This is a genomic window from Pseudomonas sp. S2_B07 (assembly GCF_054668435.1).
This window is the reverse complement of record NZ_CP162769.1, coordinates 5,584,142-5,641,812: the sequence shown is the minus strand read 5'-3', so window position 1 is coordinate 5,641,812 and position 57,671 is coordinate 5,584,142. Positions and strand designations below refer to the sequence as shown.

Annotated in this window: 40 protein-coding genes, 2 tRNA genes, 3 rRNA genes and 4 pseudogenes (2 of these 49 running past the window's edge); 23 read left to right on the top strand and 26 right to left on the bottom strand. The window is 59.9% G+C overall.

All coding sequences use genetic code 11. The annotated features are described in order from the left end of the window. Positions 1-660: the end of an aldehyde dehydrogenase family protein gene (locus AB4N43_RS26040; protein ID WP_460152186.1), read on the top strand. 831 nt of this gene lie to the left of the window's left edge; 660 of the gene's 1,491 nt are visible here — the last part of the coding sequence; its start codon lies beyond the left edge, outside the window; its stop codon occupies positions 658-660. Positions 661-776: 116 nt separating this feature from the next. Here the strand turns inward: AB4N43_RS26040 and qhpG are convergent, their stop codons facing one another. The 10 genes from qhpG to AB4N43_RS25990 form a co-directional block, all read right to left on the bottom strand. Next, positions 777-2,075, bottom strand: a complete 1,299-nt coding sequence (qhpG, locus tag AB4N43_RS26035; RefSeq protein ID WP_460152184.1) for a flavin-dependent monooxygenase QhpG — start codon at positions 2,073-2,075, stop codon at positions 777-779. Beyond that, complete coding sequence (gene qhpE / locus AB4N43_RS26030) at positions 2,072-2,749, bottom strand: subtilisin-like serine protease QhpE (RefSeq protein ID WP_194941080.1); 678 nt, start codon at positions 2,747-2,749, stop codon at positions 2,072-2,074. The genes qhpG and qhpE overlap by 4 nt, the downstream gene beginning before the upstream one ends. Next, positions 2,739-4,457, bottom strand: coding sequence for an ABC transporter ATP-binding protein (locus AB4N43_RS26025; protein WP_460152182.1), 1,719 nt, complete (start codon positions 4,455-4,457; stop codon positions 2,739-2,741). Before AB4N43_RS26025 ends, qhpE begins: the two co-directional genes overlap by 11 nt. Next, entirely contained in the window at positions 4,457-6,361 is a 1,905-nt protein-coding gene (locus tag AB4N43_RS26020; protein WP_460152181.1) for a sigma-54-dependent Fis family transcriptional regulator, read from the bottom strand. The genes AB4N43_RS26025 and AB4N43_RS26020 overlap by 1 nt, the downstream gene beginning before the upstream one ends. Positions 6,362-6,481: 120 nt before the next feature. Further along, positions 6,482-8,374, bottom strand: coding sequence for a penicillin-binding protein 2 (gene mrdA, locus AB4N43_RS26015; RefSeq protein WP_027925520.1), 1,893 nt, complete (start codon positions 8,372-8,374; stop codon positions 6,482-6,484). A gap of 222 nt (positions 8,375-8,596) precedes the next feature. After that, positions 8,597-8,712, bottom strand: a 5S ribosomal RNA gene (gene rrf, locus AB4N43_RS26010). Between the two features lie 149 nt (positions 8,713-8,861). After that, positions 8,862-11,753 (bottom strand): 23S ribosomal RNA (locus AB4N43_RS26005). Between the two features lie 250 nt (positions 11,754-12,003). Next, positions 12,004-12,079: transfer RNA gene (locus tag AB4N43_RS26000), tRNA-Ala, on the bottom strand. 30 nt (positions 12,080-12,109) lie between these two features. Then, positions 12,110-12,186 (bottom strand) — tRNA-Ile (locus AB4N43_RS25995). Positions 12,187-12,346: 160 nt separating this feature from the next. Beyond that, a 16S ribosomal RNA gene (locus AB4N43_RS25990) occupies positions 12,347-13,883 on the bottom strand. The 16S, 23S and 5S rRNA genes sit together here with 2 tRNA genes alongside, the layout of an rRNA operon. Before the next feature lie 625 nt (positions 13,884-14,508). Here AB4N43_RS25990 and rhtA point away from each other — a divergent pair. Continuing rightward, the gene (gene rhtA / locus AB4N43_RS25985; protein ID WP_027925803.1) at positions 14,509-15,396 is read left to right on the top strand and encodes a threonine/homoserine exporter RhtA; all 888 of its coding nucleotides are present in this window, start codon (positions 14,509-14,511) and stop codon (positions 15,394-15,396) included. A 167-nt stretch (positions 15,397-15,563) separates the two neighbouring features. Continuing rightward, positions 15,564-15,845, top strand: a complete 282-nt coding sequence (locus AB4N43_RS25980) for a hypothetical protein (protein WP_027925802.1) — start codon at positions 15,564-15,566, stop codon at positions 15,843-15,845. Here the strand turns inward: AB4N43_RS25980 and AB4N43_RS25975 are convergent. Further along, positions 15,832-16,404 (bottom strand): TetR/AcrR family transcriptional regulator, encoded by a 573-nt coding sequence (locus AB4N43_RS25975; RefSeq protein ID WP_027925801.1) that lies wholly within the window; start codon positions 16,402-16,404, stop codon positions 15,832-15,834. The genes AB4N43_RS25980 and AB4N43_RS25975 overlap by 14 nt on opposite strands. Positions 16,405-16,496: 92 nt before the next feature. Here AB4N43_RS25975 and AB4N43_RS25970 point away from each other — a divergent pair, with 92 nt between their 5' ends. Both AB4N43_RS25970 and AB4N43_RS25965 read left to right on the top strand, forming a co-directional pair. Continuing rightward, positions 16,497-17,225 (top strand): SDR family oxidoreductase, encoded by a 729-nt coding sequence (locus tag AB4N43_RS25970; RefSeq protein WP_027925800.1) that lies wholly within the window; start codon positions 16,497-16,499, stop codon positions 17,223-17,225. Positions 17,226-17,262: 37 nt separating this feature from the next. After that, positions 17,263-17,853: a 2-hydroxychromene-2-carboxylate isomerase gene (locus AB4N43_RS25965; protein WP_027925799.1), complete on the top strand. Its 591-nt coding sequence runs from the start codon at positions 17,263-17,265 to the stop codon at positions 17,851-17,853. Here the strand turns inward: AB4N43_RS25965 and AB4N43_RS25960 are convergent. After that, positions 17,850-18,848, bottom strand: a complete 999-nt coding sequence (locus tag AB4N43_RS25960) for a zinc-dependent alcohol dehydrogenase family protein (protein WP_460152179.1) — start codon at positions 18,846-18,848, stop codon at positions 17,850-17,852. The two genes, AB4N43_RS25965 and AB4N43_RS25960, sit on opposite strands and share 4 nt — an antisense overlap. A 104-nt stretch (positions 18,849-18,952) precedes the next feature. Here AB4N43_RS25960 and AB4N43_RS25955 point away from each other — a divergent pair, with 104 nt between their 5' ends. Beyond that, complete coding sequence (locus AB4N43_RS25955) at positions 18,953-19,873, top strand: LysR family transcriptional regulator (protein ID WP_172825933.1); 921 nt, start codon at positions 18,953-18,955, stop codon at positions 19,871-19,873. On the opposite strand, the gene AB4N43_RS25950 is transcribed toward AB4N43_RS25955, so the two are convergent. The 4 genes from AB4N43_RS25950 to AB4N43_RS25935 form a co-directional block, all read right to left on the bottom strand. Continuing rightward, positions 19,866-21,674: an aminopeptidase P family protein gene (locus tag AB4N43_RS25950; protein WP_027925796.1), complete on the bottom strand. Its 1,809-nt coding sequence runs from the start codon at positions 21,672-21,674 to the stop codon at positions 19,866-19,868. The two genes, AB4N43_RS25955 and AB4N43_RS25950, sit on opposite strands and share 8 nt — an antisense overlap. A gap of 64 nt (positions 21,675-21,738) precedes the next feature. Continuing rightward, a complete protein-coding gene (locus AB4N43_RS25945; RefSeq protein WP_027925795.1) occupies positions 21,739-22,896 on the bottom strand; it encodes an aminotransferase class V-fold PLP-dependent enzyme in 1,158 nt (385 codons plus the stop codon). A 204-nt stretch (positions 22,897-23,100) separates the two neighbouring features. After that, positions 23,101-23,715 carry a LysE family translocator gene (locus tag AB4N43_RS25940; RefSeq protein ID WP_027925794.1) on the bottom strand — a complete coding sequence of 205 codons (615 nt, stop codon included), beginning with the start codon at positions 23,713-23,715 and terminating at the stop codon, positions 23,101-23,103. A 103-nt stretch (positions 23,716-23,818) separates the two neighbouring features. Further along, positions 23,819-24,088: a hypothetical protein gene (locus AB4N43_RS25935; RefSeq protein ID WP_027925793.1), complete on the bottom strand. Its 270-nt coding sequence runs from the start codon at positions 24,086-24,088 to the stop codon at positions 23,819-23,821. A gap of 158 nt (positions 24,089-24,246) precedes the next feature. Here AB4N43_RS25935 and AB4N43_RS25930 point away from each other — a divergent pair. Together AB4N43_RS25930 and AB4N43_RS25925 are read left to right on the top strand one after the other, a co-directional pair. Next, positions 24,247-24,378: pseudogene (locus AB4N43_RS25930) on the top strand (hypothetical protein); the annotation flags it as partial. Next, positions 24,345-24,488 (top strand): annotated as a pseudogene (locus tag AB4N43_RS25925) (sigma-54-dependent Fis family transcriptional regulator); the annotation flags it as partial. The pseudogenes AB4N43_RS25930 and AB4N43_RS25925, both read left to right, overlap by 34 nt. Here AB4N43_RS25925 and AB4N43_RS25920 read toward each other — a convergent pair. After that, on the bottom strand, positions 24,485-24,850 hold the full coding sequence (locus AB4N43_RS25920) for an antibiotic biosynthesis monooxygenase (RefSeq protein ID WP_027925792.1): 366 nt from the start codon (positions 24,848-24,850) through the stop codon (positions 24,485-24,487). The pseudogene AB4N43_RS25925 and the gene AB4N43_RS25920 overlap by 4 nt on opposite strands. Positions 24,851-24,943: 93 nt before the next feature. On the opposite strand from AB4N43_RS25920, the gene soxR reads away from it, so the two are divergent. Further along, positions 24,944-25,411 (top strand): redox-sensitive transcriptional activator SoxR, encoded by a 468-nt coding sequence (gene soxR / locus AB4N43_RS25915; RefSeq protein ID WP_460152175.1) that lies wholly within the window; start codon positions 24,944-24,946, stop codon positions 25,409-25,411. Between the two features lie 13 nt (positions 25,412-25,424). On the opposite strand, the pseudogene AB4N43_RS25910 reads toward soxR, so the two are convergent. Then, positions 25,425-25,640 (bottom strand): annotated as a pseudogene (locus AB4N43_RS25910) (MetQ/NlpA family ABC transporter substrate-binding protein); the annotation flags it as partial. A gap of 255 nt (positions 25,641-25,895) precedes the next feature. Here AB4N43_RS25910 and AB4N43_RS25905 point away from each other — a divergent pair. The 9 genes from AB4N43_RS25905 to AB4N43_RS25865 all read left to right on the top strand — a co-directional run bounded on the left by AB4N43_RS25905 (position 25,896) and on the right by AB4N43_RS25865 (position 32,766). After that, the gene (locus AB4N43_RS25905) at positions 25,896-26,354 is read left to right on the top strand and encodes a VOC family protein (RefSeq protein WP_027925790.1); all 459 of its coding nucleotides are present in this window, start codon (positions 25,896-25,898) and stop codon (positions 26,352-26,354) included. 304 nt (positions 26,355-26,658) lie between these two features. Beyond that, the gene (locus tag AB4N43_RS25900) at positions 26,659-27,837 is read left to right on the top strand and encodes a PepSY-associated TM helix domain-containing protein (protein ID WP_059182429.1); all 1,179 of its coding nucleotides are present in this window, start codon (positions 26,659-26,661) and stop codon (positions 27,835-27,837) included. After that, on the top strand, positions 27,834-28,376 hold the full coding sequence (locus AB4N43_RS25895; RefSeq protein ID WP_027925788.1) for a hypothetical protein: 543 nt from the start codon (positions 27,834-27,836) through the stop codon (positions 28,374-28,376). The genes AB4N43_RS25900 and AB4N43_RS25895 overlap by 4 nt, the downstream gene beginning before the upstream one ends. Beyond that, positions 28,373-28,702, top strand: a complete 330-nt coding sequence (locus AB4N43_RS25890) for a hypothetical protein (RefSeq protein WP_194940728.1) — start codon at positions 28,373-28,375, stop codon at positions 28,700-28,702. Before AB4N43_RS25895 ends, AB4N43_RS25890 begins: the two co-directional genes overlap by 4 nt. Further along, entirely contained in the window at positions 28,699-29,271 is a 573-nt protein-coding gene (locus tag AB4N43_RS25885; RefSeq protein ID WP_059182428.1) for a DUF6162 family protein, read from the top strand. Before AB4N43_RS25890 ends, AB4N43_RS25885 begins: the two co-directional genes overlap by 4 nt. Before the next feature lie 35 nt (positions 29,272-29,306). Continuing rightward, the gene (locus AB4N43_RS25880; RefSeq protein WP_027925785.1) at positions 29,307-30,224 is read left to right on the top strand and encodes a metal ABC transporter substrate-binding protein; all 918 of its coding nucleotides are present in this window, start codon (positions 29,307-29,309) and stop codon (positions 30,222-30,224) included. Beyond that, positions 30,221-30,967 (top strand): metal ABC transporter ATP-binding protein, encoded by a 747-nt coding sequence (locus tag AB4N43_RS25875; protein ID WP_059182427.1) that lies wholly within the window; start codon positions 30,221-30,223, stop codon positions 30,965-30,967. Before AB4N43_RS25880 ends, AB4N43_RS25875 begins: the two co-directional genes overlap by 4 nt. Beyond that, positions 30,964-31,863 carry a metal ABC transporter permease gene (locus AB4N43_RS25870; RefSeq protein ID WP_027925783.1) on the top strand — a complete coding sequence of 300 codons (900 nt, stop codon included), beginning with the start codon at positions 30,964-30,966 and terminating at the stop codon, positions 31,861-31,863. The genes AB4N43_RS25875 and AB4N43_RS25870 overlap by 4 nt, the downstream gene beginning before the upstream one ends. Further along, positions 31,864-32,766, top strand: a complete 903-nt coding sequence (locus tag AB4N43_RS25865) for a metal ABC transporter substrate-binding protein (protein WP_027925782.1) — start codon at positions 31,864-31,866, stop codon at positions 32,764-32,766. 182 nt (positions 32,767-32,948) lie between these two features. Here AB4N43_RS25865 and AB4N43_RS25860 read toward each other — a convergent pair whose 3' ends face one another. The 5 genes from AB4N43_RS25860 to AB4N43_RS25840 all read right to left on the bottom strand — a co-directional run bounded on the left by AB4N43_RS25860 (position 32,949) and on the right by AB4N43_RS25840 (position 37,428). Next, positions 32,949-33,176 (bottom strand): MbtH family protein, encoded by a 228-nt coding sequence (locus AB4N43_RS25860; protein ID WP_027925781.1) that lies wholly within the window; start codon positions 33,174-33,176, stop codon positions 32,949-32,951. 82 nt (positions 33,177-33,258) lie between these two features. Beyond that, complete coding sequence (locus AB4N43_RS25855) at positions 33,259-34,671, bottom strand: diaminobutyrate--2-oxoglutarate transaminase (RefSeq protein WP_460152170.1); 1,413 nt, start codon at positions 34,669-34,671, stop codon at positions 33,259-33,261. Between the two features lie 56 nt (positions 34,672-34,727). After that, positions 34,728-35,210 (bottom strand): GNAT family N-acetyltransferase, encoded by a 483-nt coding sequence (locus AB4N43_RS25850; protein WP_059182425.1) that lies wholly within the window; start codon positions 35,208-35,210, stop codon positions 34,728-34,730. A 215-nt stretch (positions 35,211-35,425) separates the two neighbouring features. Then, positions 35,426-36,751, bottom strand: a complete 1,326-nt coding sequence (locus AB4N43_RS25845; RefSeq protein WP_027925778.1) for an ATP-binding protein — start codon at positions 36,749-36,751, stop codon at positions 35,426-35,428. After that, positions 36,748-37,428 carry a response regulator gene (locus AB4N43_RS25840; RefSeq protein ID WP_027925777.1) on the bottom strand — a complete coding sequence of 227 codons (681 nt, stop codon included), beginning with the start codon at positions 37,426-37,428 and terminating at the stop codon, positions 36,748-36,750. Before AB4N43_RS25840 ends, AB4N43_RS25845 begins: the two co-directional genes overlap by 4 nt. Positions 37,429-37,727: 299 nt before the next feature. Between AB4N43_RS25840 and AB4N43_RS25835 the strand changes: the two genes are divergently transcribed. From AB4N43_RS25835 to dsbG, 4 genes and pseudogenes are all read left to right on the top strand, one after another. Beyond that, on the top strand, positions 37,728-38,504 hold the full coding sequence (locus AB4N43_RS25835; protein ID WP_460152168.1) for a hypothetical protein: 777 nt from the start codon (positions 37,728-37,730) through the stop codon (positions 38,502-38,504). A 121-nt stretch (positions 38,505-38,625) separates the two neighbouring features. Beyond that, the gene (dsbD, locus tag AB4N43_RS25830; RefSeq protein ID WP_027925775.1) at positions 38,626-40,362 is read left to right on the top strand and encodes a protein-disulfide reductase DsbD; all 1,737 of its coding nucleotides are present in this window, start codon (positions 38,626-38,628) and stop codon (positions 40,360-40,362) included. After that, positions 40,362-41,227: pseudogene (locus AB4N43_RS25825) on the top strand (TlpA family protein disulfide reductase). Before dsbD ends, AB4N43_RS25825 begins: the two are co-directional and overlap by 1 nt. Next, positions 41,203-41,973, top strand: a complete 771-nt coding sequence (dsbG, locus tag AB4N43_RS25820) for a thiol:disulfide interchange protein DsbG (RefSeq protein ID WP_194940725.1) — start codon at positions 41,203-41,205, stop codon at positions 41,971-41,973. The pseudogene AB4N43_RS25825 and the gene dsbG overlap by 25 nt, the downstream one beginning before the upstream one ends. A 95-nt stretch (positions 41,974-42,068) precedes the next feature. Here the strand turns inward: dsbG and AB4N43_RS25815 are convergent, their stop codons facing one another. Together AB4N43_RS25815 and AB4N43_RS25810 are read right to left on the bottom strand one after the other, a co-directional pair. Beyond that, entirely contained in the window at positions 42,069-42,881 is an 813-nt protein-coding gene (locus AB4N43_RS25815) for an alpha/beta fold hydrolase (RefSeq protein WP_460152166.1), read from the bottom strand. 182 nt (positions 42,882-43,063) lie between these two features. Then, a complete protein-coding gene (locus tag AB4N43_RS25810; protein ID WP_460152164.1) occupies positions 43,064-56,047 on the bottom strand; it encodes a non-ribosomal peptide synthetase in 12,984 nt (4,327 codons plus the stop codon). Between the two features lie 382 nt (positions 56,048-56,429). Here AB4N43_RS25810 and AB4N43_RS25805 point away from each other — a divergent pair, with 382 nt between their 5' ends. Further along, positions 56,430-56,978: an RNA polymerase factor sigma-70 gene (locus AB4N43_RS25805; RefSeq protein ID WP_027925770.1), complete on the top strand. Its 549-nt coding sequence runs from the start codon at positions 56,430-56,432 to the stop codon at positions 56,976-56,978. 155 nt (positions 56,979-57,133) lie between these two features. Here the strand turns inward: AB4N43_RS25805 and AB4N43_RS25800 are convergent, their stop codons facing one another. Further along, positions 57,134-57,671, bottom strand: partial view of a GNAT family N-acetyltransferase gene (locus AB4N43_RS25800; RefSeq protein ID WP_027925769.1) — the 3' portion only. 476 nt of this gene lie beyond the right edge of the window; only the last 538 of its 1,014 coding nucleotides appear in the window; its start codon lies off the right edge, out of view; its stop codon occupies positions 57,134-57,136.

Genomic DNA, 57,671 nt, shown 5'->3' with positions numbered 1-57,671 from the left:
ATCGTCATGGGCGACGCCGACCTGCCGAGCGCCGCCGCGGGTGCCGCCAGCGCGATCTTCTTCAACCAGGGCCAGGTCTGCTGCGCAGGTTCGCGCCTGTACGTGCAACGCAAGCATTTCGACAATGTGGTGGCGGACATCGCCGGTATTGCTAATGCCATGAAGCTCGGCAACGGCCTGGACCCAAGCGTCGAGATGGGTCCGTTGATTTCGGCGCGCCAGCAGGAACGGGTTTATGGGTACATCGAAAAGGGCCGGGAAAGTGGCGCGACCATCGCCTGCGGTGGCGAGCAATTCGGCCCGGGGTTTTTCGTCAAGCCGACGGTGATTGTCGACGTCGATCAGAAGCATTCGCTGGTGCAGGAAGAGATATTTGGTCCGGTGCTGGTGGCGATTCCGTTCGACGACGAAGCCGATGCGTTGCGCATGGCCAATGACAGTCCTTATGGGCTCGGGGCGAGTATCTGGTCGAATGATCTGGCGGCGGTGCACCGGATGATTCCGCGGATCAAATCGGGGTCGGTGTGGGTCAACTGCCACAGCGCCCTGGACCCGGCGTTGCCGTTTGGTGGGTACAAGATGTCGGGGGTCGGGCGGGAGATGGGGTATGCGGCGATTGAGCATTACACCGAGTTGAAGTCGGTGTTGATCAAGCTCTGATTTGCGGCGTTTTTTAGGCCGCCATCGCGGGCAAGCCCGGCTCCTACATTGGTTCTGTGTTGATCACAAATCCTCTGTAAGAGCCGGGCTTGACCGCGATGGCGTCCGAGAGGCCCCTACAAATCCCGGGGGTTGAAGCCTTGAGCCAACAACCACCCCCGAACCACCCGCCCCTGCTCCACCGTCAACCCCGCCAACACCTGTTCCGCCGGCTCAGTACGCAACCGCCGCACCAACGGCGCCACTTCAACCCCTTGCACATGCCAGATCCCCAACGGCTGATCCGCCGTGATCACCACCTCGGCTTCATCGACAAACCCCTCATTCAACACCGGCGCCCGCTCAATCCTCAACGCGGCAAAATCTGCCTCGGCATGGGCCACCTGAGCATCCGGCCACTGCCGCCGCGCCTGCCAGAATGGTTGGTCCCGCCATCGCTGTTCATCGGCGTAAAAGTCACGACCGATCCGCGCAAAGCGCAAAAACAGCTGTTCCACCCGCTGCCGATGAAAACGCTGTGCCAAGGCCGTTCGCTCGGGTTTTCGCAACAGCGTGTTGATCACCGTTGGCGCCTGCAGCGCTGAGGACAGCGATTGAAAAATCCCGTTGCCCGACAGCGGGTCAACCGCCATCGCTGCATCCCCAACCCGAATCCAGTTCGGACCGCACACCTGCGGACTGAGGATCGCTGTGCTGCTGCGGGCATGCAACTGCAGGTCGATTTCCGGCGAGGCACCGAAAAAAGCCTGAGCCAGCGCCGAGCCCTGGCGCCGCTGCCGACAATAGTCGAGCAACTGCGCCTTGCCCGGCAGGTTGGCGCTGGCCACGTCCACCGTCCACTGCCAATAGCACTGACCATCAGCCCGCCGCGCCATCCACGCCCAGCCATCCTCCAGGCTTTCCACTGCGCTGGCGGTGCTGCCCGGCGTGGCCTGCCAGCGATTGAGCAGGCTGACCGTCTCCGGCCCTCTCAGGCCTTTACCAAGCGCAGGTGCCTGACGCCCTCGGGCGTCCACCAGAAAGTCCGCGACCAGCGCTTCACGCCCTTCGATCTCGATTCGATGCGCCGTAGCGTTGGTCTGAACCGTCAGCATCCGACCTTCGATCACCTCGACTCCTGCCAGGCGCAGGTCTTCGCGCAAGCCTCGGTCAAAGACGGGACGGTCCAACAGGAATTCAATGTTCTGCGCATGCTGCTGACCGTTCCACGACACCTGCCGCTGGGAAGGCAACGCCGCTTCCGCCAGCGCCTGATGCAGGCCCGCGCCGCGCAGTGCGTCCAGCACTCGCACCGAAACACCTTCCAGCGCGGCAAACCGGCGCCACTCGCTGACCAGCGTCACGGGATAACCGAGCCGCCGTAACCCCAGGGCCACCGCCGCCCCTGCTGGCCCGGCGCCGAGTATCACGATCATGGGCCGAAGCGCCGTTCAGGGCCGCGATAACGCGCATGCTCGCGCAGCCATTCGACCACTTGCTGGTTGCTCGCCTCAGGATGTTCGACCAGAAAAGCGCCGATGTGCCCGCTCAACGCCGCACACCCCAGACTGGCGCCGGATTGTCCTGGATAGGTCCCATGCACACACGCGGCGAAATCCGCTTGCGCGCTGTTGAGCCACGACCATTGCTGTTCGGTGCAACGGGCGTCGCCGGTAACGCGCAGCACCTGCGGATAATTGGCCGGGAACACGCCCTCGCCTTGCGCGGGACTAGAGGCGCAGAGTAGAACCCCGCGTGCCACCGCCGCTGCGCAGGCTTCGCGCAACAGGCTGCGATCCTGTCGCAAGCCGAGGCTCAAATTGATCAGCCGAACGTCCTGCGCCACCAGCCAGTCAATAGCGCTGGCGATCTGCAAGGCGCTAGTGACGCCGCGCTGATCAAACACCTGCCCCACGCAAAACACCGCTGAAGGTGCCCGCCTGCCGATGGCTTCAATCACTGCGCTGCCATGGCCCAGCGGATCGTCGCGCAAGTCGCTTTCGGCCAGTCCATCGTCCAGCAACGAGAAGCGCCGACCCGCGACGACTTGCACCCGTTGCGCCGCCGAATGCCCACTGTCGACCACACCGATGCGCAGTTCAGGCTTCATGCAGCACCGTTTTTGAGGTGAGCACGCCGTCGAGCAATTCAAAACGCAGATCGGCATCGGCCAAGGTGGAGGGGCGATGGCTGATCAGGATGCGTGTACGTCCGGCAAACAGTCGGTCGATGGCCTCGATCACTTCGCGCTCAGTGGCTTCATCCACTGCCGAGGTGGCTTCGTCGAGCACCAGAATCAGCGGGTCCTGCAAGAGTGCCCGGGCAATGGCGATGCGTTGTTTCTGCCCGCCCGACAGCTGCTGGCCGCGCTCGCCCAACGGACTGTCGAGGCCTTCGGGCAACGACTCGATCAGGCTGTCGAGTTGCGCCAGTCGCGCGACTTCGGCAATCGCCTCGCGACTGGCGTGCGGTACGGCATAAGCGAGGTTGTCAGCGAGGCTGCCGCGAAACAAAACGATGTCCTGACTGACCACGGCAATCCGCTGGCGCAACTGGAACAGATCCAGCTCCCGCAGGTCGACCTCCCCCAGCAATACGCGGCCGGACTGCGGATCATGATGGCGTTGCAGCAGGTCGATCAGGGTTGATTTACCGACCCCGGAGCCGCCGCTGAGAGCGACTTTCAAACCGTAGGGAATGCGCGCTTCGATACCGCGCAAGGTGGTCGGGCGACCGGGATGACTGAAGTGCACATCGTCGAATCGCAGGTCACCCGAAGTCGGCATGGGTTGTGGCTGGACCGGCGTCAGGACGGTCGGCTCTTCGCCGCGCAATTCCATCACGCGCCCAAGACTGACGGTCATCCGTTGAATGGCGACGTAGAGCCCGAGCAGGCTCTGAACCGGCCCGACGGCCATGCCCAGATAAGTAGAAAACGCGATCAAGGCGCCCAACTGCCAGGTCCCCTGCACCACCCAGTACCCGCCAATCAAAAACGCACAGGCCCGGGACAACGACGTCAGTGTTCCCGGTACGGCCTGGGTAAAAAACTCGGTGACTTGCAGGCGCAGCAATTGGCTCATGTAGCCGTGGCCCAGCGTTTCCAGACGCCGTGCTTCACGCTGTTGCTGGCCGGCGGACTGGATGAATTTCATCACCGGCAGTGTCTCGACCATGAACGAGGACATGTCCGCCGAGCGCTCGCGCAATTGCCGCACATCGCGCTCGACCTTGCGCCGCATCCAGCGCAGCCAGAGCACGTCGAGGGGGATCAGCACCAATGCTAACAACGAGAGTTTCCAGGACAGGGTCAGCAGCATCGCCACCGCGCAGACCAGACCGATCACACTCGATACCGCCGAAAACAGCGAGTCCACGGCAAAGCGCTGAATCTCCGCGACGTCGCCATCGAGGCGCGACATCAGGTCGCCAATCCGCCGCTGACCGTAAAAGCTCGGAGAGAGCGTCTGCAAATGCCGATAAAGATCATCGCGCAGCGCAAACAAAATCCGCCCGGACAACCGCGTGTGCAAGTAGCGGTTGATGCCCGACAGCGCCGTGCCGAGCAGCCCGGCGACGATCATCAACCCGGCAATCAACACCAGCATCGCAAAGTTGCGCGCCAGCAGGCCATCGTCGATCAGTAGCTTGGTCAACCAGGGTTGCACCAACACCAGCAGCGAGGCACACACCGACAAACCGAGCAGCCCGGCGATGGCCAAGCGATGGGGGCGCACGAAGCTGTAGAGCCAGCGCAATGCCGCTTGCAGGGCTTCGGGGTTCTGGCTGTCGATCAGCCGGACGATCAGGCGCTGCATCACGAACGCAACTGTTTGAGCTTGCGATACAGGGTCGCGCGACTGATGCCCAACGCGTCGGCGGCGGCCGAGACGTTACCCTGGTGCGTGTCCAGGGACTGACGAATCAGTTCCAGTTCATTTTCACGAATGCTGCCGGACTGAGGGCGTTCGGTGGCGGTCAATTCGTCGAGCATGCTGTCGGGCAAGTGGTCGAGGGTGAGGACGCTCTCCCCCGGTTCGCGCATGGCCAGCGCGGTGCGCAACACCATCTCCAGTTGGCGGATGTTGCCCGGCCAGTGATAGCCGCTAAGCAGTCGGTTCAAATCGTCATGCAGGACGACGGTTGGTGCATCTAGCCTGGTCAGCAATCGCCCGACCAGTGCACTGAAATCGTCGCGTTCGCGCAGGGCCGGGAGCATCACGCTGATGCCGTTGACCCGGTAGAACAGGTCTTCGCGAAAGTGCTTTTCTTCCACCAGACGCTTGAGGTCGCGGTGCGTGGCGCAGATCAGCGCGACGTCGATGTCCTGTTCTTCGCCGGCACCCAGCGGCGCGACTTTGCGGTCTTGCAGCACCCGCAGCAAACGCGCTTGCAAGGCCAGCGGCATGTCGCCGATTTCATCGAGGAACAAGGTGCCGCCGTGGGCCTGTTGCAGACGACCGATCATGCCACCACGACGGGAGCCGGTGAAGGCGCCTTCGCGGTAGCCGAACAGTTCCGATTCGATCAGGCCTTCGGGAATGGCCGCACAGTTCACCGCGATAAAGGGCTTGTCACGACGGGTTCCGGCCATGTGCAGGGCGCGGGCGATGACTTCTTTACCGGTGCCGGTTTCACCAAGCAGCAACACTGGCAACTCATTGGCCAAGCCTTGCCGGGCCATGCGCAGGGCGCGGGCATAACGCACGTTGCTACCGGCCAGGGACTCCAGGTCCGGCTGGGGTTTCGTGGTTTTGGCGGTCGTGCGCGTTGGGGTGCTGACATTGATTGACCGCTGCGGCGCGCGCAGGGTTTTGTAGAAGAATTCGCCCTTGGCGGTTTGCAGGCTGCCGACGCCGCCTTGGTGCAAACGTGATAACAGTTGCAGGCCATCGACGCCGAGGAATTCTTCGCAACGTCGACCGACCAGCGCCGAGCGCTCGGCGTGGAGCAACTGACAGGCCTGGGCACTGACCGCGAGGATCTGACCGCCGAGGCTCACCGCCAACAAGCCTTGCCAAGGCGATTCGAGGTATTGGCGGCGACTGTGGAAGGCCAGGACGATTTCGTCGGGATAACTGGCGTTGAACACGCGGCTTTCAATCTGGCTGACCGCCATCGCCAGCAACGCGGTGCTGTCATGGACGCGGCCGAGCGGGCCTTCTCGGGTCAGGTCGAGCACGCCGAGAATGTCGCCTTGAGGGCAGTGGATCGGCACCGAGGTGCAGGAAAAATCCGTCAGGCGATCTAGGTAATGTTCGCCGCAATCGATCATCGTCGGCCGGGCTTCGACCAGTGCAGTGCCCAGAGCGTTAGTGCCGCGAGCGGCTTCGCTCCAGCAGGCGCCCAACGTGATGTCTTGCAGGCCGCTGCCCTTGAGGCGGTCGGCGCGCCCTTCGACAGCGAGGATGGTGGCGTCGGAATTGGCGAGGATGATCAGGCCTTCCTTGCCTTGGCGTTCAGCCAGGTAATCAATCGCTGGCAATGCCGCGTCGATCAGCAGTCGGTTGCTCGCCAGCAGCACATCGAGGCTGGCGCTCGATTCCAGCGCCAGTTCGTGCTTGCCATTGAAGTGCACGCCATGACTGAGGCTGCGCCGCCAGGACGCATCGATTTCCGCGCGCAAGACGCCATCGGGGACTTCGCCCTCCAGATGGAGTCTTTCCCGGGCCAGCCGGGCTTCGCGGTGCAGTTTCGGTGGTGTTGTTTTTATTAGCGTCATCAAGCGCTCCGAATCGGTCCGCCCTGCGCTTTTTCAAGTTCAGCGCCCTGCCGCAATCTTTACGTTAACGTCAGGGCGATGGCAAGTGCCTTATGGCGCTTGTGATTGCGAATTAACGACTTACACGTGAGGATCACCTGGCGCTTTGCTCGGGGCGGCGTATTGCGGCTTGAGATGACCGTCCTGATCAAGTAACCAGGCGTCCATGATCTGCCGCACCACCGGACCGGCGACGCGACCACCGGCCTCGCCGTTTTCGATCATCACCGAGATGACGATCTTCGGGTGCTCAGCCGGAGCGAAGCCAACGAACAAGGCGTTATCGCGGTTACGCTCCAGGGTTTTCGCCCGGTTGTAGCGCTCGCCCTGCTTGATCGCAACAACTTGCGCGGTACCACTCTTGCCGGCAATCCGGTATTGAGCCCCGATCGCAGCCGCCCGGGCAATCCCGCGAGCATCGTGCATCACCATCTGCATGCCGTGATTGACCTGTTCCCAGTCATGCGGATTCTTGAGCAGGATGTTCGGCATCGGGTGCTCATCCACCGGCGCGACGCCATCCACGGTCTTGGCCAGGTGCGGTCGATTCCACACCCCCTTATTCGCGATCAGCGCGGTGGCCTGGGCCAATTGCAGCGGAGTGACCTGCATGTAGCCCTGGCCAATGCCGAGGATCACCGTCTCACCAGGAAACCAGGCCTGACGACGTGTGGCGCGCTTCCAGGCTTGAGACGGCATCAAACCGGCAGACTCTTCGAACATGTCCAGCGAGACTTTCTCCCCGAGGCCGAACATCGCCATGTAGTCGTGCAGGCGGTCGATGCCCAGCTTGTGGGCGAGGTCGTAGAAGTAGGTGTCGTTGGAGCGCATGATCGCGGCATCCATGTCCACCCAGCCGTCGCCGCTGTGGTTCCAGTTACGGTATTTGTGGTCGAAATCGGGGAGCTGGTAGTAACCCGGATCGAAGACACGGGTCTGTGGGGTGACGACACCGGCATCGAGGCCGGCGATGGCCACCTCAGGCTTGATGGTCGATCCCGGCGCGTAGAGGCCGCGCAGCACGCGGTTGAACAGCGGGCGGTCGATGGAGTCATGCAGCGCCGCGTATTCCTTGAAGCTGATCCCGGTGACGAACAGGTTCGGGTCGAAGCTTGGCTTGCTGACCATGGCCAGCACTTCACCGGTCGATGGGTCGAGTGCAACGACCGACCCACGACGATCACCCAAGGCTTCTTCGGCGGCTTCCTGAAGTTTGACGTCCAGGCTCAGGACGATGTTTTTACCGGGGACCGGATCGGTGTGCTTGAGCACGCGCAGCACGCGGCCTTGGGCATTGGTTTCGACTTCTTCGTAACCGACATGACCATGCAACTCGGACTCGTAGAATTTTTCGATGCCGGTTTTGCCAATGGATTGAGTGCCGCGGTATTCCACGTTGTCCAGGGCTTTGGATTCTTTCTCGTTGATACGACCGACATAGCCAATCGAATGCGCGAAGTGCGCTCCCATCGGGTAGTGACGCACGAACTGAGGCTCGACATCGATCCCTGGCAGGCGGTACTCGTTGACCGCCAATACAGCGATCTGCTCCTCGCTCAGTTCATAGAACAGCGTGACCGGCACGAACGGATGACGGGCCTGCTTCATGGCCTTGTCGAACAACGTTCGATCTTCTATCGGCAGGTGCAGGAGGTTGACCACCTCATCCAGCTCTTCTTTGACATCCGAAGTGCGTTCGCGGGTGATGGTCAGGTTGAAGCTCGGCCGGTTATCCGCCAGAACCACACCATTGCGGTCGTAGATCAACCCACGGGTGGGCGTGATCGGCAAGACGTGGACGCGGTTGTTTTCGGAGATGGTCGAGTGGTAGTCAAATTCGACCACTTGCAAGACGTACATGCGCACCACCAGCGCGCAGGTAATAGCGACGACGAACAAGCCGCAAGCCATCAGTCTTTTATTGACGAGGCGCGTCTCTTTTTCGTGGTCCTTGATCGGTATCGGTTCGGGCATTTCTGCAGCAACTCTGTGACGAAAGACGGGTGCCGATCCGTAGGCTTGAAATCAGTCCGTTAAAAAAACGAGCTGCACCATACCAAAAACTGCGCGGTTGCTTTAGTGCGATTTCCTCTAACGGTTGCCCTTGAGGGCCTAAATGACGGTCGGTGATGGCACTTTCCAGCAGGCAAAACAAAACCCCTACCTGCATACGCAGATAGGGGTTTCGGAATTTAATCTTGACGATGACCTACTCTCACATGGGGAAACCCCACACTACCATCGGCGATGCATCGTTTCACTGCTGAGTTCGGGATGGGATCAGGTGGTTCCAATGCTCTATGGTCGTCAAGAAATTCGGTAGCCAGGTCGTTTACCTTTCGGTTCACGCTCCAGCGAATGGGTATGTAATAGATTTGTGTGTTTCGTTTCGAATTTTCGACTTTGTATCGTCTTCACACACCGCAATCTGGCCTTTCGACGCAAATTGCTTGGGTGTTATATGGTCAAGCCTCACGGGCAATTAGTATTGGTTAGCTCAACGCCTCACAGCGCTTACACACCCAACCTATCAACGTCGTAGTCTTCGACGGCCCTTCAGGGGACTCAAGGTCCCAGTGAGATCTCATCTTGAGGCTAGTTTCCCGCTTAGATGCTTTCAGCGGTTATCTATTCCGAACATAGCTACCCGGCAATGCCACTGGCGTGACAACCGGAACACCAGAGGTTCGTCCACTCCGGTCCTCTCGTACTAGGAGCAGCCCCTCTCAAATCTCAAACGTCCACGGCAGATAGGGACCGAACTGTCTCACGACGTTCTAAACCCAGCTCGCGTACCACTTTAAATGGCGAACAGCCATACCCTTGGGACCGGCTTCAGCCCCAGGATGTGATGAGCCGACATCGAGGTGCCAAACACCGCCGTCGATATGAACTCTTGGGCGGTATCAGCCTGTTATCCCCGGAGTACCTTTTATCCGTTGAGCGATGGCCCTTCCATACAGAACCACCGGATCACTAAGACCTACTTTCGTACCTGCTCGACGTGTCTGTCTCGCAGTCAAGCGCGCTTTTGCCTTTATACTCTACGACCGATTTCCGACCGGTCTGAGCGCACCTTCGTACTCCTCCGTTACTCTTTAGGAGGAGACCGCCCCAGTCAAACTACCCACCATACACTGTCCTCGATCCGGATAACGGACCTGAGTTAGAACCTCAAAGTTGCCAGGGTGGTATTTCAAGGTTGGCTCCACGCGAACTGGCGTCCACGCTTCAAAGCCTCCCACCTATCCTACACAAGCAAATTCAAAGTCCAGTGCAAAGCTATAGTAAAGGTTCACGGGGTCTTTCCGTCTAGCCGCGGATACACTGCATCTTCACAGCGATTTCAATTTCACTGAGTCTCGGGTGGAGACAGCGCCGCCATCGTTACGCCATTCGTGCAGGTCGGAACTTACCCGACAAGGAATTTCGCTACCTTAGGACCGTTATAGTTACGGCCGCCGTTTACCGGGGCTTCGATCAAGAGCTTCGCGTTAGCTAACCCCATCAATTAACCTTCCGGCACCGGGCAGGCGTCACACCCTATACGTCCACTTTCGTGTTTGCAGAGTGCTGTGTTTTTAATAAACAGTCGCAGCGGCCTGGTATCTTCGACCGGCATGGGCTTACGCAGTAAATGCTTCACCCTCACCGGCGCACCTTCTCCCGAAGTTACGGTGCCATTTTGCCTAGTTCCTTCACCCGAGTTCTCTCAAGCGCCTTGGTATTCTCTACCCAACCACCTGTGTCGGTTTGGGGTACGGTTCCTGGTTACCTGAAGCTTAGAAGCTTTTCTTGGAAGCATGGCATCAACCACTTCGTGTTCTAAAAGAACACTCGTCATCAGTTCTCGGCCTTAGAATCCCGGATTTACCTAAGATTCCAGCCTACCACCTTAAACTTGGACAACCAACGCCAAGCTGGCCTAGCCTTCTCCGTCCCTCCATCGCAATAACCAGAAGTACAGGAATATTAACCTGTTTTCCATCGACTACGCTTTTCAGCCTCGCCTTAGGGACCGACTAACCCTGCGTCGATTAACGTTGCGCAGGAAACCTTGGTCTTTCGGCGTGGGTGTTTTTCACACCCATTGTCGTTACTCATGTCAGCATTCGCACTTCTGATACCTCCAGCAAGCTTCTCAACTCACCTTCACAGGCTTACAGAACGCTCCTCTACCGCATCACCTAAGTGATACCCGTAGCTTCGGTGTATGGTTTGAGCCCCGTTACATCTTCCGCGCAGGCCGACTCGACTAGTGAGCTATTACGCTTTCTTTAAAGGGTGGCTGCTTCTAAGCCAACCTCCTAGCTGTCTAAGCCTTCCCACATCGTTTCCCACTTAACCATAACTTTGGGACCTTAGCTGACGGTCTGGGTTGTTTCCCTTTTCACGACGGACGTTAGCACCCGCCGTGTGTCTCCCATGCTCGGCACTTGTAGGTATTCGGAGTTTGCATCGGTTTGGTAAGTCGGGATGACCCCCTAGCCGAAACAGTGCTCTACCCCCTACAGTGATACATGAGGCGCTACCTAAATAGCTTTCGAGGAGAACCAGCTATCTCCGAGCTTGATTAGCCTTTCACTCCGATCCACAGGTCATCCGCTAACTTTTCAACGGTAGTCGGTTCGGTCCTCCAGTTAGTGTTACCCAACCTTCAACCTGCCCATGGATAGATCGCCCGGTTTCGGGTCTATTCCCAGCGACTAGACGCCCTATTAAGACTCGCTTTCGCTACGCCTCCCCTATTCGGTTAAGCTCGCCACTGAAAATAAGTCGCTGACCCATTATACAAAAGGTACGCAGTCACCCAACAAAGTGGGCTCCCACTGCTTGTACGCATACGGTTTCAGGATCTATTTCACTCCCCTCTCCGGGGTTCTTTTCGCCTTTCCCTCACGGTACTAGTTCACTATCGGTCAGTCAGTAGTATTTAGCCTTGGAGGATGGTCCCCCCATATTCAGACAAAGTTTCTCGTGCTCCGTCCTACTCGATTTCATGACTAAGAGATTTTCGCGTACAGGGCTATCACCCACTATGGCCGCACTTTCCAGAGCGTTCCGCTAATCTCAAAGCCACTTAAGGGCTAGTCCCCGTTCGCTCGCCACTACTAAGGGAATCTCGGTTGATTTCTTTTCCTCAGGGTACTTAGATGTTTCAGTTCCCCTGGTTCGCCTCTTAAGCCTATGTATTCAGCTTAAGATAACCATCTTATGATGGCTGGGTTCCCCCATTCAGACATCTCCGGATCAAAGTCTGTTTGCCGACTCCCCGAAGCTTTTCGCAGGCTACCACGTCTTTCATCGCCTCTGACTGCCAAGGCATCCACCGTATGCGCTTCTTCACTTGACCATATAACCCCAAGCAATCTGGTTATACTGTGAAGACGACATTCGCCGAAAATTCGATAATACTCAATTAAGAGCAACTCACAAATTTTACCTTAGCCTGATCCGTTACCAGTGAAAGTAACGTTCAGTCTATCTTTCTATCACATACCCAAATTTTTAAAGAACGAACTAGTCAAAGACTAGAAATCAACATTCACCATCTCAACGATGGAATGCTCATTTCTAAGCTTTCTTACTAACAGAAGCAGTAGTGGTGGAGCCAAACGGGATCGAACCGTTGACCTCCTGCGTGCAAGGCAGGCGCTCTCCCAGCTGAGCTATGGCCCCGTATTTCTACAGGCGTTTCCCACACAAAATTGGTGGGTCTGGGCAGATTCGAACTGCCGACCTCACCCTTATCAGGGGTGCGCTCTAACCAACTGAGCTACAGACCCAATTTCGAGCTGCTAAGGCCGACCTCACCCTGCTCTTAACCACAGAGCATGGGGTGCGCTCTAACCAACTAAGCTACAACCCTTTAGGCTGCTTCTTTCGTCTTCTTCAATGAATCAAGCAATTCGTGTGGGAACTTATGGAGCAGCTGATGTCGTCGATTAAGGAGGTGATCCAGCCGCAGGTTCCCCTACGGCTACCTTGTTACGACTTCACCCCAGTCATGAATCACACCGTGGTAACCGTCCTCCCGAGGGTTAGACTAGCTACTTCTGGTGCAACCCACTCCCATGGTGTGACGGGCGGTGTGTACAAGGCCCGGGAACGTATTCACCGCGACATTCTGATTCGCGATTACTAGCGATTCCGACTTCACGCAGTCGAGTTGCAGACTGCGATCCGGACTACGATCGGTTTTCTGGGATTAGCTCCACCTCGCGGCTTGGCAACCCTCTGTACCGACCATTGTAGCACGTGTGTAGCCCAGGCCGTAAGGGCCATGATGACTTGACGTCATCCCCACCTTCCTCCGGTTTGTCACCGGCAGTCTCCTTAGAGTGCCCACCATAACGTGCTGGTAACTAAGGACAAGGGTTGCGCTCGTTACGGGACTTAACCCAACATCTCACGACACGAGCTGACGACAGCCATGCAGCACCTGTCTCAATGTTCCCGAAGGCACCAATCCATCTCTGGAAAGTTCATTGGATGTCAAGGCCTGGTAAGGTTCTTCGCGTTGCTTCGAATTAAACCACATGCTCCACCGCTTGTGCGGGCCCCCGTCAATTCATTTGAGTTTTAACCTTGCGGCCGTACTCCCCAGGCGGTCAACTTAATGCGTTAGCTGCGCCACTAAGAGCTCAAGGCTCCCAACGGCTAGTTGACATCGTTTACGGCGTGGACTACCAGGGTATCTAATCCTGTTTGCTCCCCACGCTTTCGCACCTCAGTGTCAGTATCAGTCCAGGTGGTCGCCTTCGCCACTGGTGTTCCTTCCTATATCTACGCATTTCACCGCTACACAGGAAATTCCACCACCCTCTACCATACTCTAGCTCGTCAGTTTTGAATGCAGTTCCCAGGTTGAGCCCGGGGATTTCACATCCAACTTAACGAACCACCTACGCGCGCTTTACGCCCAGTAATTCCGATTAACGCTTGCACCCTCTGTATTACCGCGGCTGCTGGCACAGAGTTAGCCGGTGCTTATTCTGTCGGTAACGTCAAGATTGCAACGTATTAGGTTACAACCCTTCCTCCCAACTTAAAGTGCTTTACAATCCGAAGACCTTCTTCACACACGCGGCATGGCTGGATCAGGCTTTCGCCCATTGTCCAATATTCCCCACTGCTGCCTCCCGTAGGAGTCTGGACCGTGTCTCAGTTCCAGTGTGACTGATCATCCTCTCAGACCAGTTACGGATCGTCGCCTTGGTGAGCCATTACCTCACCAACTAGCTAATCCGACCTAGGCTCATCTGATAGCGCAAGGCCCGAAGGTCCCCTGCTTTCTCCCGTAGGACGTATGCGGTATTAGCGTCCGTTTCCGAGCGTTATCCCCCACTACCAGGCAGATTCCTAGGCATTACTCACCCGTCCGCCGCTCTCAAGAGAAGCAAGCTTCTCTCTACCGCTCGACTTGCATGTGTTAGGCCTGCCGCCAGCGTTCAATCTGAGCCATGATCAAACTCTTCAGTTCAAACATCTTTGGGTTTTTAAGAAACCCTAAACTTGGCTCAGCAATCGTTGGTTACATCTTTGATTTCTCGCGGAGTAACTTGTGATGCTGATAATCTTGTTGACTATCAGTCTGACTCCACAAGCACCCACACGAATTGCTTGATTCAGTTGTTAAAGAGCGGTTGGTTAAGATCTTTCGTCTCAACCGAGGCGCGCATTCTACAGCAGCCTCTGTTGCTGTCAAGCGGTTATTTTCAGAAGTTTTCAAAGTTTCGCTTGGAAATCTTTAACAACTTCAACCACTTGCGCTTCCGATCACTCGGTAGCGGGAGGCGAATTCTACAGCGTTACACGCTGCTGTCAACACCTCTTTTTCAACTCCTTTCGCGCTTCGATGACCTGAAGCCGCTTGCTGCCGAAAACTGCGTAACTCTTTGTTTAACAAGGAGTTTTCCGTTTCGACTGCGCCGGAAGTGGGGCGAATTATAGACATCCAGAATCTGCCGTCAAGCACTGATTTGGTTTTTCTATCGATCAATCCAAAATCGCTGCTATATATAGACGCGCCGGCCACGAATGCGCACTATATTGCCCAACTGCACGACATCAATACTCTCGCTTCCTTTTTCGGACGATGCCACGTAATGAATGATCAGCCCCGCAGCCTTGCCTCGACCTTGTTCTCGGTAGGCCTGTTAATAATAGCCATGGCCTCGATCCAGTCCGGAGCATCCCTGGCTAAAAGCATGTTTCCGGTGATTGGTGCTCAAGGAACCACTACCCTGCGCCTGATGTTCGCCAGCGTGATCATGCTGCTCATGCTACGGCCATGGCGGGCGAAGCTCACCGCAAAATCCCTGCGCACCGTCATCATCTATGGCATGGCACTGGGCGGCATGAACTTCCTCTTCTATATGTCGTTACGCACCGTCCCCTTGGGTATTGCCGTAGCTCTGGAGTTCACTGGGCCGTTGGCTGTGGCGATCTATGCTTCACGCCGTGCGATCGACTTTTTGTGGATAGCACTCGCGGCTATCGGCTTGCTGCTCTTGATCCCTACAGGAGCGACAAGTGCCGGGATTGATCTTGAAGGTGCCGGCTATGCATTGGGCGCGGGTGTCTGCTGGGCGCTGTACATTCTATTCGGGCAAAAGGCCGGCGCCGACAATGGTGTGCAGACTGCTGCATTGGGCGTGATGATTGCTGCATTGTTCGTAGCCCCTATCGGCATCGTCCATGCCGGCGCCGCGCTGCTGACTCCGTCGCTGATCCCCGTGGCCATCGGCGTAGCCATTCTCTCCACCGCCCTGCCCTACACACTGGAGATGGTCGCGCTCACCCGAATGCCAGCTCGCACGTTTGGCACATTGATGAGCATCGAACCTGCGATTGGCGCGTTGTCAGGCCTGTTGTTCCTCCACGAATACCTTTCACTGTCACAGTGGATGGCTATCTTGTGCATCATTCTGGCTTCCGTGGGTGCCACCATGACCATGGGCAGCAGTGCCAAGCCAGCGGTTGCGGCAGATTGAGACAGGATTTGACGCAGGTCTGGTAATTGCCGCTCAATTAGGCCATGTTTAGGCCCGCAACCCAGTGCCATACATGGATTTTTCAGGATAGGGACATCAGAACGCTTCAGCGAAAGCGAATGCAGCCAGACCCGGGCGCAAGATCCGGGAACGCTATAAGGACAGCAATGAAACGAATTTTGATATTGATCGCCGTGCTTGCAGTTGCGGGCTGCGCGGCGACCTCGAAAACATCAGTCAAGCATGGCAAGAAAGGGCTGCATATCAACTGTTCAGGGCTCTCATCCTCCTGGGACAAGTGCTACACCAGCGCAGCCAACTCGTGCGCCCCCAAGGGATACAAGGTCATCGCCAAGTCAGGGGACGCGGTGGAAGAACCAGGCGATTATCCATTCGGCCTCAACCCCGCCGGCTACACCAGCCGCAGCATGATCGTCATTTGCAAGTAGGTTGCTGCCGCCCGGCAATCTGGCGGCCAATCTCATCGTAGCTGGACTTCAACACATTACGCTGGATGTCTGGCGTCGCCAGCATCCGCGCGACGACCAAAGCTCCGATACATTGCGACAAAATGGCCCAAGCCAGGCTGTCGCTCTCCAGGATGCGCGCCCAACTCTCCTGTAGCTGACAAATCCAGCGCTCAGCCTGCTGACGAACCAGCACATCCGAACGAGCGATCTCAGCCCCCAACGCGGGTAACGCACAGCCGGATTCCGGATGTTCGACATGCGCCATGCTGAGGTAGTGCTTGAGGCACCGCTCAAGCTTTTCACGCCCCTGATCGGCGCTTAATCGCTCCAGGCTTTGACACAGCTCACGCTCGACAATTGAGGCGAACAGCTCGTCTTTCGACGAGAAATGGCTGTAGAACGCCCCGCCGCTCAAACCAATCGCCTTCATCAATCCGTCGACACCGACCGTGGCAAAACCCGACTTCTTGGCTGACACCGCGCTGCTTTCCAGCAGCCTCTCTTTGGTTTCCAACTTGTGACTGGCCGAGTAGCGCATTGCCCTCTCCTCAGGATTGATCGCCTTGACGCGTGCCAAATCGTAGCATAACGTTCGTTTAGTTAACGATCGTTTAGCAAAGGGATCAACGCATGAATAATAAGAAAGTCGTACTGGTTGTCGGCGCGGGGGATGCTACCGGCGGCGCCATTGCCAAGCGTTTTGCCCGAGAAGGCTACGTCGCCTGTGTCACCCGCCGCAGTGCAGACAAGCTTCAGCCGCTGGTCGACACCATCAAAGCCAATGGCGGTGACGCCCACGGTTTTGCCTGCGATGCGCGCAAGGAAGAAGAGGTGATAGCGTTAGTCGAACAGATCGAAAGCGAGATCGGCCCCATCGAAGCGTTTGTGTTCAATATCGGCGCGAATGTGCCCTGCAGCATTCTTGAAGAAACGGCCCGCAAGTATTTCAAGATATGGGAAATGGCCTGTTTTTCAGGTTTTCTCAATGCTCGTGAAGTCGCCAAGCGCATGGCCAAACGCCAACGGGGCACCATCCTGTTCACCGGAGCCACCGCTGGTATGCGCGGTGCCGCGGGATTCGCAGCATTCGCCGGTGCCAAGCATGGCATTCGAGCCTTGGCCCAAAGCATGGCCCGTGAACTCGGCCCCATGAACATTCATGTTGCTCATGTCGTCGTCGACGGTGCTATCGATACCGATTTCATCCGAGAGAGCTTCCCGGAAAAGTACGCGACCAAGGATGAAGACGGCATTCTCAACCCCGAGCATATCGCCGAGAACTATTGGTACCTGCACAGCCAGCCACGGGACGCCTGGACGTTCGAACTGGATTTACGGCCCTGGAGCGAACGCTGGTAAGCCCTCCCTCTACAACTATAAACAGAGTGCACCGACCATGAGCAAAACCGTGGAGTTCTTTTTCGACCTCGGCAGCCCGGCCACCTACCTGGCCTATACCCAGCTCCCCAAAATCTGTGAGCAAACCGGCAGCCAATTGATTTACACACCGATGCTGCTGGGTGGCGTCTTCAAGGCCACCGGTAACGCTTCGCCTGCAGTCATTCCGGCCAAGGGCCGCTACATGTTTCAAGACCTGGACCGCTATGCAAAACGCTATGGCGTGCCACTGAAATTCAATCCGCATTTCCCCATCAACACCCTGATGCTCATGCGTGCGGTGACCGGGATTCAGTTACGTCATCCCGAGCGCTTCCTGGCGTTTATCGACTGTCTGTTCAAGGCCCTCTGGGTCGAAGGTCGCAGCCTTGATGACCCGGCCACCGTCGCCGCCGTGTTGACACAAAACGGCTTTGACCCCGATGAAGTACTCGCCCTGACAGCCGACGAAGAGGTTAAAGCCGCCCTTAAGGACAATACCGAGAAAGCAGTACAGCGCGGTGTCTTCGGGGCGCCGAGTATGTTCGTCGACAATCAGTTGTTCTTCGGCCAGGATCGGCTGGACTTCGTGGTTGAAGCCCTGAGTTAAATCTCGACCACCAACCGCCCCTGCGCACCTCCCGCAACGACCAACTCATGAGCGGTCTCGGCAGTTTCCAGCGTGAACTGCCGAGGATCGAGCAGCGGTTTCAACTGACCCGCCTCAATCAGCCGCGTCGCATCCTGAAGAATCTGCCCGTGATGCTCACACCCCTTGCCAGTCAACAGCGGCAACAGCGTAAACACCCCGGAATAAGTCGCCCCACGAAACGACAACGGCGCAAGGCTGTGTTGGCCCCAGCCCAGACAGCTCACTACATGCCCTTCATAAACCCGAACTGCCTTGAATGAATCATCCAATACCCCACCGCCCACCGTGTCATAGACGACATCGAAGCCCTCCCCCGAAGTGAACTCAGCCACATAGTCCTCCACTGACGACGTACGATAATCGATGAACGTTGCACCAAAGCTTTCAATAAGCCCCTTATGACCCGCTGAACCCGTGGCAAACACTTCTGCACCGAAAGCCCGGGAAATTTGCACAGCAACATGTCCGACTCCACCCGCACCACCGTGAATCAGCACTTTTTGACCAGCCCGAACCCGCGCCCGATCAACCAGCCCTTCCCATGCCGTGATCAATACCAACGGCAACCCTGCCGCCTCGCGCATGCTCAGATTTTTCGGCTTGTGCGCCAGAAGCCGCGAATCAACCACCGCGAACTCCGCGAGAGAGCCCTGCGCACCACCGATTCCAGTCGCCATCGCATAGACCTCATCGCCCGACAGCCACTCACTGACGCCCTCTCCTATCGCCTCAACGGTCCCCGCGAGGTCCATGCCCAACACAGCCGGCAAAGGCTGCCGGGCATGAGCCGCCTGCCCCGAACGAATCTTCGCATCCAGCGGATTCACCCCGCTGGCCTTGATCCTCACCAGCACTTGGCCCACTCCAGGCACCGGCCGCGGCAGGGAAACCAAGCGTAAAGGGCCGTTGGCCGTGTCAACCATCAGAGCGCGCATTTCAAGTGAGTCAGTCATTTCGGCAAATTCCGTGAGAAGTGGATGTGGAATTAATCTTCTTCCAGTTCACTCATACCGATAAGACGCTATATCGCTATAGTGATCATGCCCATATGGCATCAATGAGAATTCACGTGGACACACTCAACGCAATGGCCACGTTCGTCCGGGTCGTCGAACGTGGCAGCTTCTCGGCCGTTGCCCGGGAGATGCAGACCAGCCAGCCGACTATCAGCAAGTTATTAAGGGCGCTGGAAATCAGACTGGGCGCCAAGCTGATTACCCGTAGCACCCGCCAACTGTCATTGACCGATGAAGGTCAGCGCTACTACAACGAATGCCGGCAAATCCTGGCCGCCGTGGACGCGGCGGAACAGCGTTTTCGATCAGGTCGCGAATCCGTCGCCGGCAACCTGAAAATCGGTTCATCCGTAAGTTTCGGGCGCTTGCACATTGCGCCGCGACTCCCTGCGTTTCTCAAAGCGCACCCTCAGGTTCAGATCGACCTGCAACTCAGCGATCAAAATCAGGACCTGGTCAGTGAAGGGCTGGACGTGACATTCAGAATCGGTGAGTTGGCCGACAGTGGTCTGCTCGCACGCCACGTCGGTACGACCCACCGGATCACGGTTGCAGCGCCTGACTACCTTGAGCAACACGGCGAGCCGCACACCCCGGAAGAACTCGGCGCGCACAATTGCCTGCAATTCAATTTGCTGAACAGTCAGAACCTATGGCATTACGAAAGAGGCAACCAACACCACGAAGTGCGCATCAGGGGTAATGCGCAAAGCAACAACTCCGAGGCCATTCGCGAGATGGTGCTGGGGGGATTGGGCATTGCGCTGTCGCCGGTGTGGCTATTCAGCGAGGATCTGAAGGCCGGCCGAGTGAAGGCGATTTTGCAAGACTACACGGCGCAGTCGCTGCCGATTCATGCCGTGTCCCCGGCGAATCGTCGCCAATCCGCCAGGGTCAAAGCTTTCGTGGACTACATGAGTCAGGCGCTAAAACAAGCGCCTGAACTCCAGCCCGTCAAATAGCCGCAGTACGGGTGTTCAACCATTCAAGGGCCGCGCCATCGAGCAATGGGCTCAAGCGCTCCCGCACTTCGGCGTGGTAGGCGTTGAACCACTGCTTCTCTTCCAGGGTCAGCAGCGACGGCTCCAGGCAACGGGTGTCGATCGGGCACAGTGTCAGGGTTTCGAACTTGAGGAATTCACCAAATTCGCTGGAACCCGCCTCACGGTTCAGCACCAGGTTCTCGATACGCACGCCCCAACGGCCCGGACGATAAGTGCCCGGCTCGATGGACGTGATCATGCCCGGTTGCATCGCCGTTTGCGGAGCCGCAGCAGCCTGATAGGCGATGACCTGCGGACCTTCGTGAACGTTGAGGAAGTAGCCAACGCCATGGCCGGTGCCGTGACCGTAGTCGACGCTTTCAGCCCAGATCGGCGCGCGAGCGATGGCGTCGAGCAATGGCGACAGAATCCCACGAGGGAATTGCGCGCGGGACAGCGCGATCACGCCTTTGAGGACGCGTGTGCAATCGCGTTTCTGTTCAGCAGTGGGTGTACCGACCGGGACCATTCGCGTGATGTCGGTGGTGCCACCCAGGTACTGACCGCCGGAGTCGATCAGCAGCAGACCGTCGCCCTCGATCACTGCGTGCTCTTCTTCGGTCGCGTGGTAGTGCGGCATCGCGCCATTGGCGTTGAACGCAGCAATGGTGTTGAAGCTCAGCGACACGTAGCCCGGACGGCGGGTGCGCGCGGCCGTGAGGTGTTCGTCGATGGTCAGTTCGGTGATGCGCTCACGACCCAAGGCCGAGTCCAGCCACGTGAAGAATTCGCACAGGGCGGCACCGTCCTGTTCCATCGCCTGACGAATATGCTCGGCATCGGCCAGGCTTTTTTGCGACTTGGCGAGCGTGGTCGGGTTCAGGCCTTCGACCAGTTTTACGCCTTTGTCGAGGTTATCCAGCAAACCGGCGGTGACGCGCGCCGGATCGACTTGCAGGCTCGCGCCGCTCGGCACGGCGCGCAACGCAGCAGCCACTTCGCTGTAATCGCGCAGGGTCACGCCGTCTTGTTCGAGCACCGCACGCAGTTCAGTATCGACTTTGCTCAAAGCGACGAACAGGGTGGCCTGCTCCTGACTGATCAAGGCGAAAGATACAAACACCGGATTGAACGACACATCGCCGCCGCGCAGATTAAACAGCCAGGCAATGTCATCAAGGGTCGCGATGAAATGCCAGTCAGCACCACGTTCTTTCAACACTTCGCGCAGTTTCGCCAGTTTCTCGCCACGGCTGACCGTCGCCTGCGGCGGTAAATGCTGGTAGATCGGCTCATTCGGCAATGTCGGGCGATCGCTCCAGACTTCGCTCAACAGATCGATGTCGGTCCGCAGGCGGGCACCGCGCTCTTCGAGTTTGCCACCTAGCGTACGCGCCGACGCCACGGCCATCACTGCACCGTCCACCGCGACGACGCCGCCTTCAGGGGTTTGCTCGGCCAGCCAGTCCAACGGGCCAGGTTGACCCGGTTGCAGCTTGACCAATTCGATGCCGCTGCCCTTGAGTTCCTTGGTCGCTTGCTCCCAGTAACGACTGTCGGCCCAGACGCCGGCAAAATCCGGGGTCACGATCAGTGTGCCGACCGAGCCATGGAAGCCCGACAACCACTGCCGTCCCTGCCAGTAACCCGGCAAATATTCCGACAGGTGCGGATCGGCCGACGGCACCAGCAAGGCATGAATGCCTTCGCGGCTCATCAGTTCGCGGGTTTGCGCCAGGCGCTGTGGCACCGATCCATTGATCGAAGGCTGCGTACTCATCGTGTCTCCTGCTAATCACTTCAGCTTATTGTTGAGTGCCGATCTGAGTCGGCGCTTTAAGGCGCTACTGCCAGAATGCCGGGGCACTGGCGCAGGCCGCTTTGATCAGGTGCACCGCTTGGTCGATGTCTTGCTCGGTGGTGAACCGGCCGAGGCTCAAGCGGATGGTGCGACTCGCCGAGCGGGCGTCATGCCCCAGGGCCAGCAGCACATGGGATGGCGCGTTGCTGGCGGAGTTACAGGCCGACGTCGCAGAAAAAGCGATCGAATGGCTCAACGCCGCAGAATTGAACTCACCTTCGCTGAACGTCAGGCTGAGGGTGTGGGGAATGCGCTGGGCCGGGCTGCCATTGAGGCGAACACCGGGAAGGCTCAGCAACTGCTCAAGCAACCGTTCGCGCAAGCGCACGATCGTGGCTTTCTCGTCATCGAACAGGTCGGCGGCCAAGGCGAAGGCCGCGCCCATCGCTGCGATCTGATGAGTCGCCAGGGTACCGGAGCGCAACCCGCCTTCGTGACCACCGCCGTGAATCTGAGCCTGCAAGCGTTGCTGCGCGCGCGGGCCGACGTACAACGCACCGATGCCTTTGGGACCGTAGATCTTGTGCGCGGAAAACGACATCAGGTCGACCGGCAGGCGCGCCAGATCAATGGCCACCTTGCCCGCGCCTTGAGCGGCGTCGACGTGAAACAACGCATCGCGAGCACGCACGACTTCGCCGATGGCGGCGATATCGTTGACTGTGCCGAGTTCGTTATTGACCAGCATCAGCGACACCAGAAAGGTGTCTTCGCGCATCGCTTCGCTGACTGCTTGCGCCGTGATCAAACCTTCGGCGTCAGGCACCAGGTACGTGACCGCAACCCCGGCGTCCTGCAATTGCTTCGCCGTGTCGAGAATCGCCTTGTGTTCGATCTGGCTGGTAATGATGTGCCCGCCGCTGACACCACGGGCCTGGGCCACGCCTTTGAGCGCGAGGTTGTTGGATTCAGTGGCGCCGGAGGTCCAGACGATTTGCTGCGCCGTGGCGCCAACCAGTTCGGCAACCTGCTGCCGGGCGTGCTCGACCGATTGCCTGGCTTGCTGACCATAGGCATGGGAGCTGGACGCCGGGTTGCCGAAATTGCCGGTAAAACCCAGACACTCGACCATGACCTTGATGACCCGCTCATCCACCGGCGTGGTGGCGGCGTAATCGAAATACAACGGACGCTTATTCATAAAAGACTCGCAGAGCGTGTTCCGGGATCAGGAAGCTCATGACGGAAACGTCGAGGCGCAGCCTTGTGAGCTGCGCCGATATTTCAGCACGTTAGAAATACCTGATCGGAAGCCGTTAAAGAAGAACAACTTCATTTAAAAGTGCGTAGGAACGCTCCTGAAGTCGAGCTTAACAGGCATCGGGCAACCGGTTGAAGCAATGCGTCAGCTAAAGCTTTCAAGAAGTAACGGATACAGCGACGCCACCAACAGCGCCGCCATGCCCCAGTTGAACAGGCGCAACCAGCGGCGGTCCTTCAACACATTGCGCAACAACGTGCCGCACCCGGCCCAGAGACCGACGCTCGGCAGGTTGATCAAGGCAAACACCGCCGCAATGATGATCACGTTGGTGAAATAACCCTGCATCGGCGTGTAGGTGCTGATGGCACCGATGGCCATGATCCACGCCTTTGGATTGACCCATTGGAACGCCGCTGCGCCCAGGTAAGTGATGGGTTTGCTTTCGCCGTTCTCGCTCTCGGAGACCGGACCTGAATGGGCGATTTTCCATGCCAGGTACAGCAGATACGCCGCGCCGACGTAACGCAGCACGGTATAGAGCAAAGGATAGGTTTTAAACACGGCACCGAGGCCGAACCCGACGGCGACCACCAGGACAAAGAAACCACAGGTGACGCCCAACATATGCGGGATGGTGCGGTTAAAGCCGAAGTTCACACCCGATGCCAGCAACATGGTGTTGTTGGGGCCGGGAGTAATCGAGGTGACGAGCGCAAACAAGGCCAAGCCCATCAGCAGATCGAGTGAAAGCGTCATCAGCGGCAGTCCATGAGGGTCAATCGGGTGTTAAGACCCTATCGCACGCCTTGCCGGAAACCCATGGACAGTTACGTGAAACTTCGAGCAGTACAGTTTTCGATCAGCTTGGACGACCATGAAGCTGTACAGCACGTTCGGCGTTCATCTCGCCCTGTTTATCGAAGCTGAACGACTTTTGCGGTTGACCGAGCAAGGCGGCTTTCTTCGCGTGGTATTCCTCGAAGGACAGGCCACGACGATTCAAATCCTCTAGCGCCAATTCCTTTGATTCCTCGGCGGTGTACGGCCGCAATTCCGGTGAAACATGACTGGCACATCCGGCAAGCACAGAGACCGCGAGCAGCAGAAAAGTGGCGATTAGAGGTTTCATTTTTGGCGTCCTGCATCTGGGTTCGGGGGAATGAACACAGGCTACTCGCGCGGCTTGGCGGGCAGAAATCAACGCTCTCAATAGTGGCTATCGACTTTGGTAAACACTCTCCAGGTACGCCAACACATATTCATTAACGAACTATAAATATTTATTTTTTGCCGATTGGCGTCTACGCCACCGAAGCCGATTTCTCCAACTACCAAATAACAGGTGAGCCCTTGAAGGCCCGCATTCGTCTTGCTGCAGAAAGCGCAATCAGGTGCACACCGCTGCCCTGCTGGGCCTGAGCCGAAACGTGACGCGCACGCGGCTGATCAAGATCGGCGAACTGGCCGTGAACAAACGCCGGGTGATGGAGAATGTCCAGGGCGAGCGGGTGATGCAGTTGTCGATTTAACCCACCAGGCGGCAGTGCAGCGCGTTGTCGTGGCTGAGCGCCAGGCTGTGCAGCACCTGGAACGAGCCGAACGTCACGGTCTTCGCCTGATGCGCGCGGATCAGCTGCCAGAAATCCTGTTCGCCACTTTCGAAACTGCGAAAGGCCGCCTCTCCCGCCGCGCGGGTTTGCCATTGCAGGTAGTTGAGCACCCGCCGGCCGTCGTCGCTGGCCTGGATGCTGGCACTCAGAAAACCACTGAAATCCCGGGCCAGACGCTCGGTCTGCCGGGACAACGCCGACACCAGTGCAGGCTGCTGATGCGGTTCGATCTCGAACTCGATCAGTTGGGTAAAGCTGCGATTGTTCTCTGACGATTGCATGAATAGTCCCCCTCACGTGTCAGGCGGATCTTGCGATCCGAAGGCCTGCAGGGTAAAACCTCGAGTTAACTAGAGGTCAAGCAGGATTTTTAAATGATCACCCCGGACACTCTGCACAAGGAACTCACCGTCGGCCAATTGGCCGCCCGCAGCGGTGTGGCGGTCACGGCGCTGCACTTTTATGAATCGAAGGGGCTGATAAACAGCACGCGCAATCAGGGCAACCAGCGGCGCTATCCACGGGAAGTGTTGCGGCGGGTGGCGCTGATCAAAGTCGCGCAGCGCCTGGGGATTCCGTTGGCGGAGATCGGTGAGGCGTTGAAATCGCTACCGGATAACCGCGCACCGACGGCGGCGGACTGGAAGGTGTTGTCGGCGCAATGGAGTCAGGACCTGGATGAACGGATCAATCAGTTGACGTTGCTGCGCGACAAGCTCAATGGCTGCATCGGGTGTGGGTGTTTGTCGATGGAGGCGTGTCCGTTGCGTAATTTTGGCGATGTGCTGGGGGAACAGGGGCCGGGAGCGCAGCTGCTGGAATTGGGGACAGGTCCGAAATAGCGACGCGGCTATCACGGGGCAGGATGAACTGCCGATCCTCATCCGAATTCAACGCATTGGCCAGTTTCTGCAAGGCCGGATCATTGATGTTGTCCGGCCGCGCCGCCAGAAATTCGATGTACAGGCCCCTGCCCTTCTCGACAATCAACGCGCTGTTGGTGTCGATCCCCGCTTCCAGCGCGTCGTTGGCAATGACAAACGCCAGGTTGACCTGACTCACCGAGCGCGAGTTCTCTACAACTGTATTTAACAGAGCCATTGCAGCTTCTGTGCCGAGCCCCCCTGCTTTCGGGGGGGGGGTGACGGGAATTTATCAGCGTTTCTGATGATGCAGCCGAGCAATCTGCTGCCGCGCTGTTGCTGGCTGAACAGTGTGGCTGCTCGTCGGGTGCTCGGCTGGCAACACGACGCTGACCTATATTTATTCGGCCGGAAATCGGCGCAGGACACTTTCCACCCACAACAACAAACAGGGAGATTCATCATGAGCGTCAAACCCATTCCAGAGGGTTATCACAGCATCACCCCGTATCTGGGCATTCAAAAAGCGGCCGAAGCGATCGAGTTCTACAAGAAGGCCTTTGGCGCCATCGAAGTCATGCGCCTGGCCATGCCCGATGGCGGCATTGGTCACGCCGAACTGAGGATCGGCGACTGCCCGATCATGCTCGGCACGCCATGTGATCAGGGGCCGTTGAGCAACCCGGACAAGTCGCCGTCAGTGGGTCTGCATCTGTATGTGACGGATGTGGACAAGTCCTATAAACAGGCGATTGATGCGGGTGGCACGGTGGTGTCCGAGGTTAAGGATCAGTTTTATGGCGACCGCTCCGGGACGTTGAAAGATCCGTATGGGCATTTGTGGTTTTTGGCCACGCGCAAGGAAAACCTGACTCAAGCGCAGATTGAGCAGCGGGCGAAGGAGATGTTTCAGCAGGGTTGAGAGCTTTGTCGCCTGATCGGGCCCCATCGCGAGCAAGCTCGCTCCCACAGGTACAGCGGTGATCCTGTGGGAGCGCGCTTGCTCGCGATGGGGCCATCCCCAACATCGCAAATCCCCCCGGTAACAACTTCTCGCCAATAAGAAACATTTACTTTCATCTCCCCCTTCGGGATTTCTGTTCCTCATCCGTCTTATAGAGATGCAGTCGGCGTGCGCCCGCAACAGCCATCGCCGGCCTTTTCATGGACCTCATCGCTGGGAAGCCCGCAGCAGAGGTTCTCTCATCGATACAAGACCTTTAATCATGTCGAAGAAATCCCGTTCCAAACTCTGGTTTCTGGTCCACAGCTGGCTGGCATTACCGATCTGGTTTTTCGTGCTGATTGTCTGTGTCACCGGCACATTGGCGGTGATCAGTCAGGAAATCGTCTGGCTGGCCAACCCGCAAATGCGCGCCAGCCAGCCGTCGGACGATGCGCCGTTACTCAGCTATGACCAGATCATCGCGGCAATCAAACAGGCCGAACCGGACACGCTGGTCGAATCCATCAGCCGCCCCGATGAATCCCACTTCGCCCTCGACGTCAGCGTCAGCTACCCCGACGGCCGCTCGGTGACCGTGTACGTCAACCCGTACAGCGGCGTTATTCAGGGCACCGCCCCGGCCTTCGATTTCAAGGCGTTTACCCGCGCGTTGCACGGCTGGTGGCTGGTGCCGTTCACCAATGGCTACAGCTGGGGCTGGTACCTGGTGTCCTTCTTGAGCCTGCCGCTGCTGGCCTCGCTGGTCACCGGGCTGGTGGTCTACAAAAAATTCTGGAAGGGCTTCTTCCGGCCGACCCTGCGTATTCGTCATGGCGCGCGGATTTTCTGGGGCGACTTTCATCGCCTCAGTGGCATCTGGTCGATCTGGTTTATTGCGGTGATTTCCATCACCAGCACCTGGTTCCTGATTCAGGCGTTCATGTTCGATAACCAGGTCTCGATTTCCACCGCGCCGGTGGCCCTGGTGGTGCCGCGTGAAAGCGTACCGGTGAGCAGCGATGGCTCCCCTGCACCGACGATCAGCCTCGAAACCGCGATTGCCCAGGCCAAGGAACGCATTCCCGGCCTGGAAGACAGCTTCGTCAGCCTGCCCGCCAATGCCTACAGCTACTTGTCGGTGGGTGGACGCAGTTGGTATCCGCTGATGTACCAGACGGCCGATATTAACCCATACACCGGCGACGTCGCCGCCACGCGCTTGCTGTCGGACCGCAGCGGCCTGGAGCTGGTGACCGAGTCCATGCGCCCCTTGCACACCGGTGATTTCGGCGGGATCTGGATCAAGCTGATCTGGTTCTTCTTCGGTTTGATCCTGAGCATGATGGTCCTCAGCGGCCTGCTGATCTGGACTAAACGTACCGCCCTCGCCACCGCCAACGCTCTCAAGCGCAGCCACAAACAGCCACGGGTGCAAGCCGCGACGGAGGTCAGCCAATGAACGCGCACGCCAAGCAAACACCGGACTCGACCCTGCGCCGCTTCTGGCTCAAATGGCGCTTCCATATCAACGTTCTGCTGTTGTTGGTGCCACTGGGGTTCATGCCCAAATACTTCGCTGACGAGGCGCTGTTTCGCGGCGATACCGGGCTCGGTGAGCGGGAGATAGGGGAAATCCAGGTCGGCCCGTGGAGCCTGCGCCTGGCCGAACTGCGCAATGAAGCCCCGACGCTCGACGGACCCGCCGGCCACATGAAGAACTTCACCGCCGCGCTGTGCGACAGCTGCCGCGATCAGGTCAAGGCGACTTACCTGCGCATCGGCAAACCGCGCAGCCTGCGGGCCGCCGGGGTGATTTTCTTCGGCACGCCGCATCGCATGGGCGCCATGGTGCCGATCCCGGAAAAGACCAAGGCTGACGCCGAGCTGTGGATCACCATGGAAGGCTGGGACGGCGCGATGCACCAGGCCGCCCTCCCCCTGAGCCAGGCATCGCCGGCCACCGTCGCGTGGCTGAACCAACAAGGAGGCAAACCATGATCAGCATTTTTCGCCCACTTCAAACTGTGTTGCTGGTGCTCTGCGCCGGATTCAGTGCCAGCGCGCTGGCGCACAACCCGATGTGCGAATGCAAAGCCGTCGATGCCGAACAGATCAAATGCATAGGCGGCTTCTCCGACGGCAGCGGCGCACCGGGCGTGACCCTGGACGTGATCGGCTACGACGAAACCATTCTGGTGCCGGGCAAGCTCGGCGCCGATTCCACGCTGACCTTCAAGAAACCCGGCGCGGAATTTTATGTGCTGTTCGACGCCGGTCCCGGCCACGTCGTCGAGATCGACCAAGCGGACATCGAAACCCCATGAGTACGCCCACCACATACGTCGTCCGTCCGGCTGGTGCCGGCCATGAAACCCTTTATGTGCTGCTGTTGTGCCTGATGATTCTGGCGGTGGCCGGCTCGGTGGTTGCCTGGCGCCACGAGTCCCAGGCCGTGAGCAGCGTCGGCAGCCATCAACTGGATGCCCGCCGCGACTTGCGCGCGTCCGAGCAAGGGATCTACGCCGACCTGCGAGTAACGCTGGACGAGATTCACCTGCTGCAACAGGAACAGCAAACCCTGCCAACACCTGAAGCCCTCGCCGAGGAAGGTTTTGCACCCTTCGCCCAAGACGCCAGCTCCGTCAGTCGTGGCGCCCATCAATGGCAATTGCTCGACGCCAAGGCGTACTTCGGCCAGAGCCAGGCACCCGCCGTGGCCGGTTCGTTTTTGATGCGCCTGACCGCTGGCGACGAGGCACCGGACATCTGGCTCCACCGCGCCACCGACCTCCAAGCCCCGACCGACCTGACGGACGCCGCCCTCGAAAGCACCGGCTGGCAACTGATCGTCGCGCAATTCGATGCCGGCGTGACCCGCCAGCATCGGCACTGACCCCTCGCCTTCAACCGAGAGAAGACCGCTTTCCCATGCCTATTTCATCTTTCCTGCGCCTGCTATCGGTCGGCTTGCTGGCCTGCCTGCTGACTCCTCTGGCCCATGCCGACGACGCCAAACGCCTGCGCATCGGCATCACCCTGCACCCTTATTACAGCTACGTCGCCAACATCGTCGGCGACAAGGCTGATGTGGTGCCGCTGATTCCGGCCGGTTTCAATCCGCACGCCTACGAGCCCCGCGCCGAGGACATCAAGCGCATCAGCGGACTGGACGTGATCGTGCTCAATGGCGTCGGTCATGACGACTTCGCCGACCGCATGATTGCCGCCAGCGAAACCCCGAACATCACGGTGATCGAAGCCAACGAAAACGTGCCGCTGCTGGCCGCCACTGGCGTCGCCGCACGCGGTGCGGGCAAGGTGGTCAACCCGCACACGTTCCTGTCGATCAGCGCCTCGATTGCCCAGGTCAACAACATCGCCCGGGAACTGGGCAAGCTTGATCCGGCCAACGCCAAGACCTATACGCAAAACGCCCGCGCCTACGGCAAACGTCTGCGGCAGATGCGCGCCGACGCCTTGGCGAAGCTGACCCAGGCACCCAACGCCGCACTTCGCGTGGCCACCGTTCACGCGGCTTACGATTACCTGCTGCGTGAATTCGGCCTCGAAGTCACTGCGGTGGTTGAACCTGCGCACGGCATAGAACCGAGCCCGAGTCAGTTGAAAAAGACCATCGACCAACTGCGCGAACTGGACGTGAAAGTGATCTTCTCGGAGATGGATTTCCCCTCCACTTACGTCGACACCATCCAGCGTGAATCCGGGGTGAAGCTGTACCCGCTGTCGCACATTTCCTATGGCGAATACACCGCCGACAAGTACGAAAAGGAAATGACCGGCAACCTCAACACTGTGGTCCGGGCGATACAGGAGTCGGGTCAATGACTGCTCAAGAAAACCTCTCGGCCCAAACCAGCGGCCCGACCTTGGACTTCAGCGATGTCAGCCTGACCCTCGGGCGTACAACGATCCTCGACAACGTGACCTTTCAGGTTTCCCCCGGCAGTGTGCACGCGCTGGTCGGCCCCAACGGCGGTGGCAAGAGTTCGCTGATCAAGACCCTGCTCGGACAGATGCCGCATCAGGGGAAGCTGAGCCTGCAATGGCCGGACATACCCGGGACCATCGGCTACGTGCCGCAAGCCCTGGAGTTTGATCGCGGCCTGCCCATGACCGTCGACGATTTCATGGCCGCCATGTGCCAGCGCCGCCCGGCGTTCCTCGGTTTGAGCAAACACTACGCCGCCGCGATCGGTGAAGCGCTGGAACGGGTCGGCATGCAGGACAAACGCAAACGGCGCATGGGCGCATTGTCCGGCGGTGAGCGTCAACGGGTATTGCTGGCTCAAGGGCTGATCCCGGCGCCGCAACTGCTGGTGCTCGACGAACCGATGTCGGCGCTGGATGAAGCCGGTATCCGGGTGTTCGAACGGCTGCTCGGCGACTGGCGCCAAAGCGGCATCACCGTGCTGTGGATCGAGCACGATCTGGAGGCCGTCGGGCGCCTGGCGGATCGCGTCACCGGGCTCAATCGCCGGGTGTTGTTCGATGCCACGCCGAAACAGGCCCTGACCCCGGAACGTCTGCTGACTCTGTTTTCCACCCATCCACGGAGCGCTGCCAAATGAGCTACGAAGCCTTTCGCTTGATGGTTCAGGGCTGGGCGTCTTCGGGGTATCTGCCCGAGGCGCTGGCCTACGGATTTGTGGTCAACGCACTGCTCGCCGGCCTGTTGATCGGCCCGGTACTCGGTGGATTGGGCACATTGGTGGTGGTCAAGCGCTTCGCGTTTTTCTCCGAAGCGGTGGGTCATGCGGCGTTGACCGGCGTGGCCATCGGCATCCTGCTCGGCGAGCCCTACACCGGGCCTTATGGCAGCCTGTTCGGTTACTGCCTGCTGTTCGGCATTTTGCTCAATTACCTGCGCAACCGCACCGGCCTGGCGCCGGATACCTTGATCGGCGTATTCCTGTCGGTGTCGCTGGCATTGGGCGCGAGCCTGCTGCTGATTCTGGCGGGCAAGATCAACGTGCACATTCTGGAAAACGTGTTGTTCGGATCGGTGTTGACCGTCAACGGTAACGATCTGGCGGTCCTGGCCATCGTCGGTTCGCTGGTCATGGCGCTGGCCTTGCCACTGTACAACCGCATCATGCTCGCCAGTTTCAACCCGCAATTGGCGGCGGTGCGCGGGGTGGCGGTGAAGACCCTGGATTACCTGTTTGTGATTCTGGTGACGCTGATCACCGTGGCCGCGGTGAAGGTCATCGGCGCGATTCTGGTCGGCGCGCTCCTGGTGATTCCAGCCGCCGCCGCGCGCTTGCTCAGCCAGTCGCTCAAAGGCTTTTTCTGGTGTTCGGTGCTGATCGCCACGGTGAGCACGCTGTGCGGGATTCTGGCGCCGATTGTGTTCGACTTGCCCATCCCGTCCGGTGCCGCGATCATTTTGGTGGCCGGTATCGCTTTCGCCCTGTCCGCCATTGCGCGCGGTGTCGTCCCCAGCCTCAAAGGGAATCTCGGATAAATGGTTTTTTCTCTGCGTCAATTGACCCTGGCCGTGGCGCTCTGCGGGCTGGTCAACACCTCGTTTGCGGCGGACAACGCCAAACCACTGCATGTGCTGGCGTCCTTGCCAATCACTTACGGCTTGGGTGAAGTCTTGCTCAAAGGCACTGACGTCAACCTTGAACGTGCCGCACCGGCGAACCTGCCTGGCAGCCGTCAGACCGCGTACTTCACCGGCCGTGGTGCCCCGGCGCTGGCCAAACTGGCAACCCACGCCGACGCGGTGATCGGTCTGCGGTCACTGTGGGCGGATGATCCGCTGTACCCGATCTCCCGTCGCAGCAACATTCGCATTGTCGAAGTCGACGCCGCGCGCCCGGTGGACGGCGCCCTGCCCGGCATCGCCGTGCAGCCGGACAACAAGGTCGAGGGTTTGAACAGTCAGCCTTGGTTGTCCAGCAACAACATGGGGCGGATGGCGGACGTGATGGCCGCCGATCTCGTGCGCCTGGCACCAGAAGCCAAACCTGCAATCGAGGCTAACCTGGCGGCGCTGAAACAGCGCTTGCTCAAGTTCAGCGCCGACAGCGAAGCGCGGCTGGCCAGTGCTGACACTCTCAGTGTGATGAGCCTCAGTGATCACTTTGGCTATTTGATGGGCGGGCTCAATCTGGAGCTGATCGGGATCGATGCACGCCCGGATGCCGAGTGGACGCCGGAAGCGCTCAAGCGATTGGGCGCGACGTTGAAGGACAACGAGGTGGCGGTGGTGTTGCATCATCGGCAGCCTTCGGACGCGGTGAAAGCGGTGATCGCCGAGGCCGGTAGCCGGTTGGTGGTGTTGAGTGTGGATGCCGCGGATCCGGTGGCGGAGCTGGAGAGGAATGTGGACTTGGTGATCAAGGGGTTGAACGGGGTTTAAGTCAGTTGGACCGCGTTATCGTTTATCGCTGGCAAGCCAGCTCCCACTGGGATATGTGTCACACCCCGAATCCAATGTGGGAGCTGGCTTGCCAGCGATGAAGGCCTGATAAACAACACAACTTTCAGGCATGAAAAAGCCCGCTGACCTTCGCGGTTCAGCGGGCTTTTTCGTACGGTCAATCAGTGAGCCACTGCCGCCTGCTCTTCCATCTTGCGACGCAGACTCAGCGGGCGCATGTCCGTCCAGGTTTCTTCAATGTAAGCCAGGCATTCCTTTTTCAAACCGCTTTTGCCCACGGTGCGCCAGCCTTCCGGCACGGCTTTGTAGTCAGGCCAGATTGAGTATTGCTCTTCGTGGTTGACCACGACTTGAAAGAGGATGTCCTCGCGGTCGAATACTGAAGTCATGGGCGTTTCTCCATCGCTGTAGGGTGGGCTGCGCGGCGTGCGCAGCCGTTATGTAGAAAGAACGTTCAGGGCGGCAAAAAATTTAGAGACTGGCGGTGGCAGCGGTCATGGCCCGACCGAAAATCCCGGCCACCTGATCGATTTCAGCCGCCGTGATCACCAGCGGTGGCAGGAAGCGCACCACGCCGCCGTGACGGCCACCCAGCTCGAGAATCAACCCGCGCTTGAGGCATTCGCGCTGCACCAACGGCGCCAGTGCAGCCGATATCGGCGCATGACCCTGAGCGTCCGGTGCACCGGACGGGTCGACCAGCTCAACGCCGAGCATCAAGCCACGACCGCGGATGTCGCCCATGTGCGGGAAGTCCCGCTGCAGGATGCGCAGGTGTTCGCTCAAGCGCTCGCCCATCGCGGTCGCGTGCTCGCACACCTTGTGTTCGACCAGATAACGCATCACCGCGGAACCGGCGGCCATGGCCATCTGATTGCCACGGAAGGTCCCGGCATGCGCGCCCGGCAGCCAGGTGTCGAGCCAGTCGCGGTAAACCACCACTGCCAGCGGCAAGCTGCCGCCGATGGCTTTGGACATCACCACCACGTCCGGAATGATCCCGGCGTGTTCAAAGGCAAACATCTTGCCGGTGCGAGCGAAACCGCTCTGGATTTCATCGACGATCAAAGCCACGCCAGCCTTTTCGGTGATGCGGCGCACGCCGCGCAGCCAATCGAGATCCGCAGGTATTACGCCGCCTTCGCCCTGTACCACTTCCACAATCACCGCGGCCGGTAATTGCACGCCGGCCTCGGGATCATTCAGCAGGTTTTCCAGGTAGTTCAGATTGACCTGCACGCCCTGCGCCCCACCGAGGCCGAACGGGCAACGGTAATCGTAGGGATAGGGCATGAACTGCACACCGCTGCTGAGCAAAGCACCCAATGGCTTTTTCGGCCCAAGGCTGCCCATCAGGCTCAATGCGCCCTGGCTCATGCCGTGATAACCACCCTGGAACGACAACACGGTGCTGCGTCCGGTGGCGGTGCGCACCAGTTTCAGCGCGGCTTCCACCGCGTCGGTGCCGGTCGGGCCACAAAACTGGATTTTCGCCTCGGCAGCCAATGCCGGCGGCAGCAGCCCGAACAGGTCCTGCACAAACTGGTCCTTGACCGGCGTGGTCAGGTCGAGCGTGTGCAGCGGCAGTTCATCGCTCAGCACTTGCCGGATCGCTTCGATCACCACCGGATGGTTGTGCCCCAGCGCCAGCGTTCCGGCACCGGCCAGACAGTCGATGAAATGGCGCCCTTCGACGTCCTCGATATAAATGCCCTTGGCGCGTTTCAGCGCCAGGGGAATACGCCGTGGGTAGCTGCGGGCATTGGATTCCTGCTGGTTTTGACGGGCCAGCAGCGGCGATTCATTGAACTGGTACAGCGTTTCGGCAGGCGTCGGGACGATCCGGGCCGGCTGATCTTCGATAAGGCTGGTAGCGACTGACATTTCTCGACCCCTCAATAAGGTTTCCTGTTCTGGAAACGCATCAGGGGCTCAAGGATTTAGAGCGTCGACAACGCTTTGTGCATGGGAACCGCCTGAAGCCCGGCCACCGTGAAGGTTTCAGCGCAGGCCTGGTAACCCAGATGCCGGTAAAAGGCCTCGCCGGTTCGGGTGCTGTTGAGTCGTGCCTGGTGCACACCTTGCTCGATCAACCAGCCTTCAAGGTCGCGCACCAGCGCTTGCCCGACACCGCGGCGGAACCATTCCGGCTGCACGTAACAGAACGCGACCTTGCCGCTGATGCTGGCCATCGCGACGCCAACCGGTTTGTCATGCAACAGGGCGATGTTGAGGTACAACCGCGGGTCAGCCAGCCAGGGCTGGACGTGGCCGATGGTTTTGTTCTGGACCCAGGTGGCGACGGTGCGCGGGTCATTGCGGTGATCCAGTGCACACCCCACCCGAATGGAGCGCTCGAGGATACGGCTGATGATGCCCGCGTCGGCGGAGGTTGCCTTGCAGATGTGAACCGATGCTTCCATGGCGCTGTTACCTCAATCCATTGAGAAAAAGCTGCCGGGGACGATAGCGCTGACGGCCGGCAAAAGGCCAATGAAGAGAAGTTACATTTGATGTGCAACACAGATCCCCTGTGGGAGCGAGCTTGCTCGCGATAGCGGTGGCACATCCAGAATTGATGTGACTGACAAATTGCTATCGCGAGCAAGCTCGCTCCCACAGGGTTTGGGGGTGTGAGTTAGATTGTTTGCAGGGGCATGGTCAGTTCAACCCGCAACCCATCCGGTCGGCTGTCGAACCGCAACGTGCAGCCGCAGCGCTGGACAATTGCCTGAACAATCGCCAGCCCCAACCCGCAACCGGTGCTCTGGCCATTGCGCCAGAAGCGTTGGGTCAGGTGCTGCAGGTCGTCTTCGGCAATCCCCGGTCCATGGTCGCGAACCAGAAAACGCGCACGATTGCCGGTGGTCTCCAGGCTCAATTCCACGGCGCCATCGCCGGGCGTATGGCGCAAGGCGTTGTCCAGCAGGTTACGTAACGCGGCAATCGACAACACGGCGGGCATTTGCACCGGCGCACTGGAGAACGTGTTCGGCATCTGCAGCTTGATGCGCTGCCGATCCCCGCTGGCGGCGTCCTGGATGGCCAGTTTCGCCACTTGTTCAGCGCTGCACTGTACGCCGTCGTCGAACGACAAACTGCCCTCGACCCGCGCCAGCAACAGCAGTTGTTCAAGAGTCCGGTGCATGCGGTCGGCGCCCTCTTCGGCGCGGGCCAGGGATTGGTCCCGCGCCGCGCCGTCGGTCATGCGCGCCACTTGCAGGTGGGTCTTGATCGCGGTCAGGGGGCTGCGCAATTCGTGCGCCGCATCGCCGGTCAGACGTCGTTCACGTTCGATGGTCTTGCCGATGCGCTGGAACAGCTGATTCTGCGTGTCCAGCAGCGGTTGCAGTTCACTAGGCAGCGGCTGTATCTGCAACGGTTCGAGGGAGTCGGCGCTACGCCGCATCAGCGCATCGCGCATCCGGTTGAGCGGTGCCAGCCCTTGGCCGATGCCCAGCCACAGCAGGCACAAACAGCCGAGCAACGCCACACCCACCGGCACCGACGCGGCCAGCAGGATCGACATGTTCAGCGCCTCGCGCTCGATTTGCCGGTCGGCGGTGGTGATGCGCAGATCGCCGCGCGCCAGGGTGAAACTGCGCCACGGTGCGCCGTCGATCATTTGGTCGTGAAAGCCCATTTTCTCGGCTTCCAGGGTTTGCTGCGGATCGGTGTGACTGCGGGCGAGGATTTCGCCACGCAATGAACTGACCTGACAGGCCATGCCGCCGGGGACATTCAATTGTTCAGCGCTGAAATGGGTGCCCTCGCCCTTGGTCGGCAACGCGGGCAATTGCTCCATCAGGCCGGCGACCATGCGCGCTGAAGCCACCAGCCGCTGATCGAGGGAAAACATCATTTGGTTTCGCAGGTCGCTGAGCATCCAGGCCGCCGCCAGGGCCCAGATCAAGGCAAAAGCGGCGCCGAGGGTCAGGCTCAGGCGCAAACGCAGGCTCATCACTTCGAGGGTTCTCCGCCATCAGCCGGCCCCAGGCGATAGCCCAGGCCGCGCACGGTTTCGACGATGCCGTTACCGAGTTTGCGCCGCAGGTGATGGATGTGCACGTTGAGGGCGTTGCTTTCCAGTTCGTCGTTGAAACCGTAGACGCTGTCCTTGAGTTGCTCGGTGGAGAGCACGCGCCCGCGGTTATGCAGCAAGGCTTGCAACAACGCCTGCTCGCGACGCGACAGGTCCACCGGTTGACCGCCGAGCAGGGTTTCGCGGCTGCTGGGGTCGTAGGTCAGCGCACCGTGTTCGATCAGGTTGACGCTGCGCCCCGCCACCCGGCGCAGCAACGTGTGCAGACGCGCAGCCAGTTCGCGCAGGTCGAACGGTTTGAGCAGGTAATCATCGGCGCCGGCTTGCAAGCCATCGACCCGATCCGTCACTGAATCACGCGCGGTGAGAATCAGTACCGGAATCTCCAGACCGTTGTGACGCAGTTGCTGCAACAGCTTCAGACCGTCCTCGTCGGGAAGGCCGAGGTCGAGCACCATGACATCGAATTCAGCAACCTTGAGCATCGCGCGCGCAGACGACGCGGTGGCGACGTGCTCGACGGTCAGGCCTTGCGCGGTCAGGCCGGCAACAATGCCGCTGGCGATCAGCTCATCGTCTTCGCAAACCAGTACATGCATGGGAGCTCCCGGAGCAAAAAAAACCAGTGAAGCAGCTGAGGATTAAGCCGCAATTATGGCAAGGCATGTCGCTGACGAGAAGCGACGGCTTTGGCTGGCCATCGTACCGATTTACATCAGGCCTTTTTTATAAAAACGGCAGATTTTGAAACAGACACAAACAGCCTCATAAAAGACTTAAGAGAACTGGTTGACTCACGATATTGTGAGGCGGGAATCAGGCATCGAAAAAAAAACACTTCGAAAGATATTACCCCTCTATTTAAAGCCACTTTAACTTGACTGAAAGGATTCAGATCATGCCAACACTCGAACAGTGTATTGCCGTCGATTGGCGCGCAGGAAAAGACAGAATTTATTTCTTCTTCAAAGACACCGACACTTACGCTCGCTTCAATATCGGCGACCAGGAAGTCCCTGCTGGATATCCTTCCCCTGTCAGTGGAAGTTGGGGAACATTCGATAACCACGTCAAGAACCTGCGATTTGGCTTTGCCACGACCGGGCTGACACTGGATAAGCCGATGGATACGTCTGACCTGGATATTCTGTGGTTATTCTATTATGACGGCGATACGCCCATGGTCTGCGCCTACAATCAGGACACTGATTCGGTCCTGCAAACAAGCACCATCCGGTCTTCCAAATGGCGTCTGTTGCTGCCTTACTTTGACCGGATCGTTGCGGGGACATGGTGGCAAGTCAACCGCAGTTCATTGTTCCGATTCATCATGAATGACGGAAACTCTCTTTACCTGGACTGGGATGAGGTGCCCCGCGCCCCTCTGCGTGACTACGCAGACGATAAATATGACGACAACCTCTTTAACCCTGTTGAGACACCCATTCAAACGATAAAACTCGAGCCCATCACAGAATCCACGTGGCCAGGTCTGGCGCTTTACAAAGACCGCATTATTACAGCGGCGCAAAACGATCGAACCTTTGCCGACAACGCGCTCTATGTTTTTCTGACCGGCAATCAGTACCTGATCTATAACATCCCGCAAAACCGCCTGGTGTCCGGCCCGCACGCAGTAGACAACCAGTCCTGGCCTGGCCTGTTGCGCAGCTGATGACTTGAACAGTAGCGGCTGCCCTCTGATCAGCTCAGCGGGCAGCACCGGCGGCGGTTAATCATCGGTTAATCGCCGCCTCCCATTGTGCACCTCACTTGCACAGGGATAAGGCTTACCCATGCGTCAACTGATTCTTTTTTTTGTTCTCTTGATCTCGGGTGTGGCCCAGGCAGGGACCAATCCGTTCGATACCAAACCTGAATTCCTGCCCGTGGAAAAGGCCTTTGTCTTGACCTCCGAGCGCCTTGAATCAGGCGAAACTCAGCTCTTCTGGCAAATTACCGACGGTTATTACCTTTACCAGAAACGCCTTAAATTCGAAGCATTGCCCCCGGAGCAGCGCCCGCAGTTGCCCGAAGGCGAAGCGCACAGTGATGAATTCTTCGGCGAACAACAGGTGTATCGCCAAGGCCTTGAGCTGAAGATTCCAGCGGGCGCCACCGGTCAGATCAAGGTGGGCTTCCAGGGCTGTGCCGATGCCGGTTTGTGCTATCCACCGCAGACTCAGGTCGTGGACCTGGGCGGCAGCATTGCAGGCACAACCAACGAAGCACCGGATCAAGCCCTGGCCAGCGGCCTGCAACAACGGGCGCTGGGCTGGAGTTTGCTGGTGTTCTTCGGCCTGGGGCTGTTGTTAGCCTTTACGCCTTGCTCGTTGCCGATGCTGCCGATTCTGGCCGGGTTGATCGTCGGCAGCGGCGCCACCCCCAAACGCGGCTTTGCGCTGGCGACCAGTTACGTGGTGAGCATGGCGCTGGTGTATGCGGCGATGGGCGTGCTGGCCGCGCTGCTCGGGGCGAACCTGCAGGCGCTGTTGCAGAACCCGTGGCTGCTGGGCAGCTTCGCGGCGATATTTGTCCTGCTGGCGTTGCCGATGTTCGGTTTCTTCGAGCTGCAACTGCCGGTGGCGGTGCGGGACCGGCTGGAAAATGTATCGCGCAATCAGCGTGGCGGCAGCCTGACCGGTGCCGGTGTGCTCGGGGCCTTGTCGGGGTTGCTGGTCGGTCCGTGCATGACCGCGCCATTGGCCGGCGCCCTGCTCTACATCGCGCAAAGCGGCAATGCGCTAAATGGCGGGCTGATTCTGTTTGCCATGGGCATCGGCATCGGTGTGCCGCTGTTGTTGCTGGTGACCGTGGGCACTCGTTTCCTGCCCAAACCCGGCGCCTGGATGAACCTGCTCAAAGGCATCTTCGGCTTCCTGTTCCTCGCCACCGCGCTGCTGATGTTGCGCCCGGTGCTGGATCAATCGCTGTGGATCGGTTTGTGCGGCGCCTTGCTGCTGATCGCCGCCTACAGTGCCTGGAAACAGTCGGAAGGTTTCGGCCGCGTCGCCCATCTGTTCGGCGCCAGTGCGCTGTTGCTTGGGATGTGGGGCGGTCTGCTGATGATTGGCGCCGCCGGGGGCAGTGATGATTGGCTCAAACCGTTGCAGGTCTACAGCGCCTCAGCGTCTTCCGGTCATGCCGCTCGCCCGACCGGCCATGACGCGTTCACCACGATCAACAGTGCGCAAGCGCTGCAACAGGAACTGGACGCCGCCCAGGCCCAGGGCCAATGGGTGCTGCTGGACTACTACGCCGACTGGTGTGTGTCGTGCAAGGTCATGGAAAAGCAGGTGTTCGGCAAACCCCATGTGATGGAAGCGTTGAGCGATGTGCGCTTGCTCCGGCTGGACGTCACCGCCGACAATGCCGCCAGCCGCGAACTGCTCGGCCGTTATAAAGTGCCGGGGCCACCGAGTTTTCTGTGGATCGGCGCCGACGGCGAAGAGCGTCGCAGCCAGCGCATCACCGGCGAGGTCGATGCCGACACCTTCCTGCAACGCTGGACCACTACCCGAGACGCCCGTTAATGCTGACCTTTACCCTCGGCACCTTTGCCATCGCGCTTAACCATCTGCTGCTGATCAGTGCCTTGGCACTGGCGACATTTGTCGGCTGGCGGGTGGCCAAACGGGGTGGCGAGAACCCCGAGTCGGTGCTGTTCAGCCTGTTCCTGATGGGAATGCTGGCGGCCCGTGTCAGTTTCGTCGCCATTTACTGGACGCACTATCGCAACGATCCGTGGCAAATCATCGACCTGCGCGACGGCGGTTTTCTCGCCTGGCCAGGGGTGATTGTGCTGCTGCTCGCCACGCTGTATCGCGGCTGGCGTCGGCCGGGGCTGCGCCGTCCTCTGGGATTCGGCGTGGGCAGCGGCCTGGCGTTCTGGCTGCTGGCGACCGTCTCCCTGAGCATTTATGAGCAAGGCACACGCCTGCCGGAAATCAGCTTGCGTAATGCCGCCGGTGAAACCGTGCAACTGGCCGATTACCAGGGGGGCCGCTGGTGATCAACCTCTGGGCCACCTGGTGCCCGCCGTGCCGTCGAGAAATGCCGGTACTGGAAAATGCCCAGCAACACCGCCCGGACCTGACGTTCCTGTTCGTCAATCAGGCCGAAAGCATGCAAAGCGTCGCCACCTTCCTCGAAACCCAGGGCCTGAGCCTGACCAACGTGCTGTTCGATGGTGGCGGTCGTTTGGGTCAGGCCGTGGGTTCCATGGCTTTGCCGACTACGCTGTTCTATAGCAATGACGGTCGCCTGTTGGGCAGTCATTTGGGCGAGCTCTCGGAAGCTAGTCTGGCCCGCGCCCTGGAAAACTTCGACAGTCCTTCTTCTGCCGCACCGTCCACTTCTCCAAGGAAACTGCCATGCCCCGCCTCCGCCACCTGCTGACGCTGACCCTCGGCGCCGCCCTGCTGCACCTGCCGTCGGTGCAGGCCGCCGAAGAACTGCCCGAAGCGATCAAGAAGATCGAAGCCAAGGGTGCGAAAATCGTCGGCCAGTTCGATGCCCCCGACGGCTTGCGCGGTTACGCGGCGCAATACCAGAACCGTGGCATGGCGCTGTACCTGACCCCGGATGGCAAGCATGTGTTGCTCGGCAACCTCTACGATGCCGAGGGCAATGACCTGTCCGCGGCGCCGTTGCAGAAACTGGTCTACGCGCCAATGTCCAAGGAAGTCTGGGGCAAGATGGAAGCCAGTAACTGGATCGGCGATGGCAAAAAAGATGCCCCGCGTGTCGTGTACCTGTTCAGCGATCCGAACTGCCCTTACTGCAACCTGTTCTGGGAACAGGCGCGGCCATGGGTGAAATCCGGCAAGGTGCAATTGCGCCACATCATGGTCGGGATCATTCGCGAAGACAGCCCGGGCAAATCGGCGGCATTGCTGGCGGCCAAGGACCCGAGCAAAGCGCTGGAAGAGCACGAAAAGGCTGGCAAGGAGAGTTCGCTCAAGGCGCTGAAGGAAGTGCCGCCGGCGATTCAGCTGAAACTGGCGGCGAACATGCAATTGATGGAGGACCTGGAGTTGCAGGCGACGCCGGCGATTTTCTATATGGATGACAAGGGTGAGCTGCAACAGCAGCAAGGCGCGCCTTCGCCGGACAAGTTGGCTAAAATTTTGGGACCTAAGTAGAACTTATCGACACCATCGCGAGCAGGCTCGCTCCAACAGGGGAATGCGATCAACTGTGGGAGCGAGCTTGCTCGCGATGAGGCCGGCAAATTTAACTAATTCCTCTCAGCCAAAAACTTCAGCAGCGCCTCCGTGACAAATCCGGGATTCTCCAGACTGGAGATATGCCCCGCTTCCGGCACCAGCACAGACGGGCACCCGATCAGCTCAGCCATTTCCTTCGCTTCCGACGGCGGCCGCGGCTTGTCCTGATCGCCACACATCACGAGCGTGGTTTCAGGACTCAATGCCCTCAGACGCGGCAACAGATCATCCCGCGCAAACGTAATCCGCCCCATCGGCACGACGCTTTCACGCAGACGCTGCGGCGACAGCGCGGCCAGCTTCGCGCGAAATTCCTGATACAGCGCCGACTGCGGATCGATGCCTGGACGGAAGAAGATCGGCACCACGATGTCGAGCAGCGGCGCCGAGATCACGCCGGTGTCTTCGATCTGCTTGAACAACGAGAAATAGTACTGGCGAGTCGGTTCCGGCTCGACCCCGAGGTAGGTGTCCATCAGCACCAGACCGTTGATTCGCTGCGGTGCGGACAGCGCCAGCCGCGCGCCCCACATGCCACCGACAGACAGCCCAACCAGCGTGACGCGATCAATATCCAGATGATCGAGCAGCGCCAAGGCCTGGCGCGCAATGTCGTCCAGCGATTGCGTGCCTGCGGGCAGCGAGCCGGATTCGCCGTGGCCCCACAGGTCCAGAGCGATGACCCGGTAGTGCGGTGACAGGGCAGCCATTTGCGGGGCCCACATGGCCTGGTCCCACAGGTAACTGCCGGCCAGCAGGACTGCCGGGCCGGTGCCTTGATCCAGGTAATGGAGGGGTTGACCATCAATCGTTGCGAAGGGCATTGACTGTTTCCTTGGTGAAAACTGGAGTGGGGAGACTGGGCTGCCGTGGGTCCATAGTCAACACTCTGAGTGTCTGTACCGGCCCCATCGCGAGCAAGCTCACTCCCACATTGGTTCTGCAAACACAGATCAGATGTGGGAGCTGGCTTGCCTGCGATGAGGCCTTACCAGCCCCTAAAGAATCAGAACCCTTCCAACTCCGCCATCAGGTCATTCAGCCGATCCACCTTCTCCTCGGTGATGTCATTCGCCGCCAATTCATCAATGTATTCAGCCAACTCCGCCACCGTGCTGCACTCGAACATCGCTCGCAACGGCACATCCCTTTGCAGCGCTTTCTGCACCCGCGAAGCAATCTGCGTCGCCAGCAACGAATGCCCACCCAACTCAAAGAAGTTGTCGCGCACACCGACCTTCTCGACTTTCAACACCTCAGCCCAAATGTCCGTCAGCGTCTGCTCCAGATCATTGCGTGGCGCCAGATAGTCCTGGCTCTGCAACTGGCCGATCTCCAGCGCTGGCAGCGCCTTGCGATCGAGTTTGCCGTTGGCATTAAGCGGCAGGCGATCCAGCCACAACCAGTGCAGCGGCACCATGTATTCCGGCAGTTCGGCGCGCAGTCGTTGCTTGATCCGCTCCAGTCGTTCGCTCGGACTCAAGGCTGAATCAGCCGCAACCAAATAGCCAACCAGATGTTTACCGTTCACCCCTTCCTGCACCCCCACCGCCGCTTCGCGGACCTCAGGCTGTTCGTGCAGACGCGCTTCGATTTCCCCCAGTTCGATGCGGTATCCACGAATCTTCACTTGATGGTCGATACGCCCGACGTACTCCAGCACGCCGTCACTGCGACGACGGGCCAGGTCGCCAGTGCGGTACAACCGATCCCCCGGCGCGCCGAACGGGTTCGGCACAAACACCTGCGCCGTGCGCAACGGATCACTCACGTAGCCACGACCGACACCGGTACCGGCCACGCACAACTCGCCTACCGCGCCCAACGGCACCAGTTCCAGCGCGCCATCGAGCAGGTATAAACGGTTGTTGTCGGTGGGTGTACCAATCGGCAAATAGCTGCCGCGTGTCGAGACCAGGTCGACACGGAAGAACGCCACGTCATCCGAGCATTCCGCCGGTCCATAGGCATTCACCAAGCCGATCTCCGGGTAACGCAACAGCCATCGGTGCGCCAGTTCCGGCGGCATCGCTTCACCGGTCGGCAGCATCCAGCGCAGGCCGTCGAGGCTCATGCGTTCCTGGGCGAGCATGCCCTGGATCAGCGACGGCACGCTTTCCAGCACGGTGACGCCTTGCGCCGAAACATGCGCCAACAGGCCCTGTGGATCATGAGCGATGGTGTTCGGCACGATGTCCACCCGGGCACCGAACAGCGGCGCGGCGAGGAACTGCCAGACCGAAATATCGAAGCTTTGCGAAGCGGTCTGGGCGATCACATCGGCATCGCTCAGGTTCAGGTAAGGCACCTTGCTCAACTGGTTATTGAGCATGCCGCGCTGCTCGACCATCACGCCTTTGGGCAAACCCGTGGAGCCCGAGGTGTAGATCACGTAGGCAAGGTTATCCGGCCCGCTGTAAACGCCCGGATTGGCCTCCGAAACAGTGCTCGCCTGCACCTCTTCCCAGACCAGCAATTTAGGCCGCTGGGAACAACCGAACTCGTCCAGCAACGCCAGCGCCTGTTCGCGGCAGGCCTGAGTGCACACCAGCAACGGCGTGCGACTCAGGTCGATGATCCGGCTCAGACGTTGACTCGGCAGGCCCGGATCCAACGGCAGATAACCAGCACCGGCCTTGAAGCTTCCAATGAACATGCCGAGCAAATCGAGGTCACGCTCGGCCAGCAACGCCACTGGTTGATCCAGCCCGACACCGGCAGCGATCAGGGCGTGACCGAGGCGATTGCTGCGCTGGTTCAGTTCGGCGTAGCTGTGTTGCTGATCGAGGCAACTCGCAGCGATCCGCTGCGGATGCTGCGCGACTTGCGCTTCGAACAACGCGACATAGCTCTGCTCCAGCGGGTAGTCGTGTTCGCTCTGGTTGCAACTGTGGACGAGGAAGTCCCGCTCCTCGCCCCCCAGCAGCGGTAAGTCGGCCATGTCACCGTGGAACCCGTCGACCAGCGCCAGCAGCAAGCGCTTGAACTCACCGAGCATGCGCTCGATGGTCGATTCGTCGAAGTAACGCTGGTCGTAAGACAGGTGCAAGCCCAGGTCATCGCCCGGATAACACACCGCTGTCAGCGGGAAGTTAGTGTGGGTGCGGCCCGAATCCGAGGTCGCGTTAAAGCTTTGCGCACGGTCCAGCACCGACACTTCCACCGGGGCGTTCTCGAACACGAACAGGCTGTCGAACAGCGGCTGACCTTTGGGCAGTTCACTGTGTTCCTGAATGCTCACCAACGGCAGGTATTCGTACTCGCGCAGCTGCATGTTGCTATCGAGCAAACCGCTGAGCCATTGGCGCACGCTGCAACGCTGATCGTCTTCGGGCATTTTCACCCGCAACGCAATGCTGTTGATGAACAGCCCCACAGTGCGTTGCATCTGCGGCATGTCCACTGGGCGCCCGGCCACGGTGACGCCGAACAGCACGTCGCGATCACCGCTCAAGCGCCGCAACACCAGCGCCCACGCCGCTTGGGCGAAGGTGTTGATGGTCAGCTGATGCGCCTGCGCCAGTTCACGCAATTGCGCACCGTCACGGGCATCGAGCCGGGTGTAGCGGTCGCCGACGATCATGCCACCGCTGGCGCCGGCGTGTTCGCGCAGGAACGGTCGATCACTCGGGATTGGCGTCGTGCGTTCGAAGCCTTGCAGGTTGTTTTTCCACCACTGCCGCGCTTCGGCCAGGCTCTGGCGTTGCAGCCAGCCGATGTAGTCGCGGTAACGCGGCGGTACGGCCAATTGCGCTTCGCGTCCTTCGCCGAGAGCGGTGTAGATATCGAAGAAATCGTTCATCAATAGCGAGCGGCACCAGGCATCGATCAGGAGGTGGTGGTTGCTCATCATGAACCAGTAACGCGCCGCGCCGACCTTGATCAAGCGCAAATGGAACGGGGCCTGATTGAGTAGATCGAACCCGGCCTCACGCTCGCTTTTCAGCAGTGCCTGCAACGTCGGCTCTTGCGCGGTTTCAGCCATCGCGGTCCAGTCGAGGTATTCGATCGGCGTGCTGCCCGGCTTGTGGATAACCTGCAGCATGTCTTCGCCGACGTTCCAGCAGAAGGACGCACGCAGGGCTTCGTGACGGGCGATCACCGCTTGCCAGGCCTGGGCGAAACGCTGAGGGTCGAGCTCGCTGTTGATGCGGTAGCGGTCCTGCATGTAGTAGAGCCCGGTACCTGGCTCCAGCAAGGTGTGCAACAACATGCCTTCCTGCATCGGGGTCAGCGGGTAGACGTCTTCGATCACGGCGGCCGGAACCGGCAGTGCATCGAGTTGCGCCTGGGTCAGTTTCGCCAGCGGAAAATCCGACGGTGTCAGGCCACCCGCCTCGTCCTGCAGACAATGTTCGATCAGGCTGTGCAATTCATTTACGTAAGCGTCTGCCAGGTCGGAGATAGTTTGCGGATCATGGCGTTCTGCACTGAAGGTCCAGCGCAGCACCAGTTCACCGCCGTAGACCTGACTGTCGACGCTCAGCTCATTGGGCAGCGGCGCGTGCGGATCGTGGGCCGCGCCGACCGCTTCATCCAGCGGGCGGAACAAGGCATCCGCGCCAAAGCTCTGGTCGAACTGACCGAGGTAGTTGAAGGTGATCGGCGCTGCCGGCAGCTCAGCCATCGCCTGTCGGCAGAGGTCGTCGGCCAGATAACGCAACACGCCATACCCCAAACCTTTGTGCGGCACGGCGCGCAGTTGTTCCTTGATCGCCTTGATCGAGTCGCCCTGCCCGCCCATCGGCGTCAGTCGCAGCGGATAGGCGCTGGTGAACCAGCCCACGGTGCGGGTCAGGTCGATCTCGTCGAACAGGGTTTCGCGGCCGTGGCCTTCCAGTTGAATCAGCGTCGATTCGTCGCCGCTCCGGCGGCACATCACACGTGCCAGTGCCGTCAGCAGCAAGTCGTTGACTTGCGTGCGGTAAGCGCTCGGCGCCTGTTGCAGCAATTGGCGGGTGCGCTCGCTATCAAGGCGCACACTGACGGTATGCGCATGACGATTCTGCTGACCGCCTTGAGGACGTTCGCAGGGCAACTTAACGCTTGGGCCGGCCAGTTGCGACTGCCACCAGCTCAGTTCTTCGCGCAGGGATTCGCTGCCGGCGTACGCCTGCAAGCGCGCCGCCCAGTCCTTGAAGGCACTGGTTTTCGCCGGCAGGTTGACCGACTGCTGTGCGTCCAGTTGCCGGTAAACCGTTTGCAGATCATCCAGCAGCACGCGCCACGAAACGCCGTCGACCACCAGGTGGTGAATGGCGATGAACAGCCGTTGTTGTCCCTCAGGCCCATCGACTAGCAGCGCACGCAACAGCGGCCCCGCTTCGAGATCAAGGCTGCGCTGGGCATCGGTGAACAGCGCGGTGCATGGGTCCATCGACGAAACATGGACTTGCCACAGCACTGGCGCATCGGACACTGGCTGATGTTCGGCATGCCATTGCCCGGCGTTCTCGATGAAGCGCAGGCGCAAGGCGTCATGCTGTTCGATCACCGCCAGCAGCGCTTGCTCAAGACGATGAGGCTCCAGCGTCACGGTCGGTTCCAGCAGTAACGCCTGGTTCCAGTGTTGGCGCTCGGGGATGTCGGTATCGAAGAACCAATGCTGAATCGGCGTCAGATGCGATTCACCGGAGAGCAAGCCTTGCTCGGCGGTGACCTGTTCGGTACGGGTCGCCACTGCGGCCAGAGTCTGCACAGTCTGGTGCTGGAACAGATCACGCGGACTGAAATGGATGCCCTGCTGCCGCGCCCGGCTGACCACCTGGATCGACAGGATTGAATCGCCGCCCAGTTCAAAGAAGTTGTCATTGAGACCGACTTGCGTGACGTTCAACACTTCGCACCAGATCGCGGCCAGGGTCAGTTCAAGTGCATTGCTCGGCGCCAGGTACTGCTGACGGTTCAGCTCCGGGTCCGGTGCCGGCAATGCACGGCGGTCCAGTTTGCCGTTGGCGGTAAGCGGCATGCTGGTGAGCAGAATCAGGTGCGTGGGCACCATGTAATCCGGCAATTGAGATTTGAGGTGCGACTTGAGGGATTCGCGCAGTGCGGCTTGTAGCGCTTCGTCCTGCTCGGCGACCTCGGTGACCAGATAACCCACCAGTTGCTTGCCGCTCGGTGCGTCGAGGGCCAGCACCACGGCTTCACGGATCGATTCATGTTCCAGCAGACGGGTTTCGATCTCGCCCAACTCGATGCGGAAACCGCGAATCTTCACTTGATGGTCGAGACGCCCGAGGTACTCCACCAACCCATCGGCACGCTGACGCACCAGGTCGCCGGTGCGGTACAGGCGTCCGCCATTGTTGGCAAACGGATCGGCGACAAAGCGTTCGGCGGTCATGCCCGGACGCTGGTGATAACCCTGCGCCAGACCAGCACCGCCGACGTACAACTCGCCGGTCGCGCCTTGTGGCACCAACGCCAGATCCGCGTCGAGAATGTAAGCCACCCGCGCGCCAATCACGCTGCCAATCGGCACACTGCCCAGGCCTTCTTCCAACTGTTCGGGCGCGAGACTGGCCAGCGGCATGACCACGGTTTCGGTCGGGCCGTAAGCATTGAAAAACAGGCTCGGCTTGAAGGCCGCGCGAATCCGCGACAGGTGTTCGCCGGTCAGGGCCTCGCCGCCGGTGATGCACATGCGCACCGGCAGGGTTTCGCCCTGGGTCGCCAGCCATTGCGCCAACTGGCTGCCGTAGCTTGGGGTGAAGCCGAGAATGTTGATGCGATGTTGACGAATCAAGCCGCAGATTTCTTGCGCATCCCACTGCCCCTGCGCACGCAACACCACTTGCGCGCCGCACAGCAATGGCACCAGTAAACGCTCGGTCGCCGCGTCGAAGTTGATCGAATAGAAATGCAGCTCGCAATCGTCCGGGCGCATGCCGAAGCGTTCGATCACCGCCTGGCAGTGCATGGCGATCTCACCGTGAGACACCACCACGCCTTTCGGTTGGCCGGTGGAACCGGAGGTGTAAATCAGGTAGGCCTGATGTTGCGGCAGACTGATAAACGGCAGCTCGCTGGTCGGGTAATTGACCAGCCCGGCCGTGTCCTCTTCCAGGCACCAGCGCGCCACCGTTGCCCGCAACTCACCGAGGGCTTCGAACATTGCCGCATCGCTGAGCAACACTGCGATGCCGCTGTCCTCGATCATGTAACGCAAACGGTCGAGCGGATATTCCGGGTCCAGCGGCACATAGGCGCCACCGGCCTTGAGAATCGCCAGCAGGCCGATGACCATCTCCAGCGACCGTTCAAGCGCCAGGCCGACGCGCACCTGCGGACCAACACCACGCTCGCGAAGCATCCAGGCCAGTTGATTGGCGCGGCTGTCGAGTTCGGCATAGCTCAGGGTCTGCCCGGCAAAGGTCAGGGCTGGCGCCTCCTTGCGCGTCAGCGCCTGCTCGCGGAACAGATGATGAATGCACTGGTCGAGGCGATGCTCGCCCGGTTCGACGCCAAGACTATCGAGCAATGCTTGTTGTTCGCGGGTGTCCAGCAACGGCAGTTCACTGAGACGCTGTTTCGGATCGGTCAACAACGCTTCCAGCAGATTGCGCCAATGCCCGGCCATGCGCGCGATGCGCGGTTCATCGAACAGATCAGTGCTGTAGGTCAGGCAGCAACCGAGGCGATGATCGAGGTCGGTGACTTCCAGGTTAAGGTCGAACTTGGTCGCCCGCGCATCGTTGGCCAGGTACTCGACGGTCATGCCGGCCAGGGTGCGGCTCTGCTGGAACTCCCAGCGCTGCACGTTACACATCACCTGGAACAGCGGGTTGTACGCGGCGCTGCGCGGTGGCTGCAACGCTTCTACCAAGTGGTCGAACGGCAGGTCCTGATGGGACTGGCCTTCGATCACGGTGTGGCGCACCTGCTCAAACAATTCACCAACGGACATCTGCCCGTCGAGTTGGCAACGCAGCACTTGGGTGTTGAGGAACGCACCGATCAGCCCTTCGCTTTCCGGGCGAATCCGGTTGGCCACCGGCGCACCGATGCGCAGATCAGTCTGGCCGCTGTAGCGGTAAAGCAGCACGGCCAGCGCGGCGGTCATGGTCATGAACAGGGTCAGACCGTTTTGCGCATTGAAGGCCCGAATACGTGCCGCCAGGTCATCGCTCAGGTCGAAACGGAACAGCTCACCCCGGTGGCTTTGCACCGGTGGGCGTGGACGGTCCGCCGGCAGTTCCAGGAGCGGATGTTCACGGCCCAGTTGCGCCGTCCAGTAATCGAGTTGGCGCTGACGCTCGCCGGCCGCCAGCCACTGCCGTTGCCACACGCTGTAATCGAGGTATTGCACCGGCAGTGGCGCCAGTGGTGATTCGCGGTCATCGACGAAAGCTTCGTAGAGCGCGCTCAGTTCCCGGGCAAAGATGTCCATCGCCCAGCCTTCGGTAACGATGTGGTGCAGGGTCAGCACCAGGTAATGTTCGTGCTCGGCAGTCTTGACCAGGCAGGCACGCAGCAGCGGGCCGGTTTCCAGATTGAACGGCGTATGCGCCTCGTCGTCAGCCAGTTGCTGGACGCGTTGCTCGCGGATTTCACCCGCCAGTGCGGAAAAATCCTTCCAGTCCATGCGCATTCCGGTTTGCCCATGCACCTGTTGCCGGGCCACGCCGTCGACGCTCGGGAACATGGTGCGCAGGGTTTCGTGGCGCATGATCAACGCTTGCAGCGCCGCTTCGAAACGCCCGACATCGAGTACGCCACGCAGCCGCGCCATGCCACCGACGTTGTACGCCGGGCTGTCCGGTTCCATCTGCCAGAGGAACCACATGCGTTGCTGGGAATAGGACAGCGGCACCGGTTGGCTGCGGTCGACCTGCTCGATCGGCGGTTGCTCGTTGGTCTGGCCGCTGACCTGAATCAGCCGAACCTGCTCGGCGAATGCACCCAGTTCACGGTTCTCGAACAACGCACGCAGCGGCAATTCGACGTCGCAGGCCTGGCGCGTGCGGGAAATGATTTGTGTGGCCAGCAACGAGTGACCGCCGAGGGCGAAGAAATCGTCGCGAAGACCGATTTGCGTCTGGCCCAGCACTGTGCGCCAGATACCGGCGATCTGTTGCTCCAGCGCCGTGACCGGTTCGACGTGCTCGCGCACGTGCCATTGCGGCTCGGGCAAGGCGCGACGGTCGAGCTTACCGCTCGGGCTCAGGGGCATTTGCGCCAGACGCATCAGCTGCGCCGGGACCATGTATTCCGGCAGCTCGGCCGCCAGCGCGGTGATCAGGCGTGTTGTCTGGGCGTCTTCGGTTTCGCTGGTTTCTGTGGCGGTGTAGTAGCCGATCAACTGCCCGCCGACTGCCGTCTCGCGCACCAGCACCACGGCTTGTGCAACGCCCTCCTGCGCCAGCAACCGCGCTTCAATCTCTTGCGGTTCGACACGGAAGCCGCGCAATTTGACCTGCTGATCGAGACGGCCGAGGTATTCGATCACGCCGTCAGCAGTCCAGCGCGCACGGTCGCCGGTGCGATACAGACGTGCGCCCGGCTCGCCCAGCGGATCAACGACAAAGCGTTCGGCAGTCAGGCCCGGACGCCCCAGATAGCCACGCGCCAGCCCGATGCCGCTGATGCACAATTCGCCGGGGACGCCGGCCGGTACGGGGTTGAGGTCGCTGTCGAGCACGCGACAGATGACGTTGCCCACCGGACGGCCAACCGGCGAACACTCGCCATCGGCCGTGGTGCACTGCCAGTGGGTGACGTTGATCGCGGTCTCGGTCGGGCCATAACGGTTGTGCAGTTGCACGGCGGGCAATTGTTCCAGCACACGGTTGCGCAGTTCGGCCGGCAAGGCTTCGCCGCCGGAGAAGATGCGGCGAAGGCTGGTGCACTCAGCGGTGAGCGGTTCATTGATGAACAACGAAAGTAACGGCGGTACGAAGTGCAGCGTGGTCACGCCGAATTGCTGAACCAACTGCGCAATGCGATGCGGGTCGCGGTGTTCACCGGGGCCGGCCATCAGCAAACGGGCGCCGGTGATCAGCGGCCAGAAGCACTCCCATACCGACACATCGAAACTGATCGGTGCCTTCTGCATCAGCACGTCGGTGTCATTCAGGCGATAGGTGTCTTGCATCCATTGCAGTCGCTCGGCCAGCGCCGCGTGAGTGTTGCCGACGCCCTTCGGCTGACCGGTGGAGCCCGAGGTGTAGATCACGTAGGCGAGGTTGTCACCGTGCAAATGCAGCCCCGGCGCATGGCTCGGCCAACCGTCGAGGTTGAGCGCGTCCATGGCAATCACGCTGACACCCTCGGTGGCCGGCAGACGTTCAAGCAACCCGGTCTGGGTCAGCAGCAACTCGACGCCGCTGTCGCCGAGCATGTAGGCCAGGCGTTCGGCCGGATAGTCCGGGTCCAGCGGCACATACGCGCCACCAGCCTTGATGATCGCCAGCAGGCCGATCAGCAATTGCGGCGAACGCTGCGCAGCAATGGCCACGCACACGTCCGGGCCGACACCTTTGTCGCGCAGGTAATGCGCGAGGCGGTTGGCGCGGCTGTGCAGGTCGGCGAAGTCCATGGCGCCACCGTCCCACAGCAGGGCGGTGCGTTCCGGTGTCAGTTTCGCCTGTTCGTTGAGCCGTTGCGGCAGCCATTGGCTGGCCGGCGTGCAAGGCGCCGCGCTCCAGGCCGTTTGCTGATCGTGCTCACTTGAGGTCAGCAACGGCAGGTCGCCGATGGCGGTGTCGGGCTGTTCGCAAATGGCGTGCAACAGGTTGCTGAAGTGTTCGGCAAGACGGGTGATGGTCGCCGCATCAAACAGTTCGCTGGCGTAGTCGAAGGACAGGCTGAGGCGACCCTTTTGATCTTCCTCGCTATGCAGTTGCAGGTCGAACTTGGCTTCGCGGCTGTGCCACGGCAACTCTTCGACGAGCAATCCCGGCAGCCGGCGCAGTGCGCTCAAGTCTCGTTGCTGGTGGTTGAACATGACCTGGAACAGGCCTTGTTCGCGGGCTTGCGGGAACGCTTCGAGCAGTTGCTCGAACGGCAGGTCCTGATGCGCTTGGGCGCCCAATGCGTGCTGACGGGTTTGCGCCAGCAGCTCAACAAAAGGCTGTCGCGAATCCACTTCGGCACGCTGCACCTGGGTGTTGATGAAGAAGCCGATCAGCCCTTGGGTTTCAAGGCGTGGACGGTTGGCATTCGGCACGCCGATGCGGATGTCGCGCTGGCCGCTGTAGCGGTGCAACAGGCTCTGGAACCCGGCGAGCAATAGCATGAACGGGGTTGATTCATGCGCCTGTGCGGTCCGGCGAATGGCATCGCTCAAGGTCGCGTCCAGTTTGACGGAATGACGCGCCGCACTGTGAGTGTGCTGTGCCGAACGCGGGTGGTCGGTGGCCAGATTGAGCGTCGGGTGCTCATCGCCCAACCGCGCTTTCCAATAAGCCAATTGGCGTTCACCCTCCCCTTGCGCCAGCCATTGACGCTGCCAGCTGCCGTAGTCGGCGTACTGCGTCGGCAAGGCCGGAAGTGTTGCTTGTTGTCCCTGGGAAGCTGCGGCGTACAGGCGCGAGAACTCGTCGATCAGCACGTTCAGCGACCAACCGTCGGCGATGATGTGGTGCATCGTCACCAGCAACTGGTGATCTTCATCATCGAGGCGTACCAGCGTCACCCACAACAGCGGACCTTTCTCCAGATCAAATGGGGTGCGCGCCTCGTCCTCACGGATTTGCTCGGCGCGGGCTTCACGCTCGGTGGCTGGCAGGCCGCTGATGTCGATCAATCGCAGGTTCAACCCGGCAGCGGCATCCACCTGTTGCAGCGCCACGCCGTCACGCTCGAAGAACCGCGTGCGCAAGGATTCGTGGCGCTCGATCAGTTGCTGGAAACTGCCGCGCAATGCGTCTTGATCCAGCTCGCCGCGAAAGCGCAACGCACCGGGAATGGTGTAGGCGCTGCTGTGCGGGTCGAGTTGCCAGGTAATCGACAGGCGGTTTTGCGCCAGGGATTGCGGCAGGACTTCGGTGCGCGACAGCGGGGTGATCGCGCCTTGGACCAGGCCACCATCCTGTTGTTGCCGAGCCACTGCGCTGGCGAATGCCCCGAGGGTCGGCGCTTCGAACAACAGGCGCAGGTTCAGCTCCAGGCCGAGTGCTTCACGCAGACGCGCAACCACTTGGGTGGCGGCGATGGAGTTGCCGCCGAGCAGGAAGAAGTGGTCGTCGGCATGGATCTGTTTGACCTGCAATTGGTCGCACCAGATCTGGCCGATCAGGGATTGCAGGTCAGAACCGGATTCGGTGTTTGCTTCACGCTCCGTGGCCGCTGACGGAAACAGCGCATAGCTGTCGAGACTGCCCTCCGCCAGACGATGGCGGCACGCCGAGCGCTGCAACTTGCCGCTCGACGTCTTGGGCAGCGCCCCCGGATTGAGCAGCACCACCACGCTCGGCGCTTCTTGATACGCTTCGGCCACGGCTTGGCGGATGGCTTTGATCAGCGCTTCGGGTGGCAGGATTTTCTGCACGCTGCGGCTGATTTCGGCGGCGACACCAATGCCTTCCTGACCGTCGATGTTGACCGCGAATGCCGCGACGCGACCTTTGCGCACCACCTCCACTTCACGCTCGATGGTCTGCTCAATGTCCTGTGGATAGAGGTTGTGCCCGCGAACGATCAGCAGGTCCTTCAGGCGCCCGGTGATGAACAGTTCGCCGTCGCGCATAAACCCCAGGTCGCCGGTGCGCAACCAGGTCTGGCCGTTGTGCTGGACGAAGGTCTTGGCGCTGGCCTCGGGGTTGCGCCAATAGCCGAGGGCGATGCTCGGCCCGGTGGCCCAGACTTCACCGACAGCATTCTCGGCCAGTTCAGTGAGCGCAACCGGATCGACAATCAGCACCGCGTGAGCCGGCTGGCTGAAGCCGCAACTCATGATCGCGCAGCCCTCGCCCGATTCCGCGCGATGTTGCGCCAGGGCTTGATCGTCTACGCGCAGGTTGCCAATGCCCTGAGCACGAGGGCTGCCAGCCACAAACAGCGTCGCTTCGGCCAAGCCGTAGGACGCCATGAAACTGTCCGGGGTAAATCCGCATGGGGCGAATTTCTCGGCGAAGCGCTCCAGGGTGTCGAGACGAATCGGTTCGGAACCGGAGTACGCCACACGCCAGCCGCTCAAATCGAGCCGTTCCAACGCCGATTCGCTGACCCGCTCGCTGCACAGCCGGTAGGCAAAATCCGGTCCGCCGCTGATGGTGCCGCCGTACTCGCTGATCGCTTCCAGCCAGCGCAGCGGCCGGCCGAGGAAGTACGCCGGCGACATCAACACGCACGGCACGCCGCTGAAAATCGGCTGCAACAGACCGCCGATCAAGCCCATGTCGTGGTACAGCGGCAGCCAGCTGACGATCACGTCATCAGGGTTCAGATCAATGCCAAAGCCGTGGCGAATCAGCACTTCGTTGGCCACCAGATTAGCGTGGCTGACTTGCACGCCTTTGGGCACCGCGGTGGAACCGGAGGTGTATTGCAGGAAGGCGATGTGGTTGCCTTCGAGGTTTGGTTCGACCCAACGATCCGCCAGTTCAACATTGAGAGTGTCGACGCAGAGCAGCGGCGGCGCGCCTTCGATCTGCTGCAACGCGTCGCGCAGATCGGCGCTGGTCAGCAGCAAGCGCGGTTGGGCATCGTCGATGATCGACAGCAGGCGTTCCTGATGATGACGTTTGGCCGACTCCGGCGGATAGGCCGGCACCGCGATCACGCCTGCATACAGGCAGCCGAAAAACGCGGCAACGTAATCCGGACCACTGGGAAACAACAGGACCGCGCGATCGCCAAACTCCGCCTCGGCTTGCAACGCACCGGCAATGGTTCGCGCGCGCTGATCCAGTTCGCGATAACTGAGGACTACCGCCTGATCCGGCGTGTCGGCAAGAAAACGCAAGGCCACCCGATCCGGCGTCAGGGCCGCACGGCGCTGTAGGGCTTGGACCAGTGTGCTTGGGAGTTCGAACGCGTCGGTCATGAGGTTTCCTGCCTGATATCGGCTTGCAAGTGGAATCGGTTTTGTGACGTCACGCCCCATGGGAAGGCGTGCAGGACGCGGTCTTCGCCGACCGCGCAAGGCTTTGGGAATGCGGCTGTAGCCGGAATTTGCCCGGCGCCTTTCACCAATGAGAACGGATGACGTCTGCAAATAATTAGTCGACAGGCCGGATAGCCAGTGGGGATGGAGGGTGCAAGCGAGGACGTCGGCGTGCGGCAGTTCGCACTTTGCACCAACGAGGCGCATTACTTCTCTTTCTCAATTGACAATCATTATCATTCGGCCTAATTTGTCGCTCGACGTGTCGGGCGGCACAGGTTTCGTGCCGTCCCACCAACCTATTGGCAGCAGGGTGATTTCCATGACGGAACAAGTATCCACAAGCAGGTGCGATTCACCGCTACTTCAGGCCTTCGTCGACAATCGACTGATTCTGGTCAAGATTGCAGCCCGCATTACCGGTTGCCGGTCACGCGCCGAAGACGTAGTGCAGGATGCCTTTTTCCGGCTGCAATCCGCACCGGCGATCACCTCCTCGTTCAAGGCGCAGCTCAGCTACCTGTTCCAGATCGTGCGCAACCTGGCGATCGACCACTACCGCAAGCAGGCGCTGGAGCAGAAGTATTCCGGCCCTGAAGAGGAAGGTCTGAACGTGGTGATCCAAGGTGCTTCACCCGAAACCTCGCACATCAACTTCTCGACTCTTGAGCACATTGCCGATGCGCTGACGGAGCTGCCAAGCCGCACCCGCTACGCCTTTGAGATGTACCGCCTGCACGGGGTGCCGCAGAAGGACATCGCCAAGGAACTCGGCGTATCGCCGACCCTGGTGAACTTCATGATTCGTGATGCGCTGGTGCATTGCCGCAAGGTGTCGGGGAGTCGGGCGGATACTTTTGCTCGTCGTTAAGATCTGGATTCTGTGGTGCCCCCATCGCGAGCAGGCTCACTCCTACAATAGATCTCCAGTGTTCACGAATAGTGTGTTCACCATAGATCCAATGTAGGCGTGAGCCTGCTCGCGATGGCTGACTCAAGACCAGTACAGGTCTTGAGCCATAAACATCAAGTCAACCGGCACCGATCAAAAAACCGCTCCCGCCCCACCGCCATCAACGCCGCCCGCTTGTGCGGGAAGTCGAACTCTTTCTCGCAGTAAAAACCCTGCCCCTGCATGTGCCCGATCATCTTCGCGTTATCCGCGCGAGGCTCGGCCACCACCCGTTGCGTGCGCGGGTCGTCAAGAAACAGGTAATGCACCAGCGCCGATAACCAGCTCGCCACTTTGTGCGGCCCCCGGTGGTTTTCTTCACCCACCAGCATGTGGATGCCCCGGTCGTAATCATCGACGTCATAGAACGGCGCGATGCGATCTTCCCTGGCCCAATACGCTTCGAAGTAGGCAAACGGCTGATCATCGAAACAGCCGACCAGGGTGACCGTGTGCGGGTCCGCCGCCAGTTTTTCCAGGTAGTCGCGATGCTGTTCGAGACTGCCCTCCTCCTGCCAGAAACTCGCCACGCGCGGGCTGTTCTGCCAGCGATTGAAACGCTCCAGGTCCAATTCAATGTCTACCGTGCGCAGGGAAATCCAGGCACCGAGG

What these genes read in the sequence shown, in the direction of transcription:
- qhpG (WP_460152184.1), bottom strand. Translation starts at nt 2,075, where the DNA reads ATGATCGTGATACTCGGCGCCGGGCCAGCAGGGGCGGCGGTGGCCCTG.
- qhpE (WP_194941080.1), bottom strand. Translation starts at nt 2,749, where the DNA reads ATGAAGCCTGAACTGCGCATCGGTGTGGTCGACAGTGGGCATTCGGCG.
- AB4N43_RS26025 (WP_460152182.1), bottom strand. Translation starts at nt 4,457, where the DNA reads ATGCAGCGCCTGATCGTCCGGCTGATCGACAGCCAGAACCCCGAAGCC.
- AB4N43_RS26020 (WP_460152181.1), bottom strand. Translation starts at nt 6,361, where the DNA reads ATGACGCTAATAAAAACAACACCACCGAAACTGCACCGCGAAGCCCGG.
- mrdA (WP_027925520.1), bottom strand. Translation starts at nt 8,374, where the DNA reads ATGCCCGAACCGATACCGATCAAGGACCACGAAAAAGAGACGCGCCTC.
- rhtA (WP_027925803.1), top strand. Translation starts at nt 14,509, where the DNA reads ATGAATGATCAGCCCCGCAGCCTTGCCTCGACCTTGTTCTCGGTAGGC.
- AB4N43_RS25980 (WP_027925802.1), top strand. Translation starts at nt 15,564, where the DNA reads ATGAAACGAATTTTGATATTGATCGCCGTGCTTGCAGTTGCGGGCTGC.
- AB4N43_RS25975 (WP_027925801.1), bottom strand. Translation starts at nt 16,404, where the DNA reads ATGCGCTACTCGGCCAGTCACAAGTTGGAAACCAAAGAGAGGCTGCTG.
- AB4N43_RS25970 (WP_027925800.1), top strand. Translation starts at nt 16,497, where the DNA reads ATGAATAATAAGAAAGTCGTACTGGTTGTCGGCGCGGGGGATGCTACC.
- AB4N43_RS25965 (WP_027925799.1), top strand. Translation starts at nt 17,263, where the DNA reads ATGAGCAAAACCGTGGAGTTCTTTTTCGACCTCGGCAGCCCGGCCACC.
- AB4N43_RS25960 (WP_460152179.1), bottom strand. Translation starts at nt 18,848, where the DNA reads ATGACTGACTCACTTGAAATGCGCGCTCTGATGGTTGACACGGCCAAC.
- AB4N43_RS25955 (WP_172825933.1), top strand. Translation starts at nt 18,953, where the DNA reads ATGAGAATTCACGTGGACACACTCAACGCAATGGCCACGTTCGTCCGG.
- AB4N43_RS25950 (WP_027925796.1), bottom strand. Translation starts at nt 21,674, where the DNA reads ATGAGTACGCAGCCTTCGATCAATGGATCGGTGCCACAGCGCCTGGCG.
- AB4N43_RS25945 (WP_027925795.1), bottom strand. Translation starts at nt 22,896, where the DNA reads ATGAATAAGCGTCCGTTGTATTTCGATTACGCCGCCACCACGCCGGTG.
- AB4N43_RS25940 (WP_027925794.1), bottom strand. Translation starts at nt 23,715, where the DNA reads ATGACGCTTTCACTCGATCTGCTGATGGGCTTGGCCTTGTTTGCGCTC.
- AB4N43_RS25935 (WP_027925793.1), bottom strand. Translation starts at nt 24,088, where the DNA reads ATGAAACCTCTAATCGCCACTTTTCTGCTGCTCGCGGTCTCTGTGCTT.
- AB4N43_RS25920 (WP_027925792.1), bottom strand. Translation starts at nt 24,850, where the DNA reads ATGCAATCGTCAGAGAACAATCGCAGCTTTACCCAACTGATCGAGTTC.
- soxR (WP_460152175.1), top strand. Translation starts at nt 24,944, where the DNA reads ATGATCACCCCGGACACTCTGCACAAGGAACTCACCGTCGGCCAATTG.
- AB4N43_RS25905 (WP_027925790.1), top strand. Translation starts at nt 25,896, where the DNA reads ATGAGCGTCAAACCCATTCCAGAGGGTTATCACAGCATCACCCCGTAT.
- AB4N43_RS25900 (WP_059182429.1), top strand. Translation starts at nt 26,659, where the DNA reads ATGTCGAAGAAATCCCGTTCCAAACTCTGGTTTCTGGTCCACAGCTGG.
- AB4N43_RS25895 (WP_027925788.1), top strand. Translation starts at nt 27,834, where the DNA reads ATGAACGCGCACGCCAAGCAAACACCGGACTCGACCCTGCGCCGCTTC.
- AB4N43_RS25890 (WP_194940728.1), top strand. Translation starts at nt 28,373, where the DNA reads ATGATCAGCATTTTTCGCCCACTTCAAACTGTGTTGCTGGTGCTCTGC.
- AB4N43_RS25885 (WP_059182428.1), top strand. Translation starts at nt 28,699, where the DNA reads ATGAGTACGCCCACCACATACGTCGTCCGTCCGGCTGGTGCCGGCCAT.
- AB4N43_RS25880 (WP_027925785.1), top strand. Translation starts at nt 29,307, where the DNA reads ATGCCTATTTCATCTTTCCTGCGCCTGCTATCGGTCGGCTTGCTGGCC.
- AB4N43_RS25875 (WP_059182427.1), top strand. Translation starts at nt 30,221, where the DNA reads ATGACTGCTCAAGAAAACCTCTCGGCCCAAACCAGCGGCCCGACCTTG.
- AB4N43_RS25870 (WP_027925783.1), top strand. Translation starts at nt 30,964, where the DNA reads ATGAGCTACGAAGCCTTTCGCTTGATGGTTCAGGGCTGGGCGTCTTCG.
- AB4N43_RS25865 (WP_027925782.1), top strand. Translation starts at nt 31,864, where the DNA reads ATGGTTTTTTCTCTGCGTCAATTGACCCTGGCCGTGGCGCTCTGCGGG.
- AB4N43_RS25860 (WP_027925781.1), bottom strand. Translation starts at nt 33,176, where the DNA reads ATGACTTCAGTATTCGACCGCGAGGACATCCTCTTTCAAGTCGTGGTC.
- AB4N43_RS25855 (WP_460152170.1), bottom strand. Translation starts at nt 34,671, where the DNA reads ATGTCAGTCGCTACCAGCCTTATCGAAGATCAGCCGGCCCGGATCGTC.
- AB4N43_RS25850 (WP_059182425.1), bottom strand. Translation starts at nt 35,210, where the DNA reads ATGGAAGCATCGGTTCACATCTGCAAGGCAACCTCCGCCGACGCGGGC.
- AB4N43_RS25840 (WP_027925777.1), bottom strand. Translation starts at nt 37,428, where the DNA reads ATGCATGTACTGGTTTGCGAAGACGATGAGCTGATCGCCAGCGGCATT.
- AB4N43_RS25835 (WP_460152168.1), top strand. Translation starts at nt 37,728, where the DNA reads ATGCCAACACTCGAACAGTGTATTGCCGTCGATTGGCGCGCAGGAAAA.
- dsbD (WP_027925775.1), top strand. Translation starts at nt 38,626, where the DNA reads ATGCGTCAACTGATTCTTTTTTTTGTTCTCTTGATCTCGGGTGTGGCC.
- dsbG (WP_194940725.1), top strand. Translation starts at nt 41,203, where the DNA reads ATGCCCCGCCTCCGCCACCTGCTGACGCTGACCCTCGGCGCCGCCCTG.
- AB4N43_RS25815 (WP_460152166.1), bottom strand. Translation starts at nt 42,881, where the DNA reads ATGCCCTTCGCAACGATTGATGGTCAACCCCTCCATTACCTGGATCAA.
- AB4N43_RS25810 (WP_460152164.1), bottom strand. Translation starts at nt 56,047, where the DNA reads ATGACCGACGCGTTCGAACTCCCAAGCACACTGGTCCAAGCCCTACAG.
- AB4N43_RS25805 (WP_027925770.1), top strand. Translation starts at nt 56,430, where the DNA reads ATGACGGAACAAGTATCCACAAGCAGGTGCGATTCACCGCTACTTCAG.